This is a genomic window from Micromonospora sp. NPDC049139, assembly GCF_055586845.1.
Window position 1 is genome coordinate 56160 of sequence record NZ_JBVJHK010000007.1, and the last position, 56910, is coordinate 113069.

The 56910-nt window shown below is 73.6% G+C and carries 50 protein-coding genes, 2 tRNA genes and 2 pseudogenes (2 of these 54 running past the window's edge); 20 read left to right on the forward strand and 34 right to left on the reverse strand.

Going from position 1 to position 56910, the window contains the following annotated elements; genetic code table 11:
* Positions 1–2793, reverse strand: the 5' portion of a protein-coding gene (locus ACZ6Q9_RS15220) for a hypothetical protein (RefSeq protein ID WP_396829201.1). The gene continues 75 nt to the left of window position 1, outside the view; only the first 2793 of its 2868 coding nucleotides appear in the window; its start codon is at positions 2791–2793; the stop codon falls past the left edge of the window.
* A 2-nt stretch (positions 2794–2795) separates the two neighbouring features.
* The gene (locus ACZ6Q9_RS15225; protein WP_393457780.1) at positions 2796–4583 is read right to left on the reverse strand and encodes an HSP90 family protein; all 1788 of its coding nucleotides are present in this window, start codon (positions 4581–4583) and stop codon (positions 2796–2798) included.
* 118 nt (positions 4584–4701) lie between these two features.
* On the opposite strand from ACZ6Q9_RS15225, the gene ACZ6Q9_RS15230 reads away from it, so the two are divergent.
* The gene (locus tag ACZ6Q9_RS15230; RefSeq protein ID WP_393457561.1) at positions 4702–6045 is read left to right on the forward strand and encodes an MFS transporter; all 1344 of its coding nucleotides are present in this window, start codon (positions 4702–4704) and stop codon (positions 6043–6045) included.
* Here ACZ6Q9_RS15230 and ACZ6Q9_RS15235 read toward each other — a convergent pair.
* The gene (locus ACZ6Q9_RS15235; protein WP_393457564.1) at positions 5936–6505 is read right to left on the reverse strand and encodes a VanZ family protein; all 570 of its coding nucleotides are present in this window, start codon (positions 6503–6505) and stop codon (positions 5936–5938) included. The genes ACZ6Q9_RS15230 and ACZ6Q9_RS15235 overlap by 110 nt on opposite strands.
* Positions 6506–6638: 133 nt before the next feature.
* On the opposite strand from ACZ6Q9_RS15235, the gene ACZ6Q9_RS15240 reads away from it, so the two are divergent.
* Both ACZ6Q9_RS15240 and ACZ6Q9_RS15245 read left to right on the forward strand, forming a co-directional pair.
* Positions 6639–7169 carry a SigE family RNA polymerase sigma factor gene (locus ACZ6Q9_RS15240; protein WP_393457567.1) on the forward strand — a complete coding sequence of 177 codons (531 nt, stop codon included), beginning with the start codon at positions 6639–6641 and terminating at the stop codon, positions 7167–7169.
* Entirely contained in the window at positions 7166–8380 is a 1215-nt protein-coding gene (locus ACZ6Q9_RS15245) for a hypothetical protein (RefSeq protein ID WP_393457570.1), read from the forward strand. Before ACZ6Q9_RS15240 ends, ACZ6Q9_RS15245 begins: the two co-directional genes overlap by 4 nt.
* Before the next feature lie 23 nt (positions 8381–8403).
* Here the strand turns inward: ACZ6Q9_RS15245 and ACZ6Q9_RS15250 are convergent, their stop codons facing one another.
* The 7 genes and pseudogenes from ACZ6Q9_RS15250 to ACZ6Q9_RS15280 all read right to left on the reverse strand — a co-directional run bounded on the left by ACZ6Q9_RS15250 (position 8404) and on the right by ACZ6Q9_RS15280 (position 13718).
* Positions 8404–9306 carry a sulfurtransferase gene (locus ACZ6Q9_RS15250; protein ID WP_393457573.1) on the reverse strand — a complete coding sequence of 301 codons (903 nt, stop codon included), beginning with the start codon at positions 9304–9306 and terminating at the stop codon, positions 8404–8406.
* A 94-nt stretch (positions 9307–9400) separates the two neighbouring features.
* The gene (locus ACZ6Q9_RS15255; RefSeq protein WP_396829285.1) at positions 9401–9589 is read right to left on the reverse strand and encodes a hypothetical protein; all 189 of its coding nucleotides are present in this window, start codon (positions 9587–9589) and stop codon (positions 9401–9403) included.
* Between the two features lie 152 nt (positions 9590–9741).
* Positions 9742–9846: pseudogene (locus ACZ6Q9_RS15260) on the reverse strand (hypothetical protein); the annotation flags it as partial.
* A gap of 3 nt (positions 9847–9849) precedes the next feature.
* Entirely contained in the window at positions 9850–10617 is a 768-nt protein-coding gene (locus tag ACZ6Q9_RS15265) for an SGNH/GDSL hydrolase family protein (protein WP_393457579.1), read from the reverse strand.
* Between the two features lie 185 nt (positions 10618–10802).
* Positions 10803–11849, reverse strand: a complete 1047-nt coding sequence (locus ACZ6Q9_RS15270; protein ID WP_393457582.1) for a hypothetical protein — start codon at positions 11847–11849, stop codon at positions 10803–10805.
* Positions 11850–12015: 166 nt separating this feature from the next.
* Positions 12016–13191 carry a hypothetical protein gene (locus ACZ6Q9_RS15275; protein ID WP_393457585.1) on the reverse strand — a complete coding sequence of 392 codons (1176 nt, stop codon included), beginning with the start codon at positions 13189–13191 and terminating at the stop codon, positions 12016–12018.
* A complete protein-coding gene (locus tag ACZ6Q9_RS15280; protein ID WP_393259586.1) occupies positions 13188–13718 on the reverse strand; it encodes a SigE family RNA polymerase sigma factor in 531 nt (176 codons plus the stop codon). The genes ACZ6Q9_RS15275 and ACZ6Q9_RS15280 overlap by 4 nt, the downstream gene beginning before the upstream one ends.
* 152 nt (positions 13719–13870) lie before the next feature.
* On the opposite strand from ACZ6Q9_RS15280, the gene ACZ6Q9_RS15285 reads away from it, so the two are divergent.
* The 4 genes from ACZ6Q9_RS15285 (at position 13871) to ACZ6Q9_RS15300 (ending at position 17276) form a co-directional block, all read left to right on the forward strand.
* Positions 13871–15637 carry a proline--tRNA ligase gene (locus tag ACZ6Q9_RS15285; RefSeq protein ID WP_396829202.1) on the forward strand — a complete coding sequence of 589 codons (1767 nt, stop codon included), beginning with the start codon at positions 13871–13873 and terminating at the stop codon, positions 15635–15637.
* Positions 15638–15693: 56 nt separating this feature from the next.
* A complete protein-coding gene (locus ACZ6Q9_RS15290) occupies positions 15694–16119 on the forward strand; it encodes a CBS domain-containing protein (RefSeq protein ID WP_393259582.1) in 426 nt (141 codons plus the stop codon).
* A gap of 75 nt (positions 16120–16194) precedes the next feature.
* Positions 16195–16623: a SufE family protein gene (locus tag ACZ6Q9_RS15295; protein WP_357705247.1), complete on the forward strand. Its 429-nt coding sequence runs from the start codon at positions 16195–16197 to the stop codon at positions 16621–16623.
* Positions 16624–16643: 20 nt separating this feature from the next.
* Positions 16644–17276, forward strand: a complete 633-nt coding sequence (locus ACZ6Q9_RS15300) for a DsbA family oxidoreductase (protein ID WP_393457594.1) — start codon at positions 16644–16646, stop codon at positions 17274–17276.
* 61 nt (positions 17277–17337) lie between these two features.
* On the opposite strand, the gene ACZ6Q9_RS15305 is transcribed toward ACZ6Q9_RS15300, so the two are convergent.
* From ACZ6Q9_RS15305 to ACZ6Q9_RS15330, 6 genes are all read right to left on the reverse strand, one after another.
* Positions 17338–17886 (reverse strand): YbaK/EbsC family protein, encoded by a 549-nt coding sequence (locus tag ACZ6Q9_RS15305; RefSeq protein WP_350677797.1) that lies wholly within the window; start codon positions 17884–17886, stop codon positions 17338–17340.
* Positions 17887–18011: 125 nt separating this feature from the next.
* On the reverse strand, positions 18012–18206 hold the full coding sequence (locus ACZ6Q9_RS15310) for a hypothetical protein (RefSeq protein ID WP_350702403.1): 195 nt from the start codon (positions 18204–18206) through the stop codon (positions 18012–18014).
* 37 nt (positions 18207–18243) lie between these two features.
* Entirely contained in the window at positions 18244–19029 is a 786-nt protein-coding gene (locus ACZ6Q9_RS15315) for an SDR family oxidoreductase (protein ID WP_393259578.1), read from the reverse strand.
* Between the two features lie 90 nt (positions 19030–19119).
* Entirely contained in the window at positions 19120–19761 is a 642-nt protein-coding gene (locus ACZ6Q9_RS15320; protein WP_393259577.1) for a GAP family protein, read from the reverse strand.
* 158 nt (positions 19762–19919) lie between these two features.
* Positions 19920–21320 (reverse strand): MFS transporter, encoded by a 1401-nt coding sequence (locus ACZ6Q9_RS15325; protein WP_393457597.1) that lies wholly within the window; start codon positions 21318–21320, stop codon positions 19920–19922.
* A 154-nt stretch (positions 21321–21474) separates the two neighbouring features.
* Complete coding sequence (locus ACZ6Q9_RS15330; RefSeq protein ID WP_357450175.1) at positions 21475–21735, reverse strand: hypothetical protein; 261 nt, start codon at positions 21733–21735, stop codon at positions 21475–21477.
* Between the two features lie 219 nt (positions 21736–21954).
* On the opposite strand from ACZ6Q9_RS15330, the gene ACZ6Q9_RS15335 reads away from it, so the two are divergent.
* A complete protein-coding gene (locus tag ACZ6Q9_RS15335) occupies positions 21955–26457 on the forward strand; it encodes an HAD-IC family P-type ATPase (RefSeq protein WP_396829203.1) in 4503 nt (1500 codons plus the stop codon).
* A gap of 324 nt (positions 26458–26781) precedes the next feature.
* On the opposite strand, the gene ACZ6Q9_RS15340 is transcribed toward ACZ6Q9_RS15335, so the two are convergent.
* Both ACZ6Q9_RS15340 and ACZ6Q9_RS15345 read right to left on the reverse strand, forming a co-directional pair.
* Positions 26782–27201 carry a CBS domain-containing protein gene (locus ACZ6Q9_RS15340; RefSeq protein WP_396829204.1) on the reverse strand — a complete coding sequence of 140 codons (420 nt, stop codon included), beginning with the start codon at positions 27199–27201 and terminating at the stop codon, positions 26782–26784.
* Positions 27202–27331: 130 nt separating this feature from the next.
* Positions 27332–28315: an L-threonylcarbamoyladenylate synthase gene (locus tag ACZ6Q9_RS15345; protein ID WP_393457606.1), complete on the reverse strand. Its 984-nt coding sequence runs from the start codon at positions 28313–28315 to the stop codon at positions 27332–27334.
* A gap of 280 nt (positions 28316–28595) precedes the next feature.
* Here ACZ6Q9_RS15345 and ACZ6Q9_RS15350 point away from each other — a divergent pair, with 280 nt between their 5' ends.
* A complete protein-coding gene (locus tag ACZ6Q9_RS15350; RefSeq protein WP_396829205.1) occupies positions 28596–29192 on the forward strand; it encodes a hypothetical protein in 597 nt (198 codons plus the stop codon).
* 159 nt (positions 29193–29351) lie between these two features.
* Here ACZ6Q9_RS15350 and ACZ6Q9_RS15355 read toward each other — a convergent pair whose 3' ends face one another.
* The 9 genes from ACZ6Q9_RS15355 to gyrB all read right to left on the reverse strand — a co-directional run bounded on the left by ACZ6Q9_RS15355 (position 29352) and on the right by gyrB (position 38727).
* Positions 29352–30494, reverse strand: coding sequence for a hypothetical protein (locus ACZ6Q9_RS15355; protein ID WP_396829206.1), 1143 nt, complete (start codon positions 30492–30494; stop codon positions 29352–29354).
* Positions 30491–31009: a SigE family RNA polymerase sigma factor gene (locus ACZ6Q9_RS15360; protein WP_396829207.1), complete on the reverse strand. Its 519-nt coding sequence runs from the start codon at positions 31007–31009 to the stop codon at positions 30491–30493. Before ACZ6Q9_RS15360 ends, ACZ6Q9_RS15355 begins: the two co-directional genes overlap by 4 nt.
* A gap of 151 nt (positions 31010–31160) precedes the next feature.
* Positions 31161–32381 (reverse strand): low temperature requirement protein A, encoded by a 1221-nt coding sequence (locus ACZ6Q9_RS15365; protein WP_396829208.1) that lies wholly within the window; start codon positions 32379–32381, stop codon positions 31161–31163.
* A 247-nt stretch (positions 32382–32628) separates the two neighbouring features.
* Positions 32629–32704: transfer RNA gene (locus ACZ6Q9_RS15370), tRNA-Ala, on the reverse strand.
* A gap of 40 nt (positions 32705–32744) precedes the next feature.
* Positions 32745–32873, reverse strand: a complete 129-nt coding sequence (locus ACZ6Q9_RS15375; protein WP_396829209.1) for a DLW-39 family protein — start codon at positions 32871–32873, stop codon at positions 32745–32747.
* A 45-nt stretch (positions 32874–32918) separates the two neighbouring features.
* Positions 32919–32992: transfer RNA gene (locus ACZ6Q9_RS15380), tRNA-Ile, on the reverse strand.
* Positions 32993–33211: 219 nt separating this feature from the next.
* On the reverse strand, positions 33212–34126 hold the full coding sequence (locus ACZ6Q9_RS15385) for a DUF3566 domain-containing protein (RefSeq protein ID WP_393259559.1): 915 nt from the start codon (positions 34124–34126) through the stop codon (positions 33212–33214).
* Positions 34127–34130: 4 nt separating this feature from the next.
* Positions 34131–36650, reverse strand: coding sequence for a DNA gyrase subunit A (gyrA, locus tag ACZ6Q9_RS15390; RefSeq protein ID WP_393259557.1), 2520 nt, complete (start codon positions 36648–36650; stop codon positions 34131–34133).
* 130 nt (positions 36651–36780) lie between these two features.
* Entirely contained in the window at positions 36781–38727 is a 1947-nt protein-coding gene (gyrB, locus tag ACZ6Q9_RS15395; RefSeq protein WP_357450208.1) for a DNA topoisomerase (ATP-hydrolyzing) subunit B, read from the reverse strand.
* Between the two features lie 507 nt (positions 38728–39234).
* Here gyrB and ACZ6Q9_RS15400 point away from each other — a divergent pair.
* The gene (locus tag ACZ6Q9_RS15400) at positions 39235–39789 is read left to right on the forward strand and encodes a hypothetical protein (RefSeq protein ID WP_350677718.1); all 555 of its coding nucleotides are present in this window, start codon (positions 39235–39237) and stop codon (positions 39787–39789) included.
* On the opposite strand, the gene ACZ6Q9_RS15405 is transcribed toward ACZ6Q9_RS15400, so the two are convergent.
* The gene (locus tag ACZ6Q9_RS15405; RefSeq protein ID WP_393457624.1) at positions 39774–40289 is read right to left on the reverse strand and encodes a MarR family winged helix-turn-helix transcriptional regulator; all 516 of its coding nucleotides are present in this window, start codon (positions 40287–40289) and stop codon (positions 39774–39776) included. The genes ACZ6Q9_RS15400 and ACZ6Q9_RS15405 overlap by 16 nt on opposite strands.
* A gap of 82 nt (positions 40290–40371) precedes the next feature.
* Between ACZ6Q9_RS15405 and ACZ6Q9_RS15410 the strand changes: the two genes are divergently transcribed.
* Positions 40372–40599, forward strand: coding sequence for a hypothetical protein (locus tag ACZ6Q9_RS15410; protein WP_357703840.1), 228 nt, complete (start codon positions 40372–40374; stop codon positions 40597–40599).
* 27 nt (positions 40600–40626) lie between these two features.
* Here ACZ6Q9_RS15410 and ACZ6Q9_RS15415 read toward each other — a convergent pair whose 3' ends face one another.
* The 5 genes from ACZ6Q9_RS15415 to dnaA all read right to left on the reverse strand — a co-directional run bounded on the left by ACZ6Q9_RS15415 (position 40627) and on the right by dnaA (position 47109).
* Positions 40627–41271, reverse strand: a complete 645-nt coding sequence (locus tag ACZ6Q9_RS15415) for a DciA family protein (protein WP_393259550.1) — start codon at positions 41269–41271, stop codon at positions 40627–40629.
* Complete coding sequence (gene recF, locus ACZ6Q9_RS15420; RefSeq protein ID WP_393457628.1) at positions 41261–42394, reverse strand: DNA replication/repair protein RecF; 1134 nt, start codon at positions 42392–42394, stop codon at positions 41261–41263. Before recF ends, ACZ6Q9_RS15415 begins: the two co-directional genes overlap by 11 nt.
* A 16-nt stretch (positions 42395–42410) precedes the next feature.
* On the reverse strand, positions 42411–43283 hold the full coding sequence (gene gnd / locus ACZ6Q9_RS15425; RefSeq protein WP_393259547.1) for a phosphogluconate dehydrogenase (NAD(+)-dependent, decarboxylating): 873 nt from the start codon (positions 43281–43283) through the stop codon (positions 42411–42413).
* Between the two features lie 40 nt (positions 43284–43323).
* Positions 43324–44457, reverse strand: a complete 1134-nt coding sequence (gene dnaN / locus ACZ6Q9_RS15430) for a DNA polymerase III subunit beta (RefSeq protein WP_393457631.1) — start codon at positions 44455–44457, stop codon at positions 43324–43326.
* Positions 44458–45246: 789 nt separating this feature from the next.
* Entirely contained in the window at positions 45247–47109 is a 1863-nt protein-coding gene (gene dnaA / locus ACZ6Q9_RS15435; protein WP_393259544.1) for a chromosomal replication initiator protein DnaA, read from the reverse strand.
* A 633-nt stretch (positions 47110–47742) separates the two neighbouring features.
* Here dnaA and rpmH point away from each other — a divergent pair.
* The 9 genes and pseudogenes from rpmH to ACZ6Q9_RS15480 form a co-directional block, all read left to right on the forward strand.
* Positions 47743–47880, forward strand: coding sequence for a 50S ribosomal protein L34 (gene rpmH / locus ACZ6Q9_RS15440; RefSeq protein ID WP_091100492.1), 138 nt, complete (start codon positions 47743–47745; stop codon positions 47878–47880).
* 36 nt (positions 47881–47916) lie between these two features.
* Complete coding sequence (gene rnpA, locus ACZ6Q9_RS15445) at positions 47917–48333, forward strand: ribonuclease P protein component (protein ID WP_393259542.1); 417 nt, start codon at positions 47917–47919, stop codon at positions 48331–48333.
* 44 nt (positions 48334–48377) lie between these two features.
* Positions 48378–48617: a membrane protein insertion efficiency factor YidD gene (gene yidD / locus ACZ6Q9_RS15450; RefSeq protein WP_393259541.1), complete on the forward strand. Its 240-nt coding sequence runs from the start codon at positions 48378–48380 to the stop codon at positions 48615–48617.
* A gap of 3 nt (positions 48618–48620) precedes the next feature.
* Positions 48621–49610 (forward strand): membrane protein insertase YidC, encoded by a 990-nt coding sequence (gene yidC / locus ACZ6Q9_RS15455; protein ID WP_393457634.1) that lies wholly within the window; start codon positions 48621–48623, stop codon positions 49608–49610.
* Between the two features lie 215 nt (positions 49611–49825).
* Positions 49826–50416 carry a Jag family protein gene (locus ACZ6Q9_RS15460; RefSeq protein ID WP_393457637.1) on the forward strand — a complete coding sequence of 197 codons (591 nt, stop codon included), beginning with the start codon at positions 49826–49828 and terminating at the stop codon, positions 50414–50416.
* Between the two features lie 4 nt (positions 50417–50420).
* Positions 50421–51305 carry a 16S rRNA (guanine(527)-N(7))-methyltransferase RsmG gene (rsmG, locus tag ACZ6Q9_RS15465; RefSeq protein WP_396829210.1) on the forward strand — a complete coding sequence of 295 codons (885 nt, stop codon included), beginning with the start codon at positions 50421–50423 and terminating at the stop codon, positions 51303–51305.
* Between the two features lie 283 nt (positions 51306–51588).
* Entirely contained in the window at positions 51589–52908 is a 1320-nt protein-coding gene (locus ACZ6Q9_RS15470) for a ParA family protein (protein ID WP_393457640.1), read from the forward strand.
* 27 nt (positions 52909–52935) lie between these two features.
* Positions 52936–53958: a ParB/RepB/Spo0J family partition protein gene (locus ACZ6Q9_RS15475; RefSeq protein ID WP_393457643.1), complete on the forward strand. Its 1023-nt coding sequence runs from the start codon at positions 52936–52938 to the stop codon at positions 53956–53958.
* A 1628-nt stretch (positions 53959–55586) separates the two neighbouring features.
* Positions 55587–56297: pseudogene (locus ACZ6Q9_RS15480) on the forward strand (hypothetical protein); the annotation flags it as partial.
* Between the two features lie 91 nt (positions 56298–56388).
* Here the strand turns inward: ACZ6Q9_RS15480 and ACZ6Q9_RS15485 are convergent.
* Positions 56389–56910, reverse strand: the 3' portion of a protein-coding gene (locus ACZ6Q9_RS15485) for a D-alanine--D-alanine ligase family protein (RefSeq protein ID WP_393259532.1). 477 nt of this gene lie beyond the right edge of the window; only the last 522 of its 999 coding nucleotides appear in the window; the start codon falls outside the window, past its right edge — the gene reads right to left on this strand; the stop codon is at positions 56389–56391.

Here is a 56910-nt window from a genome sequence, read left to right on the forward strand (position 1 = left end):
CCGCGCCAGCAGCCAGGCGGCCTGCTGCACCGGACGGGACCCGGCGGGCAGCCCGCCGAGCACCTCGCGCAGCAGCAGCTCCGCCTCGGCCGGCCGCTCCAGGCGCAGCAGCAGCTCGCCGGTGAAGACCTCCACCTGCGCGGCCTCGCCGAACGCCTCGATCGACCGGAGCCGGGCGGGCACCCCGGCCAGCCGGTCGTACGCCTCGGCCTCCCGGCCGTCGCCGGTCAGCACCCGCGCCCCGACCTCGGCCGCCAGCGCCAGTTCGTACGTCACCGGCGGCGGCTCGTCCGGCTGCCCGGCCAGCGCCGCCGCCAACCCGTCCAGCACCCCGACGGTGCGCAGGGCCGCCGCCTCGTCACCCGACCAGAACTCCGCGTACGCCTGCCGGCGGCGGGCCCGGAGTTCGTCGAGCGGCAGGTCGGCCTGCCGGTACGCGGTCGCCGCCGCCGCGAACCGCCCCGCCGCCAGCGCGTCCCGGTCGGCGTCGTAGAGGATCCCGCCGGCCTCCTCCAGCACCTGCGCCCGGTGCGGGAGGTTGTCCGGTCCGTCCAGGTTCTCGGCGAGCTGCCCCAGCAGGGCGAGCGCCGGGTCGATCTCGCCCAGCCCCTCGTAGACGCCGGCCAGCAGGTGCCGGCACCGGTCCGCCTCGGCCTGCGCGCCGAGCCGGTCGAGCCCGAGCACCGCCTCCTCCGCGACCTCGGCCGCCTCGCCCAACCGGCCCGCGACCCGGTACGCGTTCGCCAGCTCCCAGCGCAGGAAGGCGTCCCCCTCCGCGCCCCGCTCGACGCAGAGGGTCACCGCCTCGGCGAAGTCGTCCACCGCGTCGGCGGCACGGCCGGCGGCCATCAGCGCCCGGGCCCGGGTGACCCGCACCGGCAACCACGCCTCGGCCGGCGCCACCCGCAGCGCCTCGTCGCAGGCGGCGACCGCCTCGGCCGGCTCGTCGGCCGTCCGGGCGTACGCCAGGCAGGCGGCGGTGACGACGTCGCCGAGACCGAGGTCCCGGCCGAGGTCACGGGCCCGGTGGGCGGCGGCCCGGGCGTCCGCCTCCCGGTCGAGCTGTTCGAGCACGTGGGCCCGGTGCAGTGCGATCCGGGCGGCCAGCCACGGGTCGCCGCCCGCCTCGGCCGGCACCCGGTCGAGGGCGTCGAGCGCCTCCGCCCAGCGCTCCCGGTGCATGAGCGCCAGCGCGACCCGGTCCAGCCCGGCGGCCCGCTGCCGGTCGTCGCCCCGCCGGTCCAGCACGTCGGCGGACGCCCGGACCAGCTCCAGCCCCTCGTCCGCGCTCTCGTCGGCCATGGCCAGCAGCACGCCGAGCCGGCCGGCGACGACCTGCGCCCGAACCTCGTCACCCAGCTCCCGGTAGGCCGCGATCGCCGCCCGGTGGGCCTCGACCGTGGCCGGCGCGTCCTCGTCGCCCAGCTCGGCGGCGCGCAACTCCAACCGGTGGGCCGCCGTCCCTGCCGGGAGTTCCCCGGCGTCGAACCGGTCGTCCCAGGCGGCCAGCGCGGCCCGGAACGCCTCGCGGTCGTGGCGGCGCAGCCGCTCCTCGGCGAAGTCGAGCAGCTCGTCGGCGCCGGCGTCGGCCGGCACCGGGACGCTGGCGGCGCCTGCGGCCCCCGGTGCCGGGGCGCGGTCGGCCGCGCCGGCCGGACCGGCCGGCGCCGTCCGGACGGGCCGACGGCGCAGGCTGGCCGAGAGCGGCAGGTGCGCACCCGTCGGCTCGGCGGCGAGCCGACGGGCCACCCACTCGGACTGGTACGAGGTGCCGTTGCGGGCGTCGAACCGGGCGGCCAGCGCGGTCGCGGTGGCGGTCAGCTCGGCGGCGAGCGCGGACGCCGTGATCTCCCCGGCCGGCCGGTCGCCGGCCGCCCGCCGGTAGACGGTCAGCTCGCCGGCCCGGCGCAGCGCGGCGGCACCGGCCGCGGCGAAGTGCATGGCGGCGGCCGGCGAGGGAGCCCGGTCCAGCCAGTCCAGGTGCCGCTCGACGATCTCCACCGCGCGGGCGTCGTTCCCGGTCAGCGTGCAGAACTCGACGTGGTTGCCGATGTCCCACAGGTCCGAGAGGTTGCCCCGCAGCCGGCGGTACGCCTCCCGGTGGGCGTCGCGCGCCTCCTCCCCGCGCTCCGTGCGCAGGTACGGCACCAGCAGCGCGGTGAGGATGGCCTGCGGCTGCTCGGTGCAGCTCAGCCGGCCGGCGAGGACCGGCTCCGCCAGCGCGACCGCCTCGGCGTGCCGGCCGGTGTCGGCGAGGTACTGCACCTGGGTCGTCGGGTCGCAGCCGGCGCAGTCGGACAGCTCGTCGCGGGGGGTGGTCTGCCAGAGCCGGTACCAGTGCGCGGCCGCGTCGGCGTCGCCCAGGTGGTCCGCCACCAGGAACCGGTGCTTGTGGACGGCCTGGAGGCTGTGGCCGCCTTCCCGGTAGCGGCGCTCCATGTCGTCGAGCACCGCGTAGGTGCGGTCCAGTGGCACCTCGGGGAACCGGAGCAGGCCGGTGACCATGTACTTGACGTGCCAGAGGAGCTGGTGCGCGTAGCGCGGGTGGTAGGGCTGCGGGTCGCGGTCGAACTCGGCCAGGCACCACGAGAAGGTGACGAAGGACTTGGCCGGCTCACCGCCGTAGACGTACGCGGTGGTGGCCTGCATCCGGGTCACGAAGGCCAGCTCCCGGTCGTCGCCGGCGTCCACCCGGCGCAGCAGCTGCTCGATGGCGGCGATCTGCCCCGCGCCGTACGGCATGTTGCCGACCTCGCGGAGCACCCGCCACAGGTCCTCGTCCTCGGTGCTCACAATCACTCCTGTCCCGGCACGGCCCGGCCGAGCAGGCCGAGGAAGGAACTGTTCAGCAGCGCGGCGTCGGCCGCGCGGATCGGATGGTGCCCGAGCAGCAGCGCCTGCCCGTAGAGCGCCTCCACGGCCAGCCCGGCCAGCTCCGGGTCGGTCAACGTGGTGACCCGGCGGACCAGCGGGTTGCGGTGGTTGAGCACCAGCTGTGGCCGGTCCGGCGGCGCGGAGGCGGCGAGCGCGTCGAGCACCCCACCCCACAGCTCGTCGGCCCGGTCCCGGGTCGCCGCGAGCTGGTCGTTGAACGCCGCCGACCGGCTCACCAGGTAGAGCGCCGGCAGCGAGACCGGGTCGTACGCCCGGACCACCACCTCGCAGCCGAGCCGTTCCAGGGCCCGCTGGGCGCCGGTGAGGAACGGCCGCAGGGCCAGCTCGACCTGCGGGTCGAGGCTGTCGAAGCGGGTGGTCAGGTCGCTGGGCTCCAGCCGCTCGATCAGCACGGAACGGTCCACCGTGGGCAGCCGCTCGACCAGCTCCGTGTCGTAGGTGTATCCGGCGTTCACCACCGCCAGGTCCTGCGCGGCGGCGACGGCGGCGAGCTGGCGGAACTCGTCCAGGCTGGCCGCGTAGCGGACCACCCCGTGCCGCTGCCGGAACTCGGCCAGGGTGAGCGTGCCGACGTTGGTGTCCATCGGCCACCACTGGTCGACCAGGCGGAGCATCTCGTCGTCGTGCAGAGCGAGCGCCTTCACCCCGAGGTGGTGCACCTGGAGGAACTCGGCGAGCCGCCGCGGGTCGTGCTTGGCGAGCCGGACCAGCCACCCGCGCACCTGGTCGCCGAGGGCCTCCCGGGTCGCCGCGAGCAGGCCGTCCTCGTAGAGCGCCTCCCGGCTGGCCGTCGGCCGCAGCTCGCTGGCGTCCACCACGCAGTGCGCGAAGAAGGCCCAGTCCGGCAGCAGCCCGTCGGCGTGCTCGGTGAGGAGCATCCGCTTGAGGTAGACCTTGTGGCCGGCCCGGGACGCCGGGTTCACCGGGTTCGGCAGGATGAAGGCCGCCCCGGTCAGGCCGGCCTCCGGCACCGACAGCGGCAGCACGTCGAAGGGGTCGAAGCCGAGCGTCTCCCGGGCGTGGCGGACCAGCACAGCCCGGTCGACCGGCGCGCCCGGGGTGGCCGGCCAGGGCGGCGGGCCGGCGGTGGTCACCACGTCGCCGACCCGGACGGTGACCGGCAGCAGCGAGCCGAAGAGCCGGGCCAGGTCGACCACCGTCGGGGTGCCGAACCACTGGTCGGCGTCGCGGCGCGGCACCAGCGTCACCGTGGTGCCCGGCTCGGCCCGCCCGGCGCCGGGCGCGGCCAGCTCGACGGCGTACCGGCCGTCGGAGTGACCCGTCCAGTGCACCGTCGGGTGGTCGCCGTGCCGGGTGACCACCCGGATCTCGTCGGCCACCAGGAAGCAGGAGAGCAGGCCGATGCCGAACTGACCGAGGAACTCGTGCCGGGAGAAGCCCAGCTCGTCGCGCTTGGAGCTGCGGCCGATGGTGGCGAGCAGCTCGTGCACCTGCGCCTCGGTGAGGCCGATGCCGGTGTCGTGCACCCGCAGCGTGCCGTCGCCGGTCAGCTCCGGAGGCTCGACGCGCACCAGCGCGGGCGCGTCGGGGTCGGTCGCGCGGCGCGCGGTGATCGCGTCGACGGCGTTCTGCAGGAGCTCGCGGACGTACACCCGCGGGCTGCCGTAGAGGTGGTGACTGAGCAGGTCGACCACGCCACGGAGGTCGACCTGGAAGGTGTGGTCCACGCTGGAGTGCTCCCCGGATCCGATGCCGGCGCCCACCGTACCGATGATCACCGACACGCGCGTCCCCCTTTCCCGGCGACTTGACCCTCGACCCGGTCGACCCCCGAGGCTCGCCGTCATGACCGCATCCCCGCTCGGCCGCGACTACCGGCTGCTCTGGTCCGCCGCCGTGTCCTCGCGCCTCGGCGACGCCCTGCGTACGCCGGCACTGGCGCTGCTGGCCGCGACGCTGACCCGCGACCCCCGGGTGATCGCGGCGGTGACCGTGGCCGGGCAGCTTCCGCCGCTGCTGTTCGGCCTGCTCGGCGGCGTGTACGCGGACCGCTGGGACCGCCGCCGCACGATGGCGGCGGTGGACGGGCTGCGCGCCGCCGTGGTGGGCGGGCTGGCGGTCGCGGTCGCCCTCGACCGGGCCGGCGTCGCGGCGCTGGTGGCGGCGGCGTTCCTGCTCGCCGCGCTCGGCACCCTGTTCGACGCGGCAGCGTTCGCGATGCTGCCGTCGGTGGTGCCGCCGGCCGCCCTGTCCCACGCCAACGGCCGTCTCCAGGCCGGCACGGCGGTGGCCGGGGGCTTCCTCGGCGCCCCCGCCGCCGGCGTGCTCTTCGCCCTCGCCGCGCCCCTGCCGTTCGCCCTCGACGCCCTCACCTTCGCCGCCGCCGCCCTCCTCACCCTCGCCCTGAGCCACCCGCGATCTTGCACGTTGCGCCCCGACAAACCCGCCAATACGCCGCAAAACGAGGACCACAACTGCAAGATCGCGGAGAGCGGGCGGGGGCCGGGGCCTGGCGGGAGGAAGGGGGCGGTGTGGCGGGAGGTCTTCGAGGGTGTGCGGTGGGTGCGCGGGGATGTGATGCTGTGGCGGATCACCGTGCTGACCGCCGGGAGCAACCTGGCGATCAGCGGGTTGCTGGCGGTGCTGGTGCTCTACGCGCTCGACGTGCTGCGGGTGCCGCCCGCCGGGTACGGGCTGTTCGCCGCGGCGGCCGTCCTCGGCGGGCTTGCCGGAGGGCTGGGGGCGGGCAGGCTGGCCGCCCGACTCGGCACAGTGCCCGCGCTCCGCGCCGTGCTCGCCGCCCAGGCCGTCGCGCTGACCGGGCTCGCGCTGGCCCGGCACCCGCTGCCCGGCGGGCTGGCGCTGGCCGTCTTCGCGGCCGGCACCACGGTGTGGAACAGCCTCTGGGCCGCGTACGGGCAGGGCCACGTGCCGGCCCACCTGCTCGGCCGGGTGGGTTCCGCCCAGCGGATGGTCGGCCTGCTCACCGCACCGGTGGGGGCGGCGCTCGCCGGGCTGGGCGGTGCGGCGTACGGGGTCGGGCCCGTGGCGGCGGCGGTGGCCGGCGTCTTCGTGCTGGTCACCCTCGCGGCGTGGCGGGTGCTGCGACCGTCCGCCCCGGTGCCGCCCGCCGCCCCGCCCACCACCGCCGGGACAGCAGGCCGGCCAGGGCGGCCCCCGTCGCGTTGAGCAGCACGTCGTCGACCGAGGAGACCCGGCCGAGGTCGAGCGCGTACTGCAACGACTCGACCAGCACGGAGCCGGCCGAGCCGAGCAGGAACAGCCGCCCGACGCCGGCCAGCGCGGCCAGCCGTACCGGGGCGAAGAAGCCCAGGGCGGCGAAGACCAGCAGGTTGCCGACCACCTGGACCACGGCGGTCACCGGCGGCCCGGCCAGCAGGTCGACCAGGTCCCGCAGCGGCACCACGTCGACCTGGCGGGGCGCGGCGCGCGGGGTGAGGATCATCCACACCCAGGGCAGGGTGCCGGCCATCGCGCCCACCTCGGCGACGCTGCGCCGCCACGCCTCCCGCGCGGTCGCGGCGTCCCGCCGGCCGCGGGCGAGCACGGCGGTGGCCAGGACCAGCAGGGGCAGCCCGGCGAGCACGGCGAGCAGGACGTCGCCCCAGTCCCGCCACACCTGCGCCACCGGCGCAGCCTAGCCGGGCACCGCCTGGCGGTGGTGCGTCGCGATCCGGCGCTGGGACCGCCCAACCTTTTCCGGGGGCCCGTGCGTCTGCCAGGTGACGCCGCACGCGACGGCTGGCCGGAGGGGAGGGCGGATGGGACCGGCGACGACCGACGACGGGCGGGACGGCTACGTCACCTTCGTCGAGTGCCACCAGCACCGGCTGCTGCGCGCGGCCTACCTGGTCTGCGGCAACCGGCACCAGGCCGAGGACCTGCTCCAGGACGCGCTGCTCAAGCTCGCCCTGCGCTGGCCCACCGTGCGGCACGGCGACCCGGCCGCGTACGTGCGGGCCATCCTCTACCGCGACGCCGTCTCCTGGTGGCGGCGACGCCGACGGGAGTGGCTGAGCGCGTACCCGCCGGAACGGGCGACGCAGGAGGGCGACGGGGCGCTGCGGCTCGCGCTGCGCGACGCGCTCGACCACCTGCCGCCCCGGCAGCGGGCGGTGCTGGTGCTGCGCTACTTCGAGGACCTCACCGAGGCGGCCACCGCCGAGGCCCTCGGCGTCACCGTCGGCACCGTGAAGAGCCAGTGCCACGCGGCGCTGCGCCGGCTCCGCGAGGTCGCACCGGAACTGGGCCGCGACGACGGCCTGGCGAGCGGGATGGAGGTGACGTCGTGAAGGAAGAGGAACTGACCCGACTGCTGACCCTGGCCGCCGAGGACGTCCGGCCGGCACAGCCGGCGACGGCGGGCTGGGAACGTGCCCGCCGGGTCCGGCGCACCCGCCGCGCCGCCGGTGCCGCCGCGCTCGCGGTCGCGCTGCTCGCCGGCGGTACGACAATCGCACTGCGCCCCACCGACCCATCGCCACCGGCCACCAGCGCGACACCGAGCCCGACCCGGCACCCCGCGCCCGTGCAGACGCCGCCGGCCGAGCTGAGCTACCCCGGTGATCCGCTGGGCCGGCTCGGTGACCCGGTCGGCGCGACGCTCTCGGCCAAGCCGGTCCGCCGGGCGCTGGCGCTGCACCAGCCGGTCGACCCGCAGACCGGCACCGAGGGGCGGATCCGGGTGCTCGGCGACGACGGCATCGTCCGCGACCTCGACGTGGTCACCCCGGCCCGGACCCGCGACGCCGAGGGCAACGAGGCGGTGCCGCTGAAGGCCGGCAGCCTCTCCCGGGACGGGCGGACGGCCGCCTTCGCCCAGACCGACGAGGTGATCGTGGTCGACCTGACCACCGCGGCGGTCCGCCGGTTCCCGCTCAAGGGCTACCTGGAGCACGTCCTCTGGTCCGGCGACCGGCTGCTCGTCGGCGACGACGCGACGACGTACGAGGTGGACCCGCGCACGGGCACCGCCCGGAAGCTGCCGGTGTCGCCATGGAACGTCGTCACGCCCGACCCGGCCGCCCCCGACCTGCGCGACCCGGCCGACCCCGGTCGGGGCGACCGGCCGAACGTCCTGTTCGAGCTGGGCGGTACGCCGCTGAGCCTGACGCGGATCGAGTGGGGCGGCGGCGGCACGCACCGGGGCAGCCGCGCGGTCGACGTCCGCGCGCTGCCCCCCGGCAACCTGGTCGAGGATTTCTACGGGCGCGGCTGGCAGCGCGGCGACCTGGTGGCCCGGGCCGGCTGGATCACCACCGGCAACACGGGTTCGCTGGAGGGGGTCGCGGTGCTGGACGCCCGGACCGGGGTGGTGACCCACCTGCTCAACCTGGGCCGGGACGTCTGGAAGGGCTGCTGCGAGGTGCTCGGCTGGGACCGCGACGGCTCGGTGCTGCTCCGCCACAGCCCCGGCGGGCTACTGCGCTGGCGGCCGGACACCGTCGAGATCACCGGCGTGACGCGGAACCTGTACGGCGCGGTCTCCCTCGCCGCCGGCTGAGCCCCGCGGGACCGGCCGGCGCGTCAGCTCGGCAGGCCGCCGGGCTGGTCGCCCTTCACGACGGGGGCCCGGACCAGGTTGCCCCACTCGGTCCACGAGCCGTCGTAGTTGCGCACCTGCGGGTAGCCCAGCAGGTGCCGCAGCACGAACCAGGTGTGGCTCGACCGCTCGCCGATTCGGCAGTAGGCCACGATGTCGTCGTCCGGGGCGAGCCCGAGCTGGTCGGCGTAGATCGCCCGCAGCTCGTCGGGCGACTTGAACGTGCCGTCGTCGTTCGCGGCGGACTTCCACGGCTTGTTCACCGCGCCCGGGATGTGCCCGCCGCGCAGCGCGCCCTCCTGCGGATAGTCGGGCATGTGCAGCATCTCGCCGGTGTACTCGCCCGGCGACCGGACGTCGACCAGCGGGCGACCCGCCGCGACGTGCGCCATCACCTGCTCCCGGTACGCCCGCAGCGGCGCGTCGTTGCGCTGCGGCACCGGGTAGTCGGCGCGCGGCCGGGACGGCTTGTCGCGGGTCAGCTCCCGGCCCTCGGCGGCCCACTTCTGCCGCCCGCCGTCGAGCAGCCGCACGTCGGGGTGGCCGAAGAGCGAGAACACCCAGAGGGCGTACGCGGCCCACCAGTTGAAGTTGTCGCCGTAGAAGACGACCGTGTCGTCCCGGCCGATGCCCTTGGCGGCACACAGCTCGGCGAAGCTCCTCGCGTCGAGGTAGTCCCGGGTCACCTGGTCGTTCAGCTCGGTGTGCCAGTCCACCTTGACGGCGCCCGGGAGGTGGCCGGTGTCGTAGAGCAGCACGTCCTCGTCGCACTCGATGACGACGAGGCCCTCGTCGCCCAGGTGATCGGCCAGCCACTGGGTGGTGACGAGCCGCTGCGGGTCCGCGTACGACTGGAGTCGGGGATCGGGATCGCTCGGCACAGGCATGATCCCCAAGGTACGCCGGATCGCGGGCCGGCGGCCCGCCATCGGCAACCGGGTCGCCGGAGACGGGTGCGGGCAGCGATGCCGGGGGCGGCGGTCAGGCGCGGCGGTGGGCGATCCGACCGGCGACCACGGTCACCAGGCAGGCGCCGTCGGCGTCGAACACGGCCAGGTCCGCGCGACCGCCCGGCACCAGCTCCGGCGGCACGGCGGCGGCCAGCACCCGCAGGTCGCCCCGGTCCACGGCGGCCCGCAGCGCGGGATCGGCCACCTGTCGCGCCAGCACCGCGTCACTCCCCGACGCAGCAGCGCGTGCACCCGCTCGCGCGGGGTGTCGGCGGCCGGCAGCGGGGCGTCGTGCAACAGCCCCGGCCCGAGCGTGCCCGGCCAGCAGCGGACCCGGGCCCCGGCGTACGTCCCGGTCAGCTCGGCCAGCGGCCCGACCGCGACGATCCGGTCGGCCCGGACCACGACGGCGGCCCCGGCGGTCGGCGGGGCGTCGGGAGCGGTCCGCAGCAGCGGCGCGGTGTGCAGGGTGAGCACGGCTCAGTCCGTGACCGGGCCGAGCGACGGCCGCTTCGCGGTCACCGTGTCGCCGGACGAGCGGCCGGTGAGCCGGCGCTTGATCCACGGCGCCAGGTGCTGCCCGGCCCAGCGCAGGTCGGCGGCCCGCGCGGCCAGCCAGGGCGTCGGCGCCGGGTGCGGCGGCACCATCAGCCACTCCTCGTCGCAGCCCACGCCGAGCGCGGTCAGCACCTGCCCGGCCACCCGCCGGTGCCCGGCCGCCGAGAGGTGCAGCCGGTCGGTGCTCCACAGCATCGGGTTCAGGTAGGCGTCGTCGGCGTACAGGTCGACCAGGATCGCGCCGTGCCGCTCGGCCGTCTCGCCGACGGCCCGGTTGAGCAGCTGCACCCGGGGCGCGACGAGCCGCTGACCGGGCAACCGGGCCATCACGTCGGCAAACCGGAAGAGGACCACGTCGGCGCCGCCGGAGCGCAGGTCCCGGACCACGTCGTCGAAGCGGGCCACCAGCGCGTCCGGGTCGAAGGTGCGGCGCAGCACGTCGTTGCCGCCAGCGGCGAAGCTGATCAGGTCGGGCTTCATCGCGAGCGCCGCCGGCACCTGCTCGGCCACCACGTTCGGGAAGAGCCGGCCCCGGATGGCCAGGTTCGCGTACCGGAAGTCGGGGCCGGCCTCGGCGGCGAGCCGGGTGGCCACGAGATCCGCCCAGCCCCGGTACGTGCCGTCCGGGTACGCGTCGTCCATGCCCTCGGTGAAGCTGTCTCCCACCGCCACGAAACTGCGCCAGCGCACCCGCGCCTCCCTCTGTCGCCCCGGTCGACGCCGGCCAGTCTGTCACCGGGCCGCCCGGCCCGTCACCGCGCCGACCGCCCGACGTGGCGGAGGTCCCACCGGACACGCCGGGGCCGTCGCGCCCCGTGTCGCGACGGCCCCGGCGATGGTGGGCGCCGGGTCCGACCGGCGCACGTGTCCGCGCCTCAGGCGCGGTGACCGATCGGGCGGCCCAGCGCCGCCGGCTCCGGGCGGCTGGTCACCTCGCCGGAGGCGCTCACCTCGTGGATCCGGGCGGGCTGGCCGTTCTCGTGCACCCGGATCACCATCGCGCCCCCCGCGCCGAGGAAGAGGGAGAGGTGGCCGCGGGTGGCCTCGACCGGCAGCGACGCGTTCCGGCCGGTGGCGGTGTCGACCAGCGTCCAGCCCGAGACGATCCGCGAGGGATCGGTGGCCTGCGGGCCGACGGCGACGTAGCGGCCGTCGTCGGAGACGCCGGTGACGGTGAAGCCGCCTTCCTCGGTCTCCGCGCCGTGCCGGACCGCACGGACCAGCCGGCCCCGGGCGTCCCGGACCACGATCCGGTCGTCCGCCCGGTACGCCTGGAAGTCGCCGTTCGCCGAGCGGACCGTGTCCCGGGCGAACTGCTCCGGCGTCTGCGCCGTGAAAGCGCCGGTCGCCAGGTCGAGCAGGCCCTTCGTGCCCGAGCCGACCAGGATCACCTTCATGGAGCCGGAGTCGCCGGCCCAGGCGGGGTGGTTGCCGAGGCAGTAGACCCGCTGCGGCAGGGTCTTCCGGTCGGAGCCGTCCAGGTTCGCCACGGTCAGCCGCCCCTCGCCCCGGTCGTTGCCGGTCACCCAGGCGACCCGCCGGCCGTCGGGCGACACCGAGACCGAGTTGCCCACGCAGTACCGCTCGTTCGGCACCTCCGCGTGCCGGGTCACCCTGCCGTCGCGCAGCGAGGTGACGTACTGGCTGCCGCCGTCACGGGTCAGGTAGTAGAGGGTGGCCGGGCCGCCCGCCGCGCCGCCGTTGCCGGTGGTCGACACGGTGGAGGAGCCGGCCGGCTGGGCCGCCGGGGCGACGGCCGGCGGGTCGGCCGGGGCGGCGGGGGCGGCGGGGGCGGCGACCGGCCCCGAGACCGGAGCGGAGCAGGCCGCGCCGCCGAGGAGGGCCAGGGCGGCCACCGAGAGGGCCACGGCCCGCCGGAGGGTCTGGGTGCTGCGGGCGGCGCGGGCGACGGCAACGGTCATGATTCTGTCCTCTGTGGATGGTGGTGCGCGGTGGTGACGCCATCCCAGACGTCACCTCGATCGGACGGGGTTGCCGGTCGCCGGAAGAAATTCCGCGAACTCTTTCGACGCGAAAGGCGGGCCACCCCGGGGAGGGGTGGCCCGCCTTCGACAGGGCAGATCCGGCTCAGTCGGCGACGCCCAGGATCTGCTGCGCCTTCAGGGACGTCGGCTCCGGCGTCTCGCTGATCTTCCGGCCGTCGCCGTCGAGCAGCACGAGCACGTTGCGGTCACCCGCGCCGACCCTGGCGACCAGCGTCCCGTCCGCCTGGAAGTACGCCTGGAGCAGCCTCCGGCCGCCGAGTTCCAGGTCGAGCTTCCTGCCGGTACGCGTGTCGAGCACCGCGTTGACGTCGAGTTCCCGCGCCACGTCGCCCGACTCCTCGCCCGGCCCCCGCAGGCGCAGCGCGATCCGGGAGCCGTCCGGGGAGAGGCTCGCGACGTCGAAGCAACTCCTGTCGGCGTTCCCGCCCAGGTTCGGGACGGACCGGCTCTTCCGCCCGTACTGGTCCGTCAGCGTCACCCGACCCGACGAGGCGTCGGGGAAGGCGAGCACCTTCCCGTCGGCGGACCAGAGCGGGTGGCAGCCCCGCAGGTCGCCGATCCGGGTGAACTTCCCGGTCGACAGCTCGACCACCCCGACCTCGGTGACCAGGCTCGGCTCGGCCGAGACGACCCGCAACACGGTGACTCGCTGCGAGTCGGGCGCCCACGCCGGCGTCCAGCAGTCCGGGTCGACGAGGTTGCCGCGGTAGGTCCGCGCGCCTGTGCCGTCGACGTCGGCGACGTGGAGGTACGAGGAGTCGTCGACCCAGGCCACCCGCTCGCCGTCCGGCGAGACGACCGCGTTGCTGATCGCCGCGTCGGTCGGAACGGAAAGAAGCCGGACGGGCTCGGAGCCCGGTCGGAACGACCAGAGGCGCACCGGGCCCGTGCCCTCCGCACTGCGCTGCGGGCCGTAGAAGACCCGCCCGATGGTCGCGGTCGGCCCCGCCGCCCCGGAGCTCACTGCGGCCTCCGGGGAGGCGGTGGTCGTCGGCGTCGCCTCGCTCGGGGTCGGGGTCGGGGTGAGGGTGGTCGAAGGGGTGGTGGCCGGCACGGGCGCGGGGCCGTCGTCGCGGGGCATCAGCGCGAACGCGGTGCCGGTGGCCGCGCCCAGCATCACCACTGCGGCGGCGGAGGTGGCGACGGCGCGCTGGACGCCGAGCCGACGGGAGGTACGCAGGGCCCGGTCGCGCAGGTCGACCGGGCTGACCTCGTCGGCGAGCGCGGCCAGGTCGAGCCGGAGGCGGTCGTCGTTCATCGGGCGCTTCCTTCCAGGACGTACAGCTCGGCGAGTTCCGGGGCGACGGTGCGCAGCTTGGCCAGGGCCTTGGAGGTCTGGCTCTTGACGGTGCCGACGGTGACGCCGAGCAGGTCGGCGGCCTCGGCCTCGGTGCGGTCCTCGAAGAACCGCAGGACCAGCACGGCGCGCTGCTTGGCGGAGAGCTTCTGCAACGCGGCCCGCAGGGTGAGCCGGAGCGTGGTCTGCTGGGCGTGGTCGGGGGCCGAGTCGCCTCCGCGCGGCTCGGGCATCTCGCCCGGCATCGACTCGGCGACCCGGCGGCGCCGCCACCAGGAGACCTGCAGGTGGTACATGGTCTTGCGGGTGTACGCCTCGGCGTTTCCGCTGTGGTGCAGCCGGTTCCACGAGCGGTGGGTCCGGGCCAGCGCCGACTGGACGAGGTCCTCGGCGAGGTGCTGGTCGCCGGTGAGCAGGTAGGCCGACCGCAGCAGCGCCGGGGTGCGGGTCCGGACGAACGAGTCGAACTCACTCAGGAGAGGGTCCACACGAGCCGATCCTTGGGGGTAGGTGGTGCAGGGTCGTGACGCCATCCCAGACGCCACCCCGATCCGACGGGGTTGCCGCCGGCCGCGAAAATCTTCCCCGCGCGCGACAAATCGGATCGCCGACCCGTTGGCGCCCGCCGTACGCTGCGCCAATGCTGCTACGCATGTCGACCCTGCTGCTCCGGACCCTGCGCGAGGACCCGGCCGACGCGGAGGTGCCGAGCCACCGGCTCCTGCTGCGGGCCGGCTACATCCGTCGCGCCGCACCGGGCGGCTACACGTGGCTGCCGCTGGGCAAGCTGGTGCTGGACCGGGTCACCGAGGTGGTCCGGCAGGAGATGACGGCGATCGGCGACCAGGAGGTGCACTTCCCGGCGCTGCTGCCGGCCGAGCCGTACCGGACGAGCGGCCGGTGGACGGAGTACGGCGACGACATCTTCACCTTCGCCGACCGGCGCGGCGCCGAGCACCTGCTCGCGCCCACCCACGAGGAGCTGGCCGCGCTGCTGGTCAAGGACCTGTTCACCTCGTACCGGGACTTCCCGGTGACGCTCTTCCAGATCCAGACGAAGTTCCGGGACGAGGCCCGGCCCCGGGCCGGCCTGCTGCGCGGGCGGGAGTTCCTGATGAAGGACGCCTACTCGTTCGACCTCGACGACGCGGGGCTGGCGGCGGCGTACGACCGGCACCGGGGCGCGTACCGGCGGATCTTCGACCGGCTCGGGCTGGAGCACACGATCGTGCGGGCGATGTCGGGGGCGATGGGCGGTTCGGCGTCGGAGGAGTTCCTGGCGGCGACGCCGGTCGGCGAGGACACCTTCGTCGGCTGCACCGCCTGCGACTACGCCGCGAACACCGAGGCGGTGACCACGCCCGCCCCGCCGGCCGGCGACCCGGACGCGCAGCCCGCGGCCCAGGTGCACGACACTCCCGAGACCCCGACCATCGCCAGCCTGGTCGAGTTGGCCAACGCCCGCCGGCTGGGCGGCCGGGACGACTGGACCGCCGCGGACACCCTGAAGAACGTGGTGCTCCGCCTGCGCCGACCCGGCGCGGAGGAGGCCGAACTGCTGGTGGTGGGGCTGCCCGGCGACCGCGAGGTGGACCTGAAGCGGCTCGGCGCGGCGGTCGCGCCGGCCACCGTGGACGTCTTCGACGGCTGGGACGCCCACCCTGAGCTGGTCCGCGGCTACATCGGCCCGCAGGTGATGGCGAAGCTCGGCATCCGCTACCTGGTCGACCCGCGGGTGGTGCCCGGCACCGCCTGGCTGACCGGCGCGAACGAGCCGGGCCGGCACGCCACCGGCGTGGTCTGTGGCCGGGACTTCGTGCCGGACGGCACGATCGAGGCGGCCGAGGTGCGGGTCGGCGACCCCTGCCCGGCCTGCGGCACCGGTGAGCTGACCATGCGGCGGGGCATCGAGATCGGGCACATCTTCCAGCTCGGCCGCCGCTACACCGACGTCTTCGCCGTCGACGTGCTCGGCCCGGCCGGCAAGCCGGTCCGGCCGACCATGGGCTGCTACGGCATCGGGGTGTCCCGGGCGGTGGCCGCGATCGCCGAACAGCACCACGACGAGCGGGGGCTGGTCTGGCCGGCGGCGGTCGCGCCGTGTGACGTACACCTGATCGCCGCCGGGAAGGGACCGCAGCTGGAGGCGGCGCTGGAGCTCGGCGGGCGGCTCGCCGCCGACGGCCTGCGGGTGCTGGTCGACGACCGGACGCACGTCTCGGCCGGGGTGAAGTTCACCGACGCCGAGCTGGTCGGCATCCCCCGCGCCGTCGTGGTCGGCCGCCGCCTCGCCGAGGGGTACGTCGAGCTGCGCGACCGGGCCTCCGGCGAGCGCGTCGAACTGCCGGTGGACGGGCTGGCGGGGCGACTCGTCGCGGAGGTGCTCCGGGAGCGCGGCGACGTGTAGCGGGCGCGCCACGGGGTACCGCAGTCGGATCGGCCGGATGTTCTCTGGAGGCTCTCATGACCGGTTACCGGGTCAGCGACGTGATGACGAAGCAGGTCATCTACCTGCCCGCCGAGACCACCCTGGACGAGGCGGCCCGGGTGATGAAGGAGGCGGACATCGGCGACGTGGTGGTCACCGACGGTGCCACCCTCGCCGGCATGCTCACCGACCGGGACATCGTGGTGCGGGCGGTGGCGGAACGCAGCGATCCGGCCGCCACCACGATCGGCTCGATCGTCACCCGGGAGGTGGTGATGATCGAGCAGCACTCGACGGCGGCCGAGGCGGCGGCCCTGATGCGGGAGCGGAGCATCCGGCGGGTGCTGGTCTGCGACGCCGATCGCAAGCTGGTCGGCATCGTCTCCCTCGGCGACCTCGCGATGCAGCTCGACCCCCAATCGGCGCTGAGCGAGATCAGCGAGCAGGCCCCGACCGCCTGAGGTGCAAGGAAGGGCCCCTTCCTAACGCCTCCGGTAGAGGAAGGGGCCCTTCCTAACACCGGTAACCTCGGGAGCATGTCTTCCATGCCGGCCAGGCTGGCCGAGATCGTCGACGAGTTCGCCGCCGCGCCCCGCGACGTGGTGCTGGAGATGCTGCTGGAGTACGCCGACGTCGTCCCGCCGCTGCCCGCCGGCGCCACCGACCGGGAGGGCATGGAGCAGGTGCCGGAGTGCCAGACGGCGTTCTTCCTGCGCGCCCGGGTGACGCCGGAGAAGACGGTGGAGACCCTCTTCGACTGCCCGCCCGAGGCACCCACCACGCGGGCGTTCGCCGGCATCCTCGCCGAGGGGCTGGCCGGGGCGAGCCCGGACGAGGTGCTCGCCGTCCCCGACGACCTCTACCAGCGGATGGGGCTGGCGCAGGCGATCAGCCCGCTGCGGGTGCGCGGCGGCACGGCGATCCTGGCCCGGCTGAAGCGGCAGGTCCGGGAACAGATCGGCTGACCTGCGGGTTGTCAACCGGCATGGAGATCGAGATCTACGCCGACGTGGTCTGCCCCTGGTGCTACATCGGCAAGCGTCGGCTGGAGCAGGCCCTGGAGTCGTACGACGGCGAGGTGACCGTCCGCTACCGGCCGTACCAGCTCGACCCGTCGCCGGTGCCCGAGCCGCGCCCGCTGGTCGAGGCGATGGCCGCCAAGTTCGGCGGGCAGGACCGCGCCCGGCAGATGTTCGGGCACGTCACCGAGGTGGCTGCGGGCGCCGGGCTGAAGCTCGACTTCGACCGCGCGGTCGCGGCGAACACCTTCGACGCGCACCGGCTGGTCTCCTGGGCCACCGAACGCGGCCGTGCCGCCGAGACGGTCGACGCGCTCTACCGCGCCCACTTCACCGACGGGGTCGACGTCGGTTCCCGGGACGCGCTGGCCGCGCTCGCGGGCGAGGTCGGCCTGGACGCGGCGGAGGCGCGCCGCTTCCTCGACTCCGACGAGCGGGTGGCCGACGTCTCCGCCGAGCTGGCCGCCGCCCGCCAGATCGGGGTGACCAGCGTGCCGACCTTCGTCCTGGCCGGCAAGTACGCGGTCACCGGCGCCCAGGAACCGGAGACGCTGCTCGCCGCGCTGGCCGAGGTGGGGCGCCGCGAGTCCGCCGGCTGAACCGACGCGCCCGACCGGACGCCGATGTTTCACGTGCAACGGTATCGACGTCGGTCAGCGGCTAGGCCGGTCGGGCCAGGTCCTCCACCACGCGGGCGCCGGGCAGCGCGCCGAGCGCCGGCCCCGGCAGCGCGATCTTGCTGTGCCGTACGCCGGACCCGATGATCACGTGTGGCGTGGCGATCACCCGGGAGTCGACCAGGATCGGCCACTGCTCCGGCAGGCCGATCGGGGTGATGCCGCCGTACTCCATGCCGGTCAGCTCCACCGCGTCGGCCATCGGCGCGAAACTCGCCTTGCGGACGTCGAGCGCCCGGCGGGCCACCCCGTTCACGTCGGCGCGGGTGGTGGCGAGCACGACGCAGGCCGCGTAGCGGACGACCCCCTCGCGCTTGCCGGCCACCACCACGCAGTTCGCCGACACGTCCAACCCCACCTCGTACGCCGCGCAGAAGGCGGCGGTGTCGGCCAGCTCGGCGTCGATCGGCGCCACCAGCACGTCGTCGACGTCCACCGGAGCATCGGCGGGCCACTGCCCGATGGCGGCGGCGACCGGCGGGGCGAGCAGGTCGAGCCGGGTGCGGGCGGGTTCGGTCTTCAGCGTCCCCATCACGCCTGCGATCCTCGCACCGCTCCGCCCGGACCGCCCACCGGAGCCCGGCCCGTCCCGGGGACCGGTCACCCGTCCCGGGGACTACCCGCCCGGCAAGCGGTCACCGGGCGGTCGGACGTCGGTCAACTGCCGGTGAGGAAGCCGTTCTCGCGGAGCAGCGTCCGGTCCCGCGCGGCGGCCAACTCCTCCGCCCGCTCGGCCTGGATCCGGCGCACCTCCATCTCCTCCAGGGCGTGGCGGATGGCGAGTCGGATGACGCCGTACAGGAAGACGAACCCGGCGACGTAGAGGATGACGGTGGCGACCATGGCGAACATGGCGTCACGGTAGGCCGGACGTGAACGCGCGGGCCGTTCATCTTGCGCCGGTTCCCCCGTACGTGTCGGCCAGGTGGTCGGCCCAGGTCCGGGCACCCGTCGGGGTCGCCTCGGTGACCAGGCCGCCGGAGCGCAGGGCGCGGCCGACCCTCCCCGGGATCCGCACCGGCAGCAGCGGGCGGCGGGACCGCCGGGCGGCGTTCCAGGCCCGGACCGCCTCGTCGAAGCGGATCACCTCCGGCCCGCCGTACTCCTCGACGCCGTGCAGCGGACCGGCCGTGAGCCGCTGGACCAGCCGGCCCGCGACCTCGCCGGGGTCGACCGGCTGGGCGAGCACCGCCGGGTCGCCGATCACCGGGCCGAGCCGGCTCGCGCCGCGCAGCATGCCGTCGAGGAACTCGGGGAACTGGGTGGCCCGCAGCACCGACCAGGGCACCGGCCCGGCCGCCACGACCTGCTCGGCGGCGAGTTTGTGCCGGTAGTAGGGGATCGGGACCCGGTCCACCCCGACGATCGAGACGTAGCCGAGGTGCCGTACGCCCGCCCGACCGGCGGCGACGACCAGCCGGCGGGTGCCGAGCACGTCGACCCGGTGGGTCTGCCGCCCCCGGTTCGGCGACGAGGCCAGGTGCAGCACGGCGTCCACGCCGGCCACCGCCTCGGGCAGCCCTTCCCCGGTGGCCAGGTCGACCACCACCCACTCCGCCGACGGATCGGTACGCGGCCGCCGGCTCGTCGCCCGCACGCTCCAGCCCTCGTCGCGCAGCCGCGGCAGCACCACCCGCCCGAGCCGACCGCCCGCCCCGGTGACCAGCACCCGCATGGTTTCCTCCTTCTCCGGCGTCCCGCGCCCGCCGCGCGGCCACAGGGCTGACGGCGCCGCCCCGACGGGCGTGACGGGCTGTGCGCCGGCTCACCGGAGCAGGTCGGCCGCCGTCAGCAGCACGAAGAACCCGATCACGATCTCGCTGACCACCCAGGAGTGCTGCCGGGCCCAGTCCCGGATCCGGGGCAGCACCGTCGCGGCCCGGTGCCCGAGCAGCAGCAGCGCCAGCAGGGGCAGGGCCAGCAACGCGAGGGTCAGCAGGACGAACGGCAGCAGGTGCCACCAGGGCAGGTCGTGCCGGGCGGCGCTCGCCCCCACGGTGACCATCGTGAGGTCGTCCGACGGCATGGCCAGGAAGAGCAGCACGCCGAGCCGCAGCGCGTAGCCGGGGCCGGCCCGCTGGAGCCCGCCCATCCACTTCGGCGTGCCCGCGGTGTGCCGGCGCAGGAAGACGACCACCGCCAGGACGACCAGCAGCGCCAGCACCACCACGTCGATCCGGCTCTCGACCGCGCGGCGTCCGCCCCCACCGGCCCCGACGTTGACCTTCACGGCCCGGGTGACCAGCCAGCTCGCCGTCACCCCGCCCGAGACCACGAGCCCCGCGCCGGCCAGGTAGCCCAGCGAGGCGGCACGCGGCCGGTCGGCCGAGGCGAGGAAGACCGCCGCGACCAGCTGGGTCCCGGCGACCATCACCACGGCCATCGGCAGGATGGTCAGGAAGTTCATCGCCCGCCCATCCTCCCGGTCGCGCCGTCCGCCCCGGGTCGATTCGCACATCCCCGGTGCCGGCCGGGGGCGGACGGCGGCAAGCCCGGAGCCGGCCCACCGCGCATCCGGCGGGCACGGGGCCCGGCCGGCCGGATGCGCGGTCAGCAGGACGCGGTTCAGCCGGACGCGCGAACTCCGGACGCCCCGGGTGCCACCCGGCCGGCGAGCAGGACCCCCACCAGGGCCAGCCCGCTCGCCACCGCGAGCGTGCCGGCGTAGCTGCCCGGTCCCGGGGCCGCGCCGGCGGCGAGCACCGCGCCGGTGAGCGCCAGCACGGTCGCCGCGAAGAGCGAGTCGCCCAGTTGCAGGGACGAGCTGTTGCGGCCCTGCTCGCCGGGGGCGGACAGCTCCAGGGTGAGCACCGACAGCGAGGGGTAGAGCAGCCCCATGCCGAGCCCCGCGCCGGCCCAGCCGACCACTCCGACCCACACCGGCACCGCCGGCGCGACGGCGACCGCCACCACGGCGATGCCGGCCGTGATGCAGGCCAGCCCCGCTCTCGGCAGGGTGGCCCGGGAGCGCGGCGCGGGCATCCGCCCCTGCGCCCAGGAGCCCACCGACCAGGCGAGCGCGCCGGTGGTGAGGACCAGGCCGGCCGCCGTCGGCGACAGGCCACGCTCCCGGGAGAGCATCAGCGGGATCACCACCTCGGCGCCGACGAACGCCGCCGAGGCCAGCCCACGCAGCCCGATCACCGTCGGCAGGCCCCGGCCGGCCCGCAGGAACCCGGCCGGCAGCAGCCGCGGCGCGCAGACCAGCAGACCGACCAGCGCCAGGGCCACCAGGCCGACGGCGGTGGCACCGCGCTGCTGGCCCCCGATGTGCAGCAGTGCGGCGCTCACCCCCGCCCCGCAGGCCCAGCCGATCCGGGCCGCCGCGCCGGCCGGCGGTCCCGTCGTCGTCGTGGCCGCGCCGATCGCGCGCAGCCCGGGGTGGATCAGCAGCACCGCCGGCACCGCCACCGCCGGCACCGCCAGGAAGACCCACCGCCAGCCGAGGTGCTCCACGATCAGGCCGGCCAGCGCCGGCCCGACCAGCGACGGTACGACCCACGCGGCGGCGAACGCCGCGAAGATCCGCCGGTGCAGCGTCTCCGGGTACGCCTGCCCGACGATGACGTAGAGCGCCACCGAGAGCAGGCCGGAACCGAAGCCCTGCACGATCCGGCCGGCCACCAGGGCGCCCATGGCCGTGGCACTGCCGGCGACGACCAGCCCCACCACGAACCAGACGAGCCCGTGCCACATCGGCGCCCTGGGGCCCCGGGCGTCGCACCAGATGCCGGAGGCCACCATCGCGAGCACGCCGGCCGCGAACGGGCCCCCGAAGGCGATCCCGTAGAGGGCCAGCCCGTCGAGGCTGCGGGCGACGGTCGGCATCGCGGTGCCCACCGCGAGCGCCTCGAACGCGAGCAGCGAGACCAGCGCGACGCTGCCGACCGTCATCGCCCGCAGCCGGGGCGCGAAGAGGCCGGCCGCGGGCGGAACCAGGACGGTCGGCGCCGCCGTGGCGGTCATCGTCGGCCCGCCGGACGGGGCAACCGGAGCAGCCGGTGGCGGGCGCGGACCCGGGGGTCGGCCGGGCCCACCAACCCGGAGCGGAGAAGTTCGATCAGCATGGGGTCAGCCTCCGACCTCAACCCGCATTGAGGTCAAGGGTGACCCACCTCTCTCAGGCCGCCTCCAGCGCCTCCCCGAGCCCCTTCGCCAGCCCGGACAGGTGCTGGTCGGCCAGCAGGTGGCCGGCGGTGATCACCAGCGCCAGCGGCCACTCGATGACCTGGAGCGCGGCGAGCACCCCGAGGCCCGCGTAGTAGGCGAGCTTGTCCGGCGGCGGGACGGCGACCTCCCCCAGGCCCGGGATCTCCACCCGCCGGGTGAACGCCCGGATCGTCTCGTGCGCCCCGCTGAGCGGTCGCGTCAGTGTGCTCATCCCGGCCTCCCCGATGACGGTGACAGTGGATCCGGGATTCCACCGGCGCGGCCGTCCATGCACCGCCGGTGGGGAGAAACTTCCCCTGCTCGGAGGGCATAACGGACGGTCCGCCGGGAAGCCAGGGCGCCGGAGCGGAGGCGTGGGAGGCGAGATGGCGTACGGCGGGAGCAGCAGCAGCGGGGGGCCTGGCCGGCGCCTGTCCGGTCGTACGCCTCGATGACCTCGCTGGGCCGCGCCGCCGGCCGGCTCCTGCCGTCCGTCGCCGTGCCACAGGTCGTCGGCGAGGCGTCCCGGACCGTCGGCGCCGCCGCCACCCGGCTGGCCCGGGTGGCCGGGCTGACCAAGCGTCGGGTCTGGTCCCGGCCCGGGCGGCACCACATCGAGGTGCACGGCGTCTGTCAGGACGGCGGCGACACCCTCGCCCGGCAGGTCGAGGCGGCGCTGGAGCGGCTGCCGGGGGTGGAATGGGCCCGGGTCAACGCCCCGTCGGGCCGGGTGGTCGTGGCCGTCGGTACGCCGGAGCCGAGCCTGCGCGACCTCGTCGCGACCGTCGCCCGCGCGGAACGCACCTGCCCGCACGAACCGGACCCGGAGATCCCGCCGCCGCACCCTCCCGAGGAGGGGCCGCGCACGCCGCGCACCCTCGGCGGGCTGGCCTCCGACGCCCTCGGCCTGACCATCTCCGCCGCCACGAGGATCCTGCCGTTCACGCCGGTGCCCGGGGAGGTCGCCGGGCTGCTCGGCGCGGTCGACCTGCACCCGAGGCTGCACGCGCTGGCCGACCGGGGCCTGCGCGCCGATCCGCGCGCCGACCTGCTGTTCCCGCTGGCCGAGGCGGTCGTGCAGGGCCTGACCGGCGGCTGGGCCGGGATCGTGCTCGACGGCGCGCAGCGGGTGGTGCAGTGGGGTGAGGCGCGGGCCCAGCTCCGGGCCTGGGCGCAGGCGGAGCCACGGCTGACCGGGGACCCGGAGCGGGCCGTCGCCCGGACGCCGAAGGTCGAGCGTCCCCGCCCGAAGCCGGACGGCCCGGCCGAGAAGTACGTCGTCCGGATGCTCACCGCCGGCGCCGCCGCCGCGGCCGCCGCCGCGCCCGTGGTGGGCCGGAAGCGGGCCGCCGCGCTGGGGCTCTCCGCGCTGCCGAAGGCTCCCGGCAGCGGCCGCGAGGGCTACGCCGCGCAGCTCGGCCGGATCCTCGCCCGGCGCGGGGTGATCGCGATGGACCGCAGCGTGCTGCGCGAGCTCGACCGGATCGACACGCTGGTGCTGGACGCGGCGGTGCTCGGCTCCGACCGGGGCGTACTGGCGGACCTGGCGCCGCTGGACGGGGCGGACGTCGGACAGGTGGCGACCCGAGCGTTCACGCTGTTCGACCCGGCCGCACCGTGGGAGCTGCGGCGCGCCGACGGCTGGCGGCTCGGGCCGCTGGACGCGCTGGACGCCGAGGACCCGGGTGACACCGCCGACAGCCGCCGGCTGCGCGAGGGCGGCGGATCCCTGCTCGGCCTGGCCGACGGCGACACCCTCGCCGCCGTGCTGCGGGTCGACCCGGAGCCCGCGCCGGGCGTGGACGCCCTGCCCACCGCCGCCCGCCAGGCCGGCCTGCGGGTGGTCGTGGCCGGCGACGACGACCGGCGGTACGGCTTCGCCGACGCCCACCTGCCCGGCGGCGACCGGTTGGCCGAGTCGGTGCGGACGCTGCAGTTCGCCGGGGCGGTGGTGATGGTTGCCTCCGGCGACCGGGCCGCGCTCGGCGTCGCCGACTGCGGCCTGGGGATCTCCGCCCCGGAGGACCTGCCGCCCTGGGGTGCGCACCTGCTGGTCGGCACCGACCTGCGGGTGGTGGCGCTGCTGATCGAGGCGACCGGGGTGGCCCGCCGGATGACCCGGCAGAACCTCGGCCTGGCCCTGGCCGGGACGGGCCTCGGCGCGCTGGGGGCGTTCACCGCCGCACCCGAGCTGCTGCCCGGCCGCACCCTCGCCACCGTGAACGGCGCGGCCGCGCTGGCCTTCGCGCACGGCGTCGTACGGGCGCGCCGCCTGCCCGACCGGGCGGACACCCCGGCGCCGGCGGTCACCGCCTGGCACCTGATGCCGGCCTCGGCCGTCCTCGACCAGCTCGGCACCGCGCCGGGCGGGCTGGCCACGGCCGAGGCCGAGCGCCGCCGGAACGGCGGGACCGGGCAGCCCGCCGGGCCGACCGGGCTGCTGCGCGCCTTCGTCGACGAGCTGGCCAACCCGCTGACGCCGGTGCTCGCCGCCGGGGCGGTGCTCTCCGCCACCTTCGGCTCGCTGGTCGACGCCGCCCTGGTCGGCGGGGTGGTCGGCGGGTCCGCGCTGCTCGGCGCGGTGCACCAGCGCAACACCGAGCGGTCGCTTGCCGAGCTGCTGTCCCGCTCGGCGGTGACCGCCCGGGTGCGCCGGGACGGCGCGGAACGGGTACTGCCCGCCGAAGACCTGGTGCCGGGGGACGTCGTCCTCCTCGAATCGGGGGACGCCGTCCCGGCCGACTGCCGGGTGCTGGAGTCGGCCGGCCTGGAGACCGACGAGTCCTCGCTCACCGGCGAGTCGCTGCCGGTCGGCAAGACCGACCAGCCGGTCGTCGCCGCGGCGGTCGCCGACCGGCGGTCGATGCTCTACGAGGGCACCACCGTCGCCGCCGGCAACGGCACGGCGGTGGTGGTGGCGACGGGCGCGGACACCGAGGCCGGGCGGAGCCTGGCGATGGCCCGGCAGGCCCCTCCGGCGAGCGGCGTCGAGGCCCGGCTGGGCAGGCTGACCCGGGCGGCGATCCCGCTGGCCGCCAGCTCGGCGGTGGCGGTGGCCGGCGCGGGCCTGCTGCGGGGCGTGCCGCTGGCGGAGACCGCCGCGACCGCCGCGAACCTGGCCGTCGCCTCGGTGCCGGAGGGGCTGCCGTTCCTGGTCAGCGCCGCCCAGTTGGCCGCCGCGCGGCGGCTGGCGGAGCACGGCGCGCTGGTCCGCAACCCACGCACCATCGAGGCGCTCGGCCGGGTGGACGTGCTCTGCTTCGACAAGACCGGCACGCTCACCGAGGGGCAGCTGATGCTCGCCGGGGTCGGCGACGACAGCCGGTACGCCCCGGTCGACCGACTCGACGACGATCAGCACGCCACCCTCGCCACCGCCCTGCGGGCCACCCCGGCCGCCGCCGACCCGCACGAGCTGGCTCAGCAGACCGACCGCGCCGTCCGCTACGGCGCCCAGGCGGCGGGGGTCGTCGAGCAGACCGGCGCGGACGGGTGGGAGGCGGTCGGCGGCCTGCCGTTCGAGCCGTCCCGCGGCTACCACGCCACGGTGGGGCGCAGCGGGCGCCTGCTGCTGCTCAGCGTGAAGGGGGCGCCGGAGTCGGTGCTGCCCCGATGCTCCGCCTGGCGTACCCCGGGGGGACGCGACGAGCCGCTCGACGACGAGGGGCGCGCCGGGCTGCACGCGACGCTCGCCGACCGGGCCGGGGCGGGGCACCGGATCCTCGCCGTGGCGGAGTGCCGGGTCTCGTCGCCCGGCGTCACCGACGAGCAGGTGCGCGACCTGACCTTCCTCGGCTACCTGGCCCTCGCCGACGGGGTGCGGGAGAGCGCCGCCCCGGCCGTACGCCGGATCCGCCAGGCCGGCGTGCACACCATCATGATCACCGGAGACCACCCGGCGACCGCCGAGGCGATCGCGGCCACCATCAGCGACCACGACGAGCAGCGGGTGGTCACCGCGACGGAACTCGACCAGCTCGACGACGAGGCCCTCGCGGCCCGGCTGGCCGCCACGGACGTGGTGGCCCGGTGCACCCCCGCGCACAAGGTACGCATCATCCAGGCGTTGCAGAAGTGCGGGCGTACGGTCGCGATGACCGGGGACGGTGCCAACGACGCGCCGGCGATCCGGCTGGCCGACGTGGGCATCGCGCTCGGCCAGCGGGGCACCCCGGCGGCCCGGGCGGCCGCCGACCTGGTGGTCACCGACGACCGGTTGGAGACCATCATCGCCACCCTGGTCGAGGGCCGGGCGATGTGGTCCTCGGTACGCCACGCACTCAGCATCCTGGTCGGCGGCAACCTCGGCGAGATCGCGTTCAGCGTGCTCACCGCCGCCGCCACCGGCCGGTCGGCGCTCACCGGGCGGCAGCTCCTCCTGGTCAACCTGCTCACCGACCTCGCTCCGGCGCTGGCGATCGCGATCCGGCCCCCGGCCGCGGACCGCACCGACGGCCTGCTGCGGGAGGGGCCGGACACCTCCCTCGGCGAGACGATGACCCGGGAGATCGGGCTGCGCGCGGCCGCCACCACGCTGGGCGCCACCGCCGGCTGGACGCTGGCCCGCTACACCGGGCGGCCCCGGCGGGCGGGCACGGTCGCGCTGGTGTCGCTGGTCGGCACCCAGCTCGGGCAGACCGTGCTGGCCGGCGGCACCAGCCCGGCCGTGCTCGCCTCCACCGCCGCGTCACTCGGGGCGCTGGCGGTGGTCGTGCAGACGCCGGGGGTCAGCCAGTTCTTCGGCTGCACGCCGCTCGGCCCGGTCGGCTGGACCATCGCCACGGGCTCGGCGCTCGGCGCGACCTTCGCCAACGGCGTGCTCACCCGCCTGGTGGAACGCCTGCCGCAGTCCGGCCCGCACGGCGCGGAACGATCCGACGGCGGCGCGGAACGATCCGACGGCGATACGGGCGAATCCGACGGCGGCGCGGGCGAAGCGGCGTCGCAGCGGTGACCGCCGCTTGAGCCGTCGGCCCTTCCGTGTCGACGCTGTCGAGCTGCCCCCACAGACGGGGCAGGCCCGTCCGCCTCACGCCCGTCGGCGTCAGCCGTAGGCCTCACCGTGAGCTTCACCTGGGCCCGGCCGCCCGGCCCGTGGCCTTCACCTGGCCGCCACGCCCATCGGTCTCATGGATGGGGCAGCTCGACAGGACCCCGGCCGGGCCGGTCGGAGCCGTCCGGGCGCGTCGGGCAACAACCTGCAAGGGGCCGATCCCCCAGCGGCCGATCGCCGCCTCCCGGCCGGGGCCGAAGGGCGGCGACCGGTCGGGCCGTGCGGTCAGCCGCGCTCGGAGATGGCCTCGATGAGGTCACCCACGGGACGCTCGGGCAGGGAGCGGGCCACATCGGCGACGGCCACGATGCCGACGAGTTCGTGCCCGTCGATCACCGGCAGCCGGCGCACCTGGTGCTGGCTCATGGTCCGCAGGATCTCGGCCGCGTCGTCGTCGGCACCGATGGTCACCGCCTCGCCCTGGGCCAGCTCACCGGCGGTGACGCTGCCCGGGTCGCGGCCCTCGGCGAGCACCTTCACCACGATGTCGCGGTCGGTCAGCATCCCCTTGAGCCGGTTGTCGTCCCCGCAGATCGGCAGCGACCCCACGCCCAACTGGGCCATCTGCCTGGCGGCAGTCCTGAGGTCGTCCTGCGCACGGATGCAGGTCACGTCGTCCGTCATGATCTCGCGTGCGGTCGGCATTGGCATGACACCTCACTTCCGGGGGTTGTTGCCGTTTCTCCTACCCCTGCCGCCCCGGCCCATGCACCGGGCCGGGTACGCGGGCCACTCGCCCGCGAGGCGTCGAGCCCCGCCCGCCCCCGGTCGGGCGTCAGTCCGCCGGCTGCCAGGTGGCGGCGGCGCGGCGCAGCCGGTCGTTGATCGCGCGGCCGACGCCGACCTCCGGAACCGGCTCGACCACGATCTCGCCGACCCCGGTGGCGTCCAGTTCGTGCAGCGCGTCGAACAGCCGCGCGGCGGCCTCGGTCAGGTCACCGGCGGCGGAGAGCACCTCGACCGCCGCCCAGTCGCCCGCCGCCGGCTCGCGGAAGGCCAGGAAGCCGCGCCGGACCCCGTCGGCCGCTGGCGGCTCCCCGCCCGACGCCAACCGCAACGGCGTACGCGGGGCGTAGTGCGCCGCCAGCGTGCCGGGCGCGACCGGCTGCCCCGAACTGCCTGGCCGTACGGTCACCGGGCCGATGGCCTCCTCCAGCGCCTCCAGCGGCAGCGCGCCGAGCCGCAGCACCACCGGCCGCTCGCCCCGGGCGTCCACGATGGTCGACTCGATCCCGCACCGCGTCGGCCCGCCGTCGAGCACCACGTCCACGGCCGCGCCCAGACCCCGCACCACGTGCTCGGCCCGGGTCGGGCTGAGCTGACCGAACCGGTTCGCGCTCGGCGCCGCCACCGGCACCCCGGCCTCGGCGATCAGCGCCCGCGCGTACGTGTTGTCCGGCACCCGGACCGCCATCGTCGCCAGCCCGGAGGTGACGATCGGCGGGATCGCCGCCGGCCGGTCCACGATCAGCGTGAGCGGCCCCGGCCAGAACTGCTCGGCCAGCGTCGCCACTGCCGGCGGCACCGCCCCGACCAGCTTCTCCAGCTCGGCCGCATCGGCGAGGTGCGTGATCAGCGGGTCGAAGCTGGGCCGCGCCTTGGCCTCGAAGATCCGGGCGGCCGCACGGGGGTCCAGCGCGTTCGCGCCGAGCCCGTAGACGGTCTCGGTGGGAAAGGCCACCAGCCCGCCGGTACGCAGGACGGAGGCGGCCTCGGCGATGCCGCTGTCGGCCGCGAGCACGCGCGGGGATCCGGTCACGCTCCGACGCTAACGTGCCGGGCCGGGCGGAGCGCAGGCGGCCACCGATGTCACCGCGCTGTCCCACGGCGGCACGTGCCGGTGAGGGGCTCCGGCTCGTGGGCCGCGCGTCGCAACTCCGCACGTCTGCTTATCACGGCCGTGGGGCCCGTGGGGGAAGACCCCCAATCAGCCGGTACGCAGGGGTCGACCGTGGTTACCTGACGGCGGGTCGCGCCCCACTTTCACGAAGTGTTCATGGAAATACCACATCGGGGTGATTTTGTTGACAATAAGGACATTGGCCCGCCTGGGAGCAGCGACCATCCTGGCCGCCGCGATCGGCCTCGGACCGGCCGCACCAGCCTGGGCCGACACCACCATCAACATCGATCCAGCGGACGTCGGCACGACAGCGGCCGCGTTCGGCACTCAGAGATGCGATCCGAACCTCGGCGGCGGCCCCTTCCAGGGCGAGGACGTCTGGGTCTTCGCCCTGCCGTCTCCCAAGCAGCAGGGCACCTTCACCTCACTGACCATCGAGTTCGCCACGGAGGGTGGCCCCGTCACGGAGACCATCACGACCACGCCCGCCGGCGACCGGGCGATCGTCGGCGACAAGGCGTGGATCAGGACGCCCGCCGGCCTGTCCTCGACCGGGGAGTTGGTGAATCCGTTCGCGCTCACCAACGCGACGGCGGTGATCACGGGCACCGACGGCACCTTCGACCTGGCGCAGACCTGCCCGGCGACCGGCGGGACAGCCCGTCCGAGCCTGCCCGTGACCGACACGGGGATCTCTGGCCCGGCGCTCGGCAGACTCGCCGCGATGGGCGGCAGCCTCATCGCTGCCGGGCTCGTACTGCTGCTGCTCATGCGGGTGCGTCGCCGCTACTAGACATGAGTTGAGCTTGGAACAGACCTGACCCGCGGACCGGAACCAGGGGCATGGCCCACGACGCGATGTCGTGGGCCATGCCGCCGACGCATCCGCCTTGGGGTACGCCACCGGGCACCTCGGCGGGGGAAGCCGTTCTCGCGATCAACGATCAGCCGGTCAAAACGCGAGCTTCTCGGCGGCTGTACCGAGCGATGGTCCGACATGCACCCGCTGCGCGGTGTCCGATCCCTCCGCGAGCTGTACCGTCTGTGTCACCTTGCCGGCCAGGTCGACAACCTTCAGGCTCGGCCGTTCGGTGAGGCCCCGATCGCCGTAGTCCTTCACGATCAGGTGCGTGCTGTCGTACCAGCCCACCACGGTTCCGGCGGTCGGTACGGAGAACTCCTGTCCGACGGTGCCGGTGGCAGCGTCCACGATCTGGATCCGGTCGCTCACGAACCGGTTGTCCAGCGCGATCCGGCTGCCATCGGGTGAGAACCCGCTGCCCTCGTTGAGCGAGCCGCCGGTGACGCGGAGGGTACGGGTCGGCTTGCCGGAGAGGTCATAGAAGCCGATACCAGTCACTCGGCCCGGCTCGCTCTCGCTGTCAGAAACCGAGTGGGTCAGGGCAACCTCCGTTCCGTCGGGTGTCCAAACGAAGGCCAGTCCGTTGGTGTTCTGCGTGCTGACGTCGGGCACCTCGACCTGGCGGGCGGCCAGCGTCGCGGCGTCGACGAGCAGGAAGCCAGCACCGGGGCCGTCTTTCGGCCGATTGGTGATCAGGATCTGCCGACCGTCCGGCGACCAGCTGGCACCCGAGGTGTAGCCGGCGCTGCCCGGCAACCACCGAACCTCCCCGCTCTCCCGGTTCAGCACCCCTCTCCTCGACGGATGCGCCAGGCTGTTGTCGCCCTCGTGCACCAGCACCTGGCTGCCGTCCGGGGATGGCACCACCTCGTTGAACGGGACCTTGTCGTACTCACCGGTGTCCGGGTCGAGCAACAGCGAATAGTCGTCCGCCGGCCCCGGATCTCCCGGGTTGTTGACCCCGCTGTACGCCGTCACGACGAACGGCTTGACGGCCGGTCCCGGGCCCATCCCGGCGGGCGACAGATCGTCGCCGGGGACGGTCAGGACGCCGATAGCCAGCGGCACAGCGGCCAGTGCCACGGCAAACGCGGCCACGCTGGCCACCACCAGGCGCGCGGTTCGCTGCCGGCCGGCCGTACGAATCGCGGCCTGAGCCAGGTCCGCCGGCGGGGGCGCGTCGGCGAGCTGGACGAACACTTCCCGAACGGCGTTCTCAAGCTGGGTGGTCACTGGTGAACCTCCTGCGCTAGACGATGGTCAAGTTCAGGGCAGAGTGAGCGGATCCGGTCGAGGGCGCGGGAAGCCTGGCTGCGTACCGTCGCCGGCTTGCAGCGCAGAATGTCGGCGATCTCCTCGTCGGGCAGGTCCTCGAGATATCGCAGCACGAGTACCGCCCGCTGCTTCGGCGCCAGGCGATCCAGGGACGCCCGCAACGCCAGGCTCAGGTCGACTCGGCCGGTGAGGTCCGTGTCGGCCAGGTCCGGAAGCTGATCGGTAGAGACTTCTCGGCCCCGCATCGGCCGACGCCACCAGCTCACCTGCTCCCGGTACAGCGCTCGACGCAGATACGCCTCGGGCTGACCATGGCGGACCTTCCCCCAGTGCCGGTACGCCTTGGCCAGCACCGTCTGCAACAGATCCTCGGCCTGCTGCCGATGACCGGTCAACGCCAGCGCGGTCCGGAACAGCGCATGCGACCGTGCTGCGACAAAGGCGGTGAAGTCCTGCCGCGTCTCAAGATCCATGAAAGCTCCCGCATCTCATGCTCTTAGAAACGCGAGATCAGCATGGCCTGCTGCCTCACCGCACCCGCAATCCTGGCCCGCTCCCTGACAGCACACGGTCGGCACACGCCAGAGACCCCACCGTCCGTGGACCTCTTGCGAACTGTCCCCGCTACGCGGACGGGGACGGGGTTTCCGGTGGGCGGCCGGCCGCGTGTAGAGCGTCCGCGACGGCGACACCGAGCAGCACGACGGCAGCGGCGCTGGCGGCGAGCAGTGGCGGGCCGAAGACCAGCGGCGGAGCCAGCAGAGCAAGAGCGGCGATGCCGACGACCCGGCGCAGGGCCAGCCGGTTGAAGACGATCCGTTCCAGCCGAATGCGGCCCAACAGGAAGACCGCCGGCCCACCGAGGATGATCGCCAGCCAGGCCAACTGGGACCGCCCACCAGGATGCGCCAGCACGATTTCCGAGCCAGTCGCGGCGGCGACGATGCCGAGCACCATAAGCACATGGGCAGCGCCAGCCGTCCGGCCGGCAACCTCCCGGTTCGTCGACATCGCGACGGCCTCGGCCAGCACCTGGCCGGCGCGGTAGAAGTAGATCCGCCAGATCAGCACGGACGAGACGAATGTGATCACCAGGGCCGCCGTCGTCGCGAGCGTGGCGGGGTGGTTGGCGTAGGTGACGCCTATTGACACCACCGTCTCGCCGAGTGCGATCAGCAGCAGTTGCTGGTAGCGCTCGGGGAGGTGTCGGGTGCTGGCCATCCCCCAGCCGCTGATGGCTGGTCGGCGCAGGCCGGGTATCGGCCAGCTGAACTGCGCCACGACCAGGTCCACCGTGATGGCGATCAACCACAGGGCCACCCGGTGGTTCCCGTGCATCACCGCCCCGGAGAGCCAGATTGGGCCGGAGACGCTCGCCCAGATGGCCAGGCGGGTGTAGAGCGCCCGTACCTCCTCGTGCTCCCGCAACAGCGGCCGGAGCAGCAAGGGGCGTCCAACATGCAGCAACACGTACACGACGGCGAACGAGGCCCCGCGTGCCTCGAACTCGTACGGCAGGGACGTCGCCATGATCAGCAGGCCGAACGCGCTGGCCAGGACCAGCAGCTGGATCCAGCGGTTGCGGCAGTCGAACCGGCTCGTGATGTACGCGGTGGTCGTCCACAACCAGAGCAGCGGCAGGGCAAGAACTATCGTGTACGGCAACGACAGCCACTGCTGGCGCACGTTGTTCGAGAGAAGGTCCGGCACCATCCGACTGACGACCCCGAGCAGGGCGAAGACCAGCACCAGGTCGAAGAACAGTTCCAGGAAGTTGGCCTGCCGAGCGTCCTCCTCGCCACGCAGGATGTTCCCGGACTGCGCCGGCTCCGATGCCTGCCCCATCCGGCCATGATCGCCGAAGGATTGTCTTGCGCGCCGATTTCGGCCGCTTCATCACCCGGTCGACCTCACGGCGCAGCCGCGGGCCCTCGAAGCCTGGCCGACCGAATGCCCACTAACCCGGATGACGGCCGACACCTACGGGCACGTCCTGCCGGCGCGGCCTCGCCATCGACCGAGTCCTGAGCGAGGAGGGGACGGCGTGACCGCGTTGGCTGCATTCGGGACCGAGATCAACCAAGGAAAGTGCTGGTGGAGCCCAGGGGACTCGAACCCCTAACCCCTGCCTTGCAAAGGCAGTGCTCTGCCAGTTGAGCTAGGGCCCCGGGGCGGACGTGCCGCCGGTGCTGGCAGTGGTCGGTGCGGTCAGCGCAGGTCGGGCGCGGTGGTCGCCTCGTGCCAGAGGGCGCGCTCGTCGTTGGAAGCCTTGATCTTCTTGGCGACCACGGCCGCCACCCCGACGATGCCGGCCAGGATCAGAAGCTTCTTGAACATTGGGGCCTACCCCTCGCGCTCGACTGCCGTCGGACGAATGTGCGGTGGGGCTAGCTGGAATCGAACCAGCGACCTCAGAGTTATCAGCTCTGCGCTCTAACCGACTGAGCTATAGCCCCGCGTAGCGACGAGCAACATTAACCCATCCGCCCGCCCGGCCCCAAATCGGGGGCCGCCCGGACATCGGGTGTCGCCGTCGCCCCTGAACCTACCGGAGGCGCCGCGCCCGGCCCAGGCGATTTCGCCCGGCCACGCGGCACGACGCGCCCGGCGCCTGCTCCCCGACGCACGGAAGCCGGGGCTCCGCGCATCGGCGGTGCCCCGGCTACCGAGGTGGATCAGTCGCGCTCGGCGAGGGTCAGCTCGATGCCCCCGACCAGGTCGGCGCAGACGTTGTAGACGAACGCCCCGAGCGTGGCGAGCGCCGTGAACAGCACGACGTTGACCAGGCCGATCAGCGCCGAGCTGAGGATCACGCCCTTGGCGGTGATCTGGAAGCCGCTGGTGCTCTGGCCGCCGCCCGCGCTGACCAGGTCGGTCAGGCTGTCGTTGACGCTGGTGAACACGCCCATCGCGTCGAGGGCCAGGTAGAGCACCGAGGTGGCCACCACCACGACGATGAAGAGCACCACCGAGACGGCGAAGGCGAACTTCATCACGGACCAGGGGTCGATCCGCTTGAGGTTCAGCCGGGCCCGGCGCGGTCCGCGCGACGCGGCCGAGCTGACCGACGTACGCGCTGCGCGTACCGCCTCGCCCACGCGCGCGGCCCCGACGGCGGCCGCGCCGCTGATGCCCGGCGGCAGGCCGCCGCCGTTGGCCGGTCGGCCGGCGCCGGTCGGCCGGCCACCGTCCGGCTGCGGCTTGGCCGTGCCGGTGACACGGGGCTGGGTGCCGGTGGCAGTGCCCGTGACCCTCGGCTGTGTGCCGGTGGCGCCGGTCGGCTGGCCGGCGCCGACTGTGAGCGGCTGGGTCGTCGTCGGGTTGGCGGCGGTCGGCTTGGCGGCGGGGGCCGGCTTGTCGACCCCCACCGTCTCGGTCCTGTCCGCCGCGTCCGCGTCCTCGGAGGGCTTGTCCGGCGGCGGTGTCATGCCGGGGGCCCGGGTGAATTTCGGGGCAGGCGCATCGGCGGGGACAGTCGCCCGGCCCACGGCCGCGCGGCCGGTCGCTGGTGTGCCGCTCTTGGCGGCCTCCTCGTCGACCGGGTTGGCCGAGGTCCCCGTGTTCCCCGACTTCGCCTGTGTCTCCGTCATTCAACTAGTCCTGTTCGTCAGGCTCGTCGGCATTGCGAGCAATCGCCACGATAGTCACGCCGTCCGGAAGGTCCATCAGCTTGACCCCCATTGTGTTCCGATCACGCGTACGGCGTACAGGCTTCACCGGAGTCCGAATGACACCACCGTTGCTGGTGATCGCGAACAGCTCGTCGTCCGGGTCGATCACCACCGCGCCGACCAGACCACCACGGCGCTCCGTGATCTTCGCAGTCAGCACGCCCTTACCTCCCCGGCCCTGGACCGGGTATTCCTCGATCGGGGTACGTTTCGCGTAACCCCCGTTCGTGGCCACCAGGACGTCCAGCCCCTCGCGGACCACCTCCATGGCCAGCAGGACGTCGTCCTCGCTGAAGCGCATGCCGATCACGCCCGAGGTGGCCCGACCCATCGGGCGGAGCGCCTCGTCGCTCGCGTTGAACCGGATCGCCTGCGCGTTCTTGGAGACCAGCAGCAGGTCCTCCTCCGGGGCGACCAGCGCCGCCCCGACCAGCTCGTCCTCGTCGCGCAGGTTGATCGCGATGATGCCGCCGGACCGGGGGGAGTCGAACTCCTCGAGCCTCGTCTTCTTCACCAGGCCGTTCTTCGTGGCGAGCACCAGGTAGGGAGCCACCTGGTAGTTCGGGATCTCGATGATCTGCGCGATCTGCTCGTCGGCCTGGAACGCGAGCAGGTTCGCCACGTGCTGGCCCTTGGCCACCCTACTGGCCTCGGGCAGCTCGTACGCCTTGGCCCGGTAGACCCGACCCTTGTTGGTGAAGAACAGGATCCAGTCGTGGGTCGAGCAGACGAAGAAGTGGCTGACGATGTCGTCCTGCCGCAGCGTCGCCCCGCTGACGCCCTTGCCGCCGCGCCGCTGGGAGCGGTAGAGGTCGACCTTGGTCCGCTTGGCGTAGCCGGTGCGGGTGATGGTGACGACCACGTCCTCGCGGGCGATGAGGTCCTCCATCGAGACCTCGCCCTCGAACGGCACGATCTTCGTCCGCCGGTCGTCGCCCCACTTGGCGACGATCTCGCCGAGCTCCTCGGAGACGATCTTCCGCTGCCGCTCGGGCTTGGCGAGGATGTCCTTGAGGTCGGCGATCTCCAGCTCCAGCTTGGCCAGGTCGTCCAGGATCCGCTGGCGTTCCAGCGCGGCGAGCCGGCGCAGCTGCATGTCCAGGATCGCGGTCGCCTGGATCTCGTCGATCTCCAGCAGCCGGATCAGGCCCTGTCGGGCGTCCTCCACCGTGGGCGAGCGCCGGATCAGGGCGATCACCTCGTCGAGGGCGTCCAGCGCCTTGGACAGGCCGCGCAGGATGTGCGCCCGCTCCTCGGCCTTACGCAGCCGGAACGCCGTCCGCCGGCGGATCACGTCGATCTGGTGGTCGACGTAGTAGCGGATGAACTGGGCGAGGTTGAGCGTGCGCGGCACACCGTCGACCAGCGCCAGCATGTTGGCGCCGAAGGTCTCCTGGAGCTGGGTGTGCTTGTAGAGGTTGTTCAGCACCACCTTGGCGACGGCGTCGCGCTTGAGCACGAGCACGATCCGCATGCCCGTACGCCCGGAGGACTCGTCGCGGATGTCGGCGATGCCGGCGAGCTTGCCCTCCTTGATCAGCTCGGCGATCCGCTCGGCGAGGTTGTCCGGGTTGACCTGGTAGGGCAGCTCGCTGACCACCAGGCAGGGGCGGCCCCGCTTGTCCTCCTCGACCTCCACCACAGCGCGCATCCGGATCGACCCGCGCCCGGTGCGGTAGGCGTCCTGGATCGCCTGGGTGCCGACGATCAGGCCGTGGGTGGGGAAGTCGGGGCCCTTGACGATGTCCAGCAGCGCGTCGAGGGTGGTGGCCTCGTCCTCGTCCGGGTGCTCCAGGCACCACTGCACCGCCGCGCCGATCTCACGCAGGTTGTGCGGCGGGATCTTGGTGGCCATGCCGACCGCGATGCCCTCGGAGCCGTTGACCAGCAGGTTGGGGATCCGCGACGGCAGGATGGTGGGCTCCTTGGCCCGGCCGTCGTAGTTGTCCTGCAGGTCGACGGTGTCCTCGTCGATGTCCCGCAGCATCTCCATCGCCAGCGGGTCGAGCTTGCACTCCGTGTACCGCATCGCGGCGGCCGGGTCGTTGCCGGGCGAGCCGAAGTTGCCGTTGCCGTCGACCAGCGGGTAGCGCAGCGACCAGGGCTGCGCCATCCGGACCAGGGCGTCGTAGATCGCCGAGTCGCCGTGCGGGTGGAACTGACCCATCACGTCGCCGACGACGCGGGAGCACTTCACGTAGCCGCGGTCCGGGCGGTAGCCGGAGTCGAACATGGCGTAGAGGATCTTGCGGTGGACCGGCTTGAGCCCGTCCCGGACGTCCGGCAACGCCCGCCCGACGATGACGCTCATCGCGTAGTCGAGGTAGGAGCGCTGCATCTCCACCTCGAGCCCGACCGGTTCGATGCGGTCGTGCGCGACGACGGCGCCGACCGTCTCGGGAACCTCGGGCTCGTTCGGTGTGGACTCGGGGATATCGGTCACTGTTAACCCTTATCAGACTCAGAGTCGTTTTCGTGCTGTGGATAACGGCTGTGGAAACCGGCCATGCTGTGGATAACTCTGTGGATCGCCGGGCCGCCCGGTGGATGACCGGTCGGCCCGGCGAGCCCCGTCAGATGTCCAGGAACCGGACGTCCTTGGCGTTGCGCTGGATGAACGAGCGGCGCGCCTCGACGTCCTCACCCATCAGCACGCTGAACAACTCGTCGGCGGTTGCCGCGTCGTCGAGCGTGACCTGACGCAGCGTACGCGTCGCCGGGTTCATCGTGGTCTCCCACAGCTCCGGGTAGTTCATCTCGCCGAGACCCTTGAACCGCTGGATGTCGTCCGGTTTCGCGTTCGGCTTCTTCTGCTGGCGCAGCGCGATCAGCCCGTCCCGCTCCCGGTCCGAGTACGCGTACTGCGCGTCGTCGCCCCGCTTGTTCCACTTGATCTTGTAGAGCGGCGGGGCGGCCAGGTAGACGTGCCCCAGCTCGACCAGCGGGCGCATGAAGCGGAAGAGCAGGGTGAGCAGCAGCGTCTGGATGTGCTGGCCGTCGACGTCCGCGTCGGCCATCAGCACGATCTTGTGGTAGCGCAGCTTCTCGATGTCGAAGTCGTCGTGGATGCCGGTGCCCAGCGCGGTGATCAGCGCCTGGACCTCGTTGTTCTTCAGCACCCGGTCGATCCGGGCCTTCTCCACGTTGAGGATCTTGCCGCGGATCGGCAGGATCGCCTGGGTGCGCGGGTCGCGGCCCTGCTTGGCCGAACCGCCGGCCGAGTCACCCTCAACGATGAAGACCTCGGACTCGCGCGGATCGGTCGACTGGCAGTCGGCCAGCTTGCCGGGCATCGAGCCGGACTCCAGCAGCGACTTGCGCCGGGCCAGCTTGCGCGCCTGCTGGGCGGCGATCCGGGCCCGGGCGGCCTGGGACGCCTTCTGGATGATGATCTTCGCCTCGGCCGGATTCCGGTCGAACCAGTCCACCAGCCACTCGTTGCAGACCCGCTGCACGAAGCTCTTCACCGGGGTGTTGCCGAGCTTGGTCTTGGTCTGACCCTCGAACTGCGGGTTGGTGAGCTTGACCGAGATGATCGCGGCCAGGCCCTCGCGGATGTCCTCGCCGGAAAGCTTCTCGTCGCCCTTGAGCAGCTTCTTCTCCGCGCCGTACCGGTTGACGACGCTGGTCAGCGCGGCCCGGAAGCCCTCCTCGTGGGTGCCGCCCTCGTGGGTGTTGATGTTGTTGGCGAAGGTGTAGACCGACTCGCCGTACGACTCGTTCCACTGCATGGCGATCTCGACCGACATGCCCTCCTCCTCGGCGCCGAACTCGACCACCGTCCGGTGGATCGGGTTCTTCGAGGCGTTGAGGTGCCGGACGAAGTCCGCGATGCCGCCCTCGTAGCGGAAGGTGACCTCGCGGATCTTGCCTTCCTCGCCCTCCGGAACCCGCTCGTCGAGCAGGTGGATGGTGAGGCCGCGGGTGAGGAAGGCCATCTCCTGGAGCCGCCGGTAGATGGTCTGGAAGTCGAAGTCGACCGTCTCGAACACGTCCGCGTCGGGCCAGAAGGCGACCGCGGAGCCCGTCCGGTCCGTCGTCTCGCCCTTCTCCAGCGGCGTCGGCTTGGAGTTGTGGTACTGCTGCCGCCAGACGAAGCCGGACTTGTGGATCTCCACCGCCATCTTCGTGGAGAGGGCGTTCACCACGGAGACGCCCACGCCGTGCAGACCGCCGGAGACCGCGTACGCCTTGCCGTCGAACTTGCCGCCCGCGTGCAGCACCGTCAGCGCCACCTCGACACCCGGCTTCTTCAGCTTCGGGTGCAGGTCCACCGGGAAGCCCCGGCCGTTGTCGGTGACCCGGACCCCGCCGTCGGCGAGCAGCACCACGTCGATGGTGTCGCAGTGCCCGGCCAGCGCCTCGTCCACCGCGTTGTCGACGACCTCCCACACCAGGTGGTGCAGACCACGCTCGCCGGTCGACCCGATGTACATACCGGGCCGCTTGCGGACCGCCTCCAGACCCTCGAGAACGGTGATCGACTCTGCGCCGTACTCCTGCTTGTCCTGCGCTGCCACCCTCGGCCACTTTCTCGCGCCGTCCGCGCCTGGTGGCGCGTCGGGCGCGGGTTCGGCGGACAGGACGCGACGTCGGCACGCGGACCGGCACCGGGGACAATTCCGGGGTACGGGTCGAACGCGCCGGTCGCCGCGGTTGCCCGCGGATCGCGATCGGCTCGAACCGGCATGGAGAATGATCGCGGGCCCCGCACCGGGCCCGTGTCTCGTCGCTCCGCACCGGGTCTTCGTCTCGGGGTCAATCTTACTGTGCGGCAGCGACAGAACCACCACTCGGCACCCCTGCGAGGCGTCTCAGACCGACGTAGCCGGCCGAACCGCGCCGCCCGCGACTCCCCCTACACGCCAGGGCCCGATCGGGGGCGCGACCGGCCGACGATCGGTGTCGGCCGGTGGCCAGGAGAGACCCGCCCCGCCGCGCCGACGGCCCGGCCTTGATCTTTTCCTGCCGGAACCGGACGATCGACCCGATCGAACCGACACACGCTCATTAAGAGGTGACACCAGATGGGGCTGGACAACGTCGCGGTGCAGTGGCCGCGGACCGGCCGCTTCTACGACCCGGTCGCGCCGGCGGAGTTCGTCGACTTCGGCGACATCGTCGACATGCCGCGCATCTCCGCGCCGACGGCGGCGCTCGCCGAGCTGATCGCCAAGACCGGCACCGTCCGGGCCACCGCGTACACCGAGCTGGTGGACCTGTTGCTCGGGCTCGAAGGTGTGCTCTACGCCACCGACGCCGCCGCCGAGGACGAGGACCCGGTGATCGACCCGGACGGCTGCGCCTGGATCGCCGGCGGCATCGAGCGGTTCGTGGCGGGCCACCGCCCGCACGGCGAGGCGGTGACCTTCGACTCGGTGAGCCAGGTGCTGCGGTCGCTGCTCGCCGACGGGCGGCTGGCCGAGCAGCAGTTGCGCTGGCTCGACAGCCGGCTGGACGCGCTGCGCGACGAGAGCGGCGCGCCGCCGCAGTGGAACTTCACCTGTGCCGAGCTGAGCGTGCTGGCCGCCTTCTACCGGCGCTGCGCCGACCGCGGCTTCGCCGTCTACGCCGACGCCTGACCCGGCGCCCCACCCGACCCACCCGACCCACGCGGGTCGGGCGGGGCCGCGGCGCCGGCGCGGTTGGCGGCGGTGATGACCCGGGTCAGCACGGTGTGCAGGTGACGCAGGTCCGCGATCGGCAGGCCCAGCCGCTCGACGATCGCGGGCGGGATCTGCTCCGCGCGCTCCCGCAGGGCCTCGCCGGTCGGGGTCAGCGTCACCGCGAGGCTGCGCTCGTCGGCGGGGTCGCGCTCCCGCCGGACGTAGCCATTCGCCTCCAGGCGCTTGAGCAGGGGCGACAGCGTGCCCGGGTCGAGCTGCAACAGGCGGCTGAGGTCGCGTACGGACAGTGGCGCGTACTGCCACAGGGCAAGCATCACCAGGTATTGCGGATGGGTCAGCCCCATCGGCTCCAGCAGCGGCCGGTAGACCGCGACCACGCCGCGCGCGGCGACGGAGAGCGCGAAGCACACCTGCTGCTCCAGTGCCAGGGGATTCCCGTCGAAATCGTCGGGCACGGGCTGGACCTCCTCGTCGTCGTTGGTATCGTACCAATGGTTGGGGTACTAATTATTTGCGCGCTAACGGAAGGGTCAGTCGATGAGCGACGAGAAGCCGGCTCCGAAGGGCTCTGGCGAGGGTGGCTGGCTGATGGCGTGGGCCTTCCGGCGCTGGGCCGGCCCGCCGGAGGTGCAGGGCGCCGTGCAGGGTGGCTCCAACGAGGCCCGCGAGGCCTGGAAGCAGGACCTGGAGCGCCGCAAGCAGTGGAGCCGCGAGCAGCGGGAGCGCAAGCGCGCCGAGCGGGAGGCCCGGCGCGGCGGTCACTGACCGTCAGCCGTGGCGGTCCCCCGACCGTCAGCCGTAGGTGTCCCGGGGGCCGCGTCCGCGTACCCGGCGGGGGCCCTTCGACCAGGAGGGCGCGGCGGGGCCGTGGATGTGCAGCTTGCGCACCACGTTGTGACCGACCTCGCGGGCGATCTGCTGGAGCAGTGAGCCGGCCAGCAGCCGAAGCTGGGTGGCCCAGGCGGTCGACCGGGCCTCCACGGTCAGCTCGCCGTCCTCCAGCTTGACCGGCCGGCTGTGCTGGGCCACCTCCGGGCCCACCACCCGCTCCCAGGCGCCGAACACGGTCGCCTCCGCCGCCGGCTGCTGCCAGCCGCGCGCCTTCACCAGCCGGTTGAGCACCGCGCCGAGGGGCTGCGGGTCCCGCGGGTCCGGCCCCGGGCCCGAGTAGCCGCGCAGGCGACGCTGCGGGCCGCCGTCGCCGTCGCCACCCGCGCCACCGCCGGGGGCACGCCGGCGCGTGCGCGCCGCCGCCTCCCGCCGGGCCCTGGCCGCGTCGAGCACCGCCCGGGCCAGCTCCGGCCCGCTGGCGCCGGCCGACGCGTCCCCGCCGCCCGCCGCGCCGCCGGGATCACCCGTCGTCCTGCCGGAGTCGCCGCCGGCCGGCCCGCCACGCCCCGGGCCCAGGCGGGCGGGGGGCAGCTGCTCATCCGACACGGCGCACCGTCCCGTCGCCGACGGCGTACCGGGTGCCGCGCAGGGACGCCGGCACGTCGTCGTCGACCGCGCAGGTCACCAACAGCTGGCTCGCCCCGCCGACCAGCCCGGCCAGCCGCTCCCGCCGCCCGGCGTCCAGCTCGGCGAAGACGTCGTCGAGCACCAGCACCGGCTCGATGCCGTCGGAGCGGAGCAGGTCGTACCCGGCCAGCCGCAGCGCCAGCGCGTACGACCACGACTCGCCATGGCTGGCGTACCCCTTGGCGGGCAACGGGCCAAGGGTCAGCGCCAGCTCGTCGCGGTGCGGGCCGACCAGCGTGGTGCCTCGGTCGACCTCGGCGGTGCGGGCCTCGGCGAGCGCGGCGGTCAGCGCCGCCGCCAGCGTCTCCCGGTCGGTGGTCGGCTCCGCCAGTTCCACGGAGGGCCGGTACGCGATCCCGGCCGCCCCCCGGCCCGCCGCCACCGCGTCGTACGCCTTGGCCACGTGCGGGGTGAGCGCGGCGACCAGCTCCAGCCGGCCGGCGAGCAGCTCCGCGCCGTGCCGGGCCAGATGGGTGTCCCAGACCGCCAGGGTCGACAGGTCCCCGCCCCGCGACCCGCCCGTCTTGCGGGCGAGGTACGCCGTGCGCAGCAGGGCGTTGCGCTGCTTGACCACCCGCTCGTAGTCGGCGCGCACCCCGGCGTAGCGGGGCTGGCGGCTGACCAGCAGGTCGTCGAGGTAGCGGCGGCGCTCCGCCGGGTCGCCCCGGACGAGCTCCAGGTCCTCCGGGGCGAACAGCACGAGCCGCAGCGCGCCGAGCACGTCCCGCGCCCGGCGGGCCGGGGAGCGGCCCAGCCGCGCCCGGTTGGCCTTGCCCGGCACGATCTCCAGCTCGACCAGCAGCTCGCGTCCCTCGTGCACCACGGCGCAGCGGATCACCGCCGAGGCGGCGCCCATCCGGACGAGGGGGGCGTCCGTGGCGACCCGGTGCGAATCCAGGGTCGCCACGTAGCCCAGCGCCTCGACGAGGTTCGTCTTGCCGACGCCGTTGGCGCCGATCAGGACGTTCGCCCCCGGCTCCAGGTCCACGCCGACCCGCTCGTACGAGCGGAAGTCGACCAGTTCGAGCCGGCGGACGTACACAGCCTGTGGATACCGGTCAGCGCTTGCGGACGGCGTGCCCGCCGAACTGCTGGCGCAGCGCGGCGACGGCCTTCATGGCCGGCGAGTCGTCCTGCCGGGAGGCGAACCGGGCGAAGAGCGAGGCGGTGATCACGTTCAGCGGCACGGCGAGCCGGACCGCCTCGTCGACCGTCCACCGGCCCTCGCCGGTGTCCTCCGTGTAGCCGCTCAGCTCGGCCAGCTCCGGGTCCTCGTCGAGGGCCCGGTCGAGCAGGTCGAGCAGCCAGGAGCGCACCACGGTGCCCTCGCGCCAGGACTTGAACACCCCCGGCACGTTGGTGACCAGCTCGGACTTCGCCAGCAGCTCGTAGCCCTCGGCGTAGGCGTGCATCAGGCCGTACTCGATGCCGTTGTGCACCATCTTGGCGTAGTGCCCGGCGCCGACCGGCCCGGCGTGCACGAAGCCGAACTCGCCCTCCGGCTTCAGCGACTCGAAGATCGGCATGAGCCGGTCGACGTGCTCCCGGGCGCCGCCGACCATCAGCGCATAGCCGTTCTGCCGGCCCCAGACGCCGCCGGAGACGCCGGCGTCGAGGTAACCGATGCCCTGCTCGTTGAGCCGCTCGGCGCGCGGCGCGTCGTCGCTGAACCGCGAGTTGCCGCCGTCGATGATGATGTCGCCCTCGCCGAGGACGCCGGCGAGCTCGTCGATGGTCGCGTCGGTGACACCGGCGGGGACCATGACCCAGACCGCGCGCGGCGACTCCAGCTTCTCCGCCAGCTCCGCCAGGGTCGCGACGTCGCTCAGCTCCGCGTTGTGGTCGAAGCCGACCACCTCGTGCCCGGCGGCGCGCAACCGCTCGCGCATGTTGCCGCCCATCCGGCCGAGCCCTACCAGGCCGAGCTGCATGTGTTCCTACCTCCGTGCGTCGGGGTCTTCTCGGGCGCGATCAGCGGGAGACGCGGATCGGCATGATGAGGTAGCGGTACCCCGGGACGACCTCGCCATCCTCGCCGGCGGGCGAAATCACCGCGGGCTTGAAGGCGTCGACGAACGAGAGCACGGCGAACTGGGCCCCCAGGTTGGCGAGGCCGTCGATCAGGTACTGCGGGTTGAAACCGATGGTGAGCGGGTCGCCGGTGAAGGTGGCCTCCATGGCCTCGCTGGCCCGCGCCTCCTCGGTGCCGCCGGCCTCGACCACCAGGCCGTCGGCGCTGAAGCTGAGCAGCACTGGGGTCGTCCGCTCGGCCACCAGGGCGACCCGCTTGACGACCTCGATCAGGGTGCTGACGGGCACCCGGGCCTCGGCGTTGTGGGCGGCCGGGAAGAGCGAGCGCACCGGCGGGTAGTTCGCGCCGTCGAGCAACCGGCTGGTGGTGCGCCGGGTGCCGCCGGCGAAGCCGATCATCCCCTCGCCGGCCGCGCCCTGGGAGAGCGCCATGGTGACCTGGCCGCCGAGCGGGCCGAGGGCCTTGGCGGTGTCGTGCAGCGTCCGGGCCGGCACGAGGGCGTTGATGCTGACCTCGGGGTCGTCCGGGTTCCACTCCATCTCGCGCAGGGCCAGCCGGTAGCGGTCGGTGGCGAGCATGGCCAGCGTGCCGCCGGAGAGTTCGATGCGTACGCCGGTCATCATCGGCAGCGTCTCGTCGCGGCCGGCGGCGACGGCGACCTGGGCGACGGCGGCGGCGAAGGCGGCCGCGTCGACGGTGCCGGCGCTCTCCGGCATCTCCGGCAGGGACGGGTAGTCCTCGACCGGCATGGTGGGCAGGGTGAACCGGGCGCTGCCGCAGACCAGTTCGAGGTGTGCCCCGACGGCGGCGATGTCCACCGGCTTGGCCGGCAGCGCCTTGGTGATCTCGGCAAGCAGCCGGCCGGAAACCAGGGCGGCCCCGTCGGCGTCCCCCTGGACCTCGACGGTCACCTGGCTGGAGACCTCGTAGTCGAAGCCGGAGACCTGCAGGTTCCCGTCGGTGACGCGCAGCATCACGCCCGCGAGCACCGGCACGGACGGCCGGTTGGGCAGGCTCTTCGCGGTCCAGGCCACGGCCTCGGCGAGCGCGTCGCGCTCCACTCGGAACTTCATCAATGCCTCCGCGTCGACGTCAGCGACAACTCTCTCATGCCGACCGCTGCCTACCGACCCGCCTGTCCGTGCGGGTACCCATCGCACCTTAGGGCGCGCGGGCATCGGCTGTGCGCCCGACCCCGTGGACTTCCCGGTGCCGGAGGCCCGCCCACGGCGGGTCCGGCCAATCCACAGGAAGTCCAACGGTGGTGATTGGTTTTTGTTGTCTTAGAAGAGATAACCCGTCATCTTCATCGCACCTGTGCAAACTGTGGAGAACCGCCGTCTGCGCAGGTCAGACACGTTATCCACCGGTGGGTTGGCTGTGGAGAACCAGGGGTACAACCCGTGTCGCGATCCACAGGCGGCGACTGCCCCCAGGTTTTCCACCGTTGTCCACCGGTTGTCCACCGGTAATCCACGGACTTTCTCCCCAGTCCTGTGGACAGACGGAACCGGCTCGACGGGCGTCATCCCCAGAACCTTCAACAGCTTGCCCACAGGCGGACCGTCGTCGGTGGACAACGACGACGTTGTCCCCAGGCGTCCACAGCGTCGTCCCCAGGGTTTCTCCACAACCTGTGGGTAACCGAGGATTGTGCGGACGGTAGTTATCCACAGGCGGTGGACAACGAGCTGTGGACAACGATCCGGGCGGTGGACGGACACGGCTTCGATGGTGTGGTCTCCACCATGTCGAGGGTCAAGCCCGGGCCGGCTGTGGAGAGACGGAAACGCCCGGCCGGTGGTCCGGCCGGGCGTTTCCGTCACTTCTCGCCCACCGCGCGTGACGGTTGGGCGTACGCGTCAGGTGTTCTGCTTGATCCGGTTCGTCAGCTCGGCGATCTGGTTGTAGAGCGAGCGGCGCTCGGCCATCTGCTGGCGGATCTTGCGGTCGGCGTGCATGACGGTGGTGTGGTCCCGTCCGCCGAACGCCTGCCCGATCCGGGGCAGCGACAGGTCGGTCAGTTCCCGGCACAGGTACATGGCCACCTGGCGGGCGTTCACCAGCACCCGGGAGCGGGAGTGCCCGCGCAGGTCCTCCAGGCTGACGCCGAAGTACTCGGAGGTGGAGACCATGATCTGGTCGGCGGTGATCTCCGGCCCGGCGCCGTCGGGGATGAAGTCCCGCAGCACCTCCTCGGCCAGCGACAGCTCGACCGTGGACCGGGTCAGGCTGGCGAACGCCGTCACCCGGATCAGCGCGCCCTCCAGCTCCCGGATCGAGTTCGACACCCGCGAGGCGATGAACTCCAGCACGTCCGGCGGGGCGTAGAGGCGCTCCTGCGCCGCCTTCTTCTGCAGGATCGCGATCCGGGTCTCCAGGTCCGGCGGCTGGATGTCGGCGAGCAGCCCCCACTCGAACCGGGTACGCAGCCGGTCCTCCAGGGTGGCGAGCTGCTTCGGCGACCGGTCGGAGGTGATCACGATCTGCTTGTTGGCGTTGTGCAGGGTGTTGAAGGTGTGGAAGAACTCCTCCTGGGTGCGCTCGCGGGTCTCCAGGAACTGGATGTCGTCGATCAGCAGGATGTCGACGTCGCGGTAGCGCCGCTGGAACGCGCTGGTCTTGTCGTCCCGGAGCGAGTTGATGAAGTCGTTGGTGAACTCCTCGGTCGAGACGTACCGGACCGAGCGGGCGTTGCCCAGCGTCGTGGCGTAGTGCCCGATGGCGTGCAGCAGGTGCGTCTTGCCCAGCCCCGAGCTGCCGTAGATGAACAGCGGGTTGTACGCCTTCGCCGGCGACTCCGCCACCGCGACGCTCGCCGCGTGGGCGAAGCGGTTGGACGAGCCGATGACGAACGTCTCGAACATGTACTTCGGGTTGAGCCGGTTGCCGCCGCCCTCGACCCCGCCGGGCAGCCGCCGGTCGTCCCGGCCGCCGGGACGGTGATCCACGCCACCCCGACCCGGCCCGCTGTCGGTGCCGGTGTCCCGGGGCAGCGCCCGGATCACGTGCTGGTCCCGGGGGGAGACGGCGTCCTCGCGGTAACGCGGCTCGAACCCCCGGGTGTCCGCGGTCGGCGGGTCCAGCCGGGCGGCCTGCTCGTCGAAGCCGCGTCGGTCGGGCGCGCGCCGGGCCGGTGCCGTCCGGTCGGGCCGCGGCGGCTCGGCGAACGCCGTGCTGAACAGGGCCTCCTGGCCGTCCCGGTCGTCCAAGCCGGGCCGGAGCCCGTCGTCGACCGGCCGGGCGGCCGGGACCGGGCCGTCCGGCCGCCGCTCCGGGTGCGCCTGCTCGGGGATGAGCGGCGGTTGCTGCCCGGGGTCGAGGGCCGCGCCGTCCAGCAGGCCCACCGCCGCGCCGTCGAACGCCACCGGCCCGTCGCCGAAGTCGCGCGGCCCACCGCCGTCGTGGTCCAGCGGCTCGGGGGCGCTGCGGTAGACGGTGCCCGCCGGGCGGCCGGAGCTGTCGTCGGGCACGCGTACGGTCACCGCGACCTGGATCGGCCGGCCCAGCCGGCGGGTGAGCGCCTCGGTGATCGCCGGGCGCAGCCGGGACTCGATCACGTCCCGGGTGAAGGCGTCCGGGACGGAGAGCAGCGCGGTGTCCTCGACGATGGCCCGCAGCCGGGTCAGCCGCAGATACGCCCGCTGCTGCGCGGAGATGATCTCATCGGCGAGCTCGTCGGTCGTCGCCGTCCACACCGCGGCAAGGTCGGTCGTGCCGGTCACCGTCGTGCCACCCCCTCGCCTCTGCTCCGCCGACGCCGCCGTCTTCTCCGGTCGGTCGCCCCGGGCCCGCCGCGTTCACGGGCGGAACGACACCCACCCGGACGGCCGACCGGTCCTCGTCCACAAGTTATCCACAGCCTGTGTACGTACCGATTGTGGCCGCCCGCCGGATGCGGGTCGGACCTGCCCCCTGCCTGAACGGGCGCTTGAAGCGGGTTCACCGTGCCGAACGATTCACTGCCTTGTCCGGTCTTGCCCGCCAGCGACGACCGGACCTTTCGACGCTGACCGCAATCGGGCACGGTAACAGCGTTGTCCGCGCGCCATCAACCGCCGACGCGCGGCGACCCTTGGCAACATCAGCGAAAACCGCCGCTTCGGTCGTGGGCGGAGCGCCGGTGTCCGCCCTGGTGAGCGTGTTTGACGGTGGTTGCCCGCCTGCGTAGGCTGGATCGGCTGCTCTCTCGCCCTCTGCTAGGGTGATGGGTGCTTGCTGTCCGCGGTCGCTTCCCCGCATCGCCGAGGTCCCGCATCGCCGGGCAGCACCGATCGGGGGCCACCGCCGAGGTGGCCTGGACCACCACACGACCCCGGCGACCCCTCGCCCGGGCGTACGAAAACGGAGAGCCTGACGTGAGCAAGCGCACCTACCAGCCGAACACCCGCCGGCGCGCGAAGACCCACGGCTTCCGGCTGCGCATGCGCACCCGTGCCGGCCGCGCCATCATCTCGACCCGTCGCTCCAAGGGCCGCGCCCGCCTGTCGGCCTGAGGCCGACCGGGTCAGGTCCGGGGGACGTGGGCAGTCGTGCTGGCGGCCGCACAGCGACTGCGGCGCAGCACTGACTTCGCCGCAGCGGTCCGGGGTGGCCGCCGCGCCGGCCGTGGCGCGATCGTCGTCCACCTGAGCCTGCCGGCGACCCCTGACGCCGCGACAGCAACCTCGCCGGAGCCGGCGCGGAGCAGCGGTGCGGAGCAACCCTCCGCGCCGGCCCGCGCCGGCTTCGTCGTGTCCAAGGCAGTGGGCAACGCGGTCGTCCGCAACCGGGTCCGCCGTCGCCTGCGGCACCTGGTCCGCGAGCGGCTGACGGAACTGCCCCCTGGGAGCACCCTGGTCGTCCGCGCGCTGCCGGCCGCAGCCGAGGCGGCGTACCCGAGACTGGGCGCCGACCTGGACGCGGCGATCGCCGCCGCGCGGGCGCCCCGCGGACGGCGGTCGCGGTGACCGCCGGGCCGGCCGCGCCACGGCCTGCGACGATCGGTGCCCGGGTGCTGAGCGGGCCGATCGTCGCGTACCGTCGGTGGATAAGTCCGGCTCTGCCGGCCCGCTGTCGGTTCTACCCGTCGTGCAGCGCCTACGCCCTGGAGGCGGTGGCCCGGCACGGCGCTGTCCGGGGAGCTGGCCTGACGGTCCGGCGGCTGTTGCGCTGCCACCCCTTCCACCCAGGTGGACACGACCCGGTGCCGGAGCCGGGCGGACGCCGCCGTGCCGATGTGACTGGAGCCTGAGAATTGAGTCTCGACTGGATCTACTACGCGATTTCGTGGATCCTGCTGGCCTGGCATGGGGCCTGGGAGGCCATCGGGGTGCCGGACACGGCGGCGCTCGGCACGAACTGGGCCTGGATCCTCGCCATCGTCTTCCTGGTGGTCACCGTTCGGGTGATCCTCTTCCCGGTCTTCGTCAAGCAGATCAAGTCGCAGCGGGCGATGCAGGCGCTCCAGCCGCAGGTGAAGGCGCTGCAGGAGAAGCACAAGGGTGACCGGGAGACGCTCCAGAAGGAGATGATGGAGCTCTACCGGAAGGAAAAGGCCAACCCGCTCATGGGCTGCCTTCCGATGGTCCTCCAGATCCCGGTCTTCCTCGGCCTGTTCCACGTGCTCCGCCGACTCGATCCGGGGAAGAGTGAGAGCGGCAAGACCCTCTACGGCTGGACGGTCGGCCAGTTCGAGAGCGCCTCGGCCGCGAAGCTCTTCACCGCACCGATCGCCGGCAAGTTCGGCTCGACGGCCGACGAGCTGGCGGCGCTGAACGCCAACGGCACCACCGTCAAGGTCATCGCCGGCATCCTGGTCTTGTTGATGATGGGCACGACCTACCTCACCAGCCGCCAGATGATCCTCAAGACCGGCTGGGCCGAGGATCCGCAGCAGCGGATGATCCAGAAGCTGATGCTCTACGGCATCCCGGCGTCGCTGCTCGTCTCCGGTGCCATCTTCCCCATCGGCGTGATCATCTACTGGGTCACCAACAACCTCTCCACCCTGGCGCAGCAGCAGTGGGTGCTGCGCAAGTTCCCGCCGCCGCCGAGCGCCACCACCGGCAAGCCGGGCACCTCGACCCGCAACCCGGTGCAGCCGGCCAAGACCGGCCTGCTGGGCCGCGCCAAGCCGGCCCCCCAGGCCCCGGCCAAGCCGGCCGCGCCGAAGGTCGCCGGCCCCAAGCCGGGCGCCAAGCCGGCCAACCCCAAGAAGGGCCGCCCCGCCAAGCGGCAGGGCTGAGGACCTCCGGGCCGCCGTCGGGAGACCGGCGGCGGCCCGTTCCGCACCGTGCAGCCGCCGTACGGCCGGCGCCGGGCGGAACCCGCCGCGCGCGGCGCGGTCACGGGCGACACTGCCCGTACGACAGACGTGCCCGTGGGCACCGGCGACCTCCCGTCGGCCCCGGGAAACCAGCGGACCCGACGGTCCGGCCGAGCGAGTACGGAGATGAGACCGTGACCGAGACCAGCACCCCCCGCGCCGACCAGTCCCTGGACGAGGAGGGAACCGAGCCGACCGCGGTGAACGGCGAGACCGAGGAGGCCGACGAGGAGCCGGCCACCAAGGAGAAGAAGCCCGCCGGCGAGAGCGAACTGTTCCGGCAGAGCGAGATCGCGGCCGACTACGTCGAGGGCCTGCTCGACATCCTCGACTACGACGGCGACATCGACGAGCTGGTCTCCGGCGGCCGTCCGGTCGTCGAGGTGGTCGGCGGTCGGCTGCAGAACCTGGTCGGCCAGCGCGGTGCCACCCTGGAGGCGCTCCAGGAGCTCGCCCGGCTTGCCGTCTTCCGGCAGACCGGCACGCCGAGCCGACTGCTGCTCGACGTCGGCGGCTACCGGGCGAACCGCCGCAAGGAGCTAGCCGCAGTCGCCAAGAACGCCGTCGAGAAGGTCAAGGAGCACGGCGAGCCCGTGCGCCTGGAGCCGATGTCCGCATTCGAGCGCAAGTGCGTGCACGACGTGGTCAACGCGATGAGCGGCGTGGAGAGCGAGTCCGAGGGTGTCGAGCCGAACCGGCGCATCATCGTCCGGCCGGCGGACTGACCGGGTGGCTCACGACGACACCGCGGCCGGTGCCGCGGCCGGCCCGGGTGGCACGCCGCCCGGGCCGTCGCCTGTCCGGGCCGACTCGCCCGTGCCTTCCGACGCCGCCGCGTCGGCGGCCGATGGCGGTGCCCCGTCGCCGGCCGACGGCCGTGCCCCGTCGCCGGCCGACGCGGTGCTGCCGCCCGAGCTGGCCGGTGCGGCACGCACCCTTTTCGGCGACCGGATCGACCTGGCCGCCGCGTACGCCGAGCTGCTGGTCACCGACGGCGTGGTCCGCGGCCTGATCGGGCCGCGCGAGGCCCCCCGGATCTGGGACCGGCACCTACTCAACTGCGCGGCGGTGGCCGAGCGGATCCCGGAGGGCTCGGCGGTGCTCGATGTCGGCTCCGGGGCGGGACTGCCCGGTCTGGTGCTCGCGATCGCGCGGCCGGACCTGACGGTGACCCTGATCGAGCCCCTCGCCCGGCGCACCTCCTTCCTCATCGAGGCGGTGCAGCAACTCGGCTTGGCGAAGACGGTCCGGGTGTTCCGGGGCCGGGCCGACGAGGCGGCGACCGGGTCGACCGGGGTGGGCCCGCTGAGCGGGGACGTGGTCACCGCGCGCGCCGTCGCCCCGCTGGACCGGCTGTCGACGTGGTGCCTGCCGCTTGCCGTTCCCGGCGGTCGGCTCATCGCTCTCAAGGGCGCGTCGGCGGCCGACGAGATCGCCGAGCACGCGGAGACGGTGGCGCGGCTGGGCGGCGGGGAGCCCGAGATGCACCGCTGCGGCGAAGGAATCATCGACCCGCCGACGACCGTGGTGGAGATCGTGCGGGAGCGGGTGGTGAGGCCGGTCCGGCCCAAGGCGCCGAAGAGGTCGCGCGGCGGGCGGTCCCGTCGACGCTGACTCCACGTGGGAGGCGACGCCCGAGCGGGTGCCCCACCGGCGTCCCGGGCGGCGGTTGCTTCGTTGAACCGGTACGGGTGGACGGAAGGGATGAGAACCCGACGTGGACCGGCTGCGCCCGTGAGCCGTAGGCTGGCCGCGCGTCGATAGTGTGGAGCGGGCGGCAACGGACGTTCACCGGATCCCGACCGCTCCCGCCGGCCGCACGCTCCGCGGTGCGAGCACCACGTGCGGCCGGTTGACGGGGTGCGGACCGACCATCCGAAGCGGGCAGGGATGACAGGTGCATGACGACGGCAGGTACGACGATCCACGCGTGACCGGATCAGCGGGCGATCCGGTTTCACGTGAAACCGACTACCCGAGCTGGTCGCCCGACGGGCCGTTCCACGGTTCGTCGACCCGACCGCCGGACTGCGATCCGATCGTCCAACGGGACACCGCCGACCCGGCCGGGCCGGAGCTGCCGGCCGCCCGCCCGGCCTCCGACGGGCTGCCGCGCCCGGGCAACTCCGCCGGCGGTCGGGTGATCCCCATCCGCCGCAACCCCTCGGCCTCGGCGCGGTTCGAGGCGGCCGTGCCACAGCAGCCGACCCCGGATGCGGTGCCGGACGCCGCCCCCGAACCCGTACCCGTCACGGACACGCCCGCGTCCCCGGCCGCCGCCTACGGGCCCGCCGCGACCGAGGCCGCGTACGTTTCACGTGAAACCCCGACGCGCGAAGAGGATGACCCACCGTTGGCTATGGAGGCGATGCGCGCCGTGCAGATCCTGAATCCTAGTGGCGAGGTGACGATGCCTCGGCCGGAGCGGACCCGGGTCATGTGCGTCGCGAACCAGAAGGGCGGCGTGGGGAAGACCACGACCACGGTCAACCTGGCGGTGGCGCTCGCCCTGCACGGTAACCGGGTGCTGGTGGTCGACCTGGACCCGCAGGGCAACGCCTCCACCGGGCTCAACGTCCCGCACCACACCGGGGTGCCGGACGTCTACGACTGCCTCATCAACAGCGTGCCGCTGGAGGAGGTCGCCCAGGGGGTCGAGGGCATCCCCAACCTCTGGTGCGTACCGGCCACGATCGACCTGGCCGGCGCGGAGATCGAGCTGGTGTCGGTGGTCGCCCGCGAGTCCCGGCTGGCCCGGGCCATCGCGGCCTACCCGGGCCACTTCGACTACGTCTTCATCGACTGCCCGCCGTCGCTCGGCCTGCTCACGGTCAACGCGCTCGTCGCCGCGCAGGAGGTACTCATCCCGATCCAGTGCGAGTACTACGCGCTGGAGGGGCTGAACCAGCTGATCAACAACATCAACCTGGTTCGGCAGCACCTCAATCCGAAGCTCGAGGTCTCCACGATCCTGCTCACCATGTACGACCGGCGTACGCGGCTGGCCGACGCGGTCGAGCAGGACGTCCGGAACCACTTCGGCGACAAGGTGCTCCAGGCGGTCATCCCGCGCAACGTCCGCGTCTCCGAGGCACCGAGCTACGGCCAGTCCGTGATGACCTACGATCCGGGATCGCGGGGGGCGACGAGCTACTTCGAGGCCGCCCAGGAGATCGCCGAGCGTGGCGTCAGGGAGTCGGTGAGCCGGAATGCGTAGTGCGGAACAGTCGCTGGGAGGCGTGGCATGAAGAACCGTCCTCGGGGCGGTCTGGGGCGGGGCCTGGGGGCCCTCATCCCGACCGGACCGGCGCCGACCGCCGACCCCGCCACGGCTGAGCCGGCGGCACCCGCCAGCGATGCTGTCGGCACGCCTGCCGAGACGACGCCATCGCCGGTCAGTCCGCCCGTCGCGGCGCAGCCCGAGCCCGCGCTCAGCCCGGTCCCGGGCGCCCGGTTCGCCGAGATCCCGGTCGACATGATCGTGCCGAACCCGAAGCAGCCCCGGCACATTTTCGACGAGGCAGCTCTGGAGGAACTGAAGACCTCGATCCAGGAGGTCGGCTTCCTCCAGCCGATCGTCGTACGTCAGCTCGACGACGAGAAGTACGAACTCGTCATGGGCGAGCGGCGCTGGCGGGCCGCGCAGGCGGTCGGGCGGGAGAGTATCCCCGCCATCGTCCGGGACACCCGGGACGACGCCATGCTCCGGGACGCGCTGCTGGAGAACATCCATCGGGCCAACCTGAACCCGCTGGAGGAGGCCGCCGCGTACCAGCAGTTGCTGGAGGAGTTCGGCGCCACCCACGAGGAACTCGCCCAGCGGATCGGCCGGAGCCGCCCACAGATCTCGAACACCATCCGGCTGCTCAACCTCCCGGCGCCGGTGCAGAATCGGGTCGCCGCCGGCGTGCTCTCCGCCGGCCACGCCCGGGCGCTGCTGAGCCTCGACGACCCGACGGCGCAGGAGCAGTTGGCCAAACGGATCGTCGCCGAAGGGCTCTCGGTCCGCGCGACCGAGGAGATCGTGATGCTGGCGGTGAGCGACGACAGCGCCGGCAAGAAGGAGACGGCCAAGCGCCGGCCCAAGCCGCACGCGCCCGCGTTGACGGATCTGGCCGACCGGCTCTCCGACCGGTTCGACACCCGCGTCAAGGTGGACATCGGCCGGAGCAAGGGCAAGATCACAATCGAGTTCGCGACGGTCGACGACCTGGAGCGGATCGTCGGCCTCATCGGCGTCGGCCAGGAGGAGGAGCCGGAGGGCTGACCCTCCGACCGCCGGCCGCGTGACCCCACCGGGCCACGCGGCCGTTCCATGTCCGACGGTGGCGTCCACCCGCGGCGGTACGCCTACCCTGCCGGCGCCTCCGGCGGCGCGGCGTAACCAACGCCACCGACCGTGCCGGGGTGCCCCCTCATTCGAGCGCCAGGAGCCTGAGGTGGGCCCGCCCTACCCGGACCCTGCTCGCTCGCGCTTCCGGCGCTGTGGGGCAGCAGGAGGCGTTTCCGTCCGCCCCCCAAGTGGCCCCTGCCTGGATCAGGGGTGTGGACGTTGGTGGTAGCGGTGGCTCCCCGGTTTCACGTGAAACCGGGGAAGCCCGCCAGGCGGCTTGCGGTCGTGGACGCTGGTGGCGGGGCGGCGGTCTCCCTTCGGTCACTGACACGTCCGGTGCTGGTGGGTGTGGCTCGTGAACCTGCGCGCACCGGCTCCACGAACCTTGAACCTGGAAGGCGGGAGTTGCGCTGCCACCGAGGCTGCCGAATCTCGGGCTGTGCGGTTTCACGTGAAACGGTGCAGCGAACAGGTGGCCGCGCCCGCGCCGTTTTTCAAGGGAGGTGGGCCGGTGAGGCTGGGCCACGCCCGTCCTCCGCCGCCCTTCGGAAGCTGCCTCATGGCACCGCCGCCCCCTCCCGGTCCGGGTCTCGGCACTTGGCCCCGGCTCCCGGCCGTCGGTTCCGCCCACGCCTTGTCCCCGCCCCGCCGGGCCCCTTGATTCCCGACCAGTGCCTGGCTGCCATATTTCGGCACCTGACCCCGGCCTGTGCAGCCCGGCCTGTGCAGCCCGGCCTGTCCAGCCCGGCCTGTGCAGCCCGGCCTGTGCAGCCCGGCCTGTCCAGCCTTGCCTTCGGCGTATGGCCCCTGTCTATGGTGCCCGGCATCGGCCTGTGCGGCCCCAAGCTCCGTTGCCTGGCATCGGCCTGTGCGGCCCCCGCCTCCGCGCCTGGCCCACCTCTGGAGCCCGCGACACCTGCTTCCCGGGCCGGCTCCGGCAGCGATTGGAGGAGTCCAGCTTCCCCACCCGGACCCCGACCCCGGGCGACCCGACCCCGGCTCCCGGCTCCCGGCTCCCGGCTCCCGGAGCGTGGCCCCATCCAGCCTGCGGCTCCGACGCTGGCCGCCCGGCTTCCCGCTCCGGCCCGGCGCACTGGCCCCGCCGACGAGCTGATGAAGCCGAGCGGGACGGCGTCGGGCGGGACGTCGACCCGTACGGCGTCGACCCGTACGGCGTCGACCGGAACGGCGTCGACCGGAACGGCGGATGGCGTTGACGGCGCGGAGAGGGTCGACGACCGAGTGCGCGAAGGCTCGCGCGACGTCCCCGGGGCGGCCGGCGTTTCACGTGAAACGGCTGCCCTCTCGTGGCACCCGGACGGTGCGGATCGGGGCCGAAAGTTATCCACACCAGTTATCCACAGCCGGGCCTCGTTTCACGTGAAACCCCGCGTGAAACCCGTTGCTGGCCTGTGGATGACGGGGTGTGTTCCGGGTCTCAGCACCCTGTGGATAGCTGTGGACAAGCCCCTTGGGTGGCCCTCTCGCGGCTGCCGGCACAGAGCCGCCGTCGGCTCTTTCGGGTAGGGACACCGGTGCCGGAAGCGGTTAGTGTCAGCGTCGTGCGCGACACCCCTCCCTCAGTCCCGGACTTCGCCCAGTGGCCGTCCTTCCCCTTCGAGGGCGACCTCCGCGTCAAGCAACTCGATGATCCGGTCCCGGTCGAACCGCCCCGCAAGGGCGAGGGGCACCGGGAATGCACGGCCTGCAACGCCCCCGACGACGCCTACATCTGGGTGGGCGAGCGCTGGCGGGTGCGCGCCATGGACCGCCCCACGGGGCTGCCGATGGTGCTGATCCTGGAATCCCGCTCGCATCTGGACCTCGGCGACCTGCCGAACCTGCTCGCCGCCGAGCTGGGAGTGATGACCGTACGCCTGGAACGGGCGATCCGGTCCCTGGACGGGGTCGCGAGGGTGCACGTCAACCGCTGGGGCGACGGCTCGGCGCACCTGCACATGTGGTTCCTCGCCCGGCCCTACGGTCGACTCCAGCTCCGCGGGACCTTTCTCTCCCTGTGGGACTCGATCCTGCCGCCCATCTCCGAGGCACAGTGGCGAGAGAATCTCGCCCTGGTCGCGGCCTGGCTCGCGGAGTTCGGGGGGCGGACCCTGGCCGAGCCGTCGCGCATCCAGTGGCAGGCCCCGTCCAGCTTCACCGGGCAGCCCTCGCCTCGGGACGACGCCACCACCGGCGAGGCGGTGTCCGTGATCGAGTCCGCCGAGGAGGCGTACGTCCCGGCGGCCGACAGCCGGGAGGCCGACGCCGCCGCTCCGGAGGGCAGGCAGTCCGACGACTGACGCGGCACGGGCGGCCACCCGAGGTCGCGGGGTGGCCGCCCGTGCCGGCGGAAGGAACGGACGGTCAGGCCCGGCGCGTCGCGGCGCGCGCGACCAGCGTCCCGATCATCTTGCCGAAGTCCAGACCGGCGGCCTGCACGGCGAGCGGCAGCAGGGAGGTCTCGGTCATCCCCGGCGAGACGTTGACCTCCAGCACGTGCGGCTGCCCCGCCGAGTCCACGATCAGGTCGACGCGGCTGAGGTCGCGCAGGCCGAGCGCGGTGTGGGCGGCCAGCGCGACGTCGGCGACCGCACCGGCCACCTCCGGCGCCAGTCGCGCCGGCGTGTGCCACGTCGTCCGGCCGGCGGTGTAGCGGGCGGCGTAGTCGTACACCCCGTTGCGGGGCACGATCTCCACCGCAGGCAGGGCCTGTGGCCCGTCGCCCAGGTCGACCACGGAGACCGCCACGTCCATGCCGGGCACGTACCGCTCGACCAGCGCCGTCTGGTCGTACGCGAAGCAGCCGACCATCGCGGCCGGGAGGGACGCGGCGTCCCGGACGACGGCGGCGCCCAGCCCCGAACCGCCCTGGGCGGGCTTCACCAT

What these genes read in the sequence shown, in the direction of transcription:
- ACZ6Q9_RS15410 (WP_357703840.1), top strand. Translation starts at nt 40,372, where the DNA reads ATGAGCGACGAGAAGCCGGCTCCGAAGGGCTCTGGCGAGGGTGGCTGG.
- ACZ6Q9_RS15290 (WP_393259582.1), top strand. Translation starts at nt 15,694, where the DNA reads ATGACCGGTTACCGGGTCAGCGACGTGATGACGAAGCAGGTCATCTAC.
- ACZ6Q9_RS15285 (WP_396829202.1), top strand. Translation starts at nt 13,871, where the DNA reads ATGCTGCTACGCATGTCGACCCTGCTGCTCCGGACCCTGCGCGAGGAC.
- ACZ6Q9_RS15330 (WP_357450175.1), bottom strand. Translation starts at nt 21,735, where the DNA reads ATGAGCACACTGACGCGACCGCTCAGCGGGGCGCACGAGACGATCCGG.
- ACZ6Q9_RS15240 (WP_393457567.1), top strand. Translation starts at nt 6,639, where the DNA reads ATGGGACCGGCGACGACCGACGACGGGCGGGACGGCTACGTCACCTTC.
- ACZ6Q9_RS15335 (WP_396829203.1), top strand. Translation starts at nt 21,955, where the DNA reads ATGACCTCGCTGGGCCGCGCCGCCGGCCGGCTCCTGCCGTCCGTCGCC.
- ACZ6Q9_RS15320 (WP_393259577.1), bottom strand. Translation starts at nt 19,761, where the DNA reads ATGAACTTCCTGACCATCCTGCCGATGGCCGTGGTGATGGTCGCCGGG.
- ACZ6Q9_RS15310 (WP_350702403.1), bottom strand. Translation starts at nt 18,206, where the DNA reads ATGTTCGCCATGGTCGCCACCGTCATCCTCTACGTCGCCGGGTTCGTC.
- ACZ6Q9_RS15375 (WP_396829209.1), bottom strand. Translation starts at nt 32,873, where the DNA reads ATGTTCAAGAAGCTTCTGATCCTGGCCGGCATCGTCGGGGTGGCGGCC.
- ACZ6Q9_RS15295 (WP_357705247.1), top strand. Translation starts at nt 16,195, where the DNA reads ATGTCTTCCATGCCGGCCAGGCTGGCCGAGATCGTCGACGAGTTCGCC.
- dnaN (WP_393457631.1), bottom strand. Translation starts at nt 44,457, where the DNA reads ATGAAGTTCCGAGTGGAGCGCGACGCGCTCGCCGAGGCCGTGGCCTGG.
- ACZ6Q9_RS15385 (WP_393259559.1), bottom strand. Translation starts at nt 34,126, where the DNA reads ATGACGGAGACACAGGCGAAGTCGGGGAACACGGGGACCTCGGCCAAC.
- ACZ6Q9_RS15305 (WP_350677797.1), bottom strand. Translation starts at nt 17,886, where the DNA reads ATGGGGACGCTGAAGACCGAACCCGCCCGCACCCGGCTCGACCTGCTC.
- gnd (WP_393259547.1), bottom strand. Translation starts at nt 43,283, where the DNA reads ATGCAGCTCGGCCTGGTAGGGCTCGGCCGGATGGGCGGCAACATGCGC.
- ACZ6Q9_RS15230 (WP_393457561.1), top strand. Translation starts at nt 4,702, where the DNA reads ATGACCGCATCCCCGCTCGGCCGCGACTACCGGCTGCTCTGGTCCGCC.
- ACZ6Q9_RS15360 (WP_396829207.1), bottom strand. Translation starts at nt 31,009, where the DNA reads ATGGATCTTGAGACGCGGCAGGACTTCACCGCCTTTGTCGCAGCACGG.
- ACZ6Q9_RS15475 (WP_393457643.1), top strand. Translation starts at nt 52,936, where the DNA reads ATGAAGAACCGTCCTCGGGGCGGTCTGGGGCGGGGCCTGGGGGCCCTC.
- ACZ6Q9_RS15340 (WP_396829204.1), bottom strand. Translation starts at nt 27,201, where the DNA reads ATGCCGACCGCACGCGAGATCATGACGGACGACGTGACCTGCATCCGT.
- ACZ6Q9_RS15315 (WP_393259578.1), bottom strand. Translation starts at nt 19,029, where the DNA reads ATGCGGGTGCTGGTCACCGGGGCGGGCGGTCGGCTCGGGCGGGTGGTG.
- ACZ6Q9_RS15275 (WP_393457585.1), bottom strand. Translation starts at nt 13,191, where the DNA reads ATGAACGACGACCGCCTCCGGCTCGACCTGGCCGCGCTCGCCGACGAG.
- ACZ6Q9_RS15270 (WP_393457582.1), bottom strand. Translation starts at nt 11,849, where the DNA reads ATGACCGTTGCCGTCGCCCGCGCCGCCCGCAGCACCCAGACCCTCCGG.
- ACZ6Q9_RS15325 (WP_393457597.1), bottom strand. Translation starts at nt 21,320, where the DNA reads ATGACCGCCACGGCGGCGCCGACCGTCCTGGTTCCGCCCGCGGCCGGC.
- ACZ6Q9_RS15365 (WP_396829208.1), bottom strand. Translation starts at nt 32,381, where the DNA reads ATGGGGCAGGCATCGGAGCCGGCGCAGTCCGGGAACATCCTGCGTGGC.
- ACZ6Q9_RS15250 (WP_393457573.1), bottom strand. Translation starts at nt 9,306, where the DNA reads ATGCCTGTGCCGAGCGATCCCGATCCCCGACTCCAGTCGTACGCGGAC.
- ACZ6Q9_RS15300 (WP_393457594.1), top strand. Translation starts at nt 16,644, where the DNA reads ATGGAGATCGAGATCTACGCCGACGTGGTCTGCCCCTGGTGCTACATC.
- ACZ6Q9_RS15400 (WP_350677718.1), top strand. Translation starts at nt 39,235, where the DNA reads ATGGGGCTGGACAACGTCGCGGTGCAGTGGCCGCGGACCGGCCGCTTC.